Annotated in this window: 56 protein-coding genes and 4 tRNA genes (2 of these 60 running past the window's edge); 17 read left to right on the top strand and 43 right to left on the bottom strand. The window is 63.1% G+C overall.

Going from position 1 to position 55,636, the window contains the following annotated elements; all coding sequences use genetic code 11:
- Window positions 1–479: the 3' portion of a hypothetical protein gene (locus AC1RJW_RS02600; RefSeq protein WP_493043197.1), read on the top strand. The gene continues 205 nt to the left of window position 1, outside the view; only the last 479 of its 684 coding nucleotides appear in the window; the start codon falls outside the window, past its left edge; its stop codon occupies window positions 477–479.
- Between the two features lie 15 nt (window positions 480–494).
- On the opposite strand, the gene AC1RJW_RS02595 is transcribed toward AC1RJW_RS02600, so the two are convergent.
- Window positions 495–872: a VOC family protein gene (locus tag AC1RJW_RS02595; protein ID WP_230505052.1), complete on the bottom strand. Its 378-nt coding sequence runs from the start codon at window positions 870–872 to the stop codon at window positions 495–497.
- Complete coding sequence (locus tag AC1RJW_RS02590) at window positions 866–1,660, bottom strand: alpha/beta fold hydrolase (protein ID WP_493043196.1); 795 nt, start codon at window positions 1,658–1,660, stop codon at window positions 866–868. The genes AC1RJW_RS02595 and AC1RJW_RS02590 overlap by 7 nt, the downstream gene beginning before the upstream one ends.
- 338 nt (window positions 1,661–1,998) lie before the next feature.
- Here AC1RJW_RS02590 and AC1RJW_RS02585 point away from each other — a divergent pair, with 338 nt between their 5' ends.
- Entirely contained in the window at window positions 1,999–2,382 is a 384-nt protein-coding gene (locus AC1RJW_RS02585; protein WP_493043195.1) for a hypothetical protein, read from the top strand.
- A 151-nt stretch (window positions 2,383–2,533) separates the two neighbouring features.
- Here the strand turns inward: AC1RJW_RS02585 and AC1RJW_RS02580 are convergent.
- Window positions 2,534–2,609, bottom strand: a tRNA-Asn gene (locus AC1RJW_RS02580).
- A 262-nt stretch (window positions 2,610–2,871) separates the two neighbouring features.
- On the opposite strand from AC1RJW_RS02580, the gene AC1RJW_RS02575 reads away from it, so the two are divergent.
- Entirely contained in the window at window positions 2,872–3,579 is a 708-nt protein-coding gene (locus tag AC1RJW_RS02575) for a GntR family transcriptional regulator (RefSeq protein WP_493043194.1), read from the top strand.
- Between the two features lie 96 nt (window positions 3,580–3,675).
- Here the strand turns inward: AC1RJW_RS02575 and AC1RJW_RS02570 are convergent, their stop codons facing one another.
- The 6 genes from AC1RJW_RS02570 to AC1RJW_RS02545 form a co-directional block, all read right to left on the bottom strand.
- Entirely contained in the window at window positions 3,676–4,974 is a 1,299-nt protein-coding gene (locus AC1RJW_RS02570; RefSeq protein WP_493043192.1) for an NCS2 family permease, read from the bottom strand.
- A 99-nt stretch (window positions 4,975–5,073) separates the two neighbouring features.
- Window positions 5,074–5,475 (bottom strand): GtrA family protein, encoded by a 402-nt coding sequence (locus AC1RJW_RS02565; RefSeq protein ID WP_493043190.1) that lies wholly within the window; start codon window positions 5,473–5,475, stop codon window positions 5,074–5,076.
- Between the two features lie 140 nt (window positions 5,476–5,615).
- On the bottom strand, window positions 5,616–7,094 hold the full coding sequence (locus tag AC1RJW_RS02560; protein ID WP_493043188.1) for a c-type cytochrome: 1,479 nt from the start codon (window positions 7,092–7,094) through the stop codon (window positions 5,616–5,618).
- Window positions 7,091–8,749, bottom strand: coding sequence for a GMC family oxidoreductase (locus AC1RJW_RS02555; protein ID WP_493043185.1), 1,659 nt, complete (start codon window positions 8,747–8,749; stop codon window positions 7,091–7,093). The genes AC1RJW_RS02560 and AC1RJW_RS02555 overlap by 4 nt, the downstream gene beginning before the upstream one ends.
- Window positions 8,746–9,405, bottom strand: coding sequence for a sugar dehydrogenase complex small subunit (locus tag AC1RJW_RS02550; protein WP_493043183.1), 660 nt, complete (start codon window positions 9,403–9,405; stop codon window positions 8,746–8,748). Before AC1RJW_RS02550 ends, AC1RJW_RS02555 begins: the two co-directional genes overlap by 4 nt.
- A 120-nt stretch (window positions 9,406–9,525) precedes the next feature.
- Complete coding sequence (locus AC1RJW_RS02545) at window positions 9,526–10,539, bottom strand: SAM-dependent methyltransferase (RefSeq protein WP_493043181.1); 1,014 nt, start codon at window positions 10,537–10,539, stop codon at window positions 9,526–9,528.
- Between the two features lie 158 nt (window positions 10,540–10,697).
- Between AC1RJW_RS02545 and AC1RJW_RS02540 the strand changes: the two genes are divergently transcribed.
- Genes AC1RJW_RS02540 through AC1RJW_RS02530 form a run of 3 tightly spaced genes read left to right on the top strand, consistent with a single transcriptional unit; the run spans window position 10,698 to window position 12,939 of the window.
- Window positions 10,698–11,210 carry a GNAT family N-acetyltransferase gene (locus tag AC1RJW_RS02540; RefSeq protein WP_493043179.1) on the top strand — a complete coding sequence of 171 codons (513 nt, stop codon included), beginning with the start codon at window positions 10,698–10,700 and terminating at the stop codon, window positions 11,208–11,210.
- Window positions 11,195–11,932, top strand: a complete 738-nt coding sequence (locus tag AC1RJW_RS02535; RefSeq protein WP_493043178.1) for an aspartyl/asparaginyl beta-hydroxylase domain-containing protein — start codon at window positions 11,195–11,197, stop codon at window positions 11,930–11,932. Before AC1RJW_RS02540 ends, AC1RJW_RS02535 begins: the two co-directional genes overlap by 16 nt.
- On the top strand, window positions 11,929–12,939 hold the full coding sequence (locus tag AC1RJW_RS02530) for a sulfotransferase (RefSeq protein ID WP_493043175.1): 1,011 nt from the start codon (window positions 11,929–11,931) through the stop codon (window positions 12,937–12,939). The genes AC1RJW_RS02535 and AC1RJW_RS02530 overlap by 4 nt, the downstream gene beginning before the upstream one ends.
- On the opposite strand, the gene AC1RJW_RS02525 is transcribed toward AC1RJW_RS02530, so the two are convergent.
- The 3 genes from AC1RJW_RS02525 to AC1RJW_RS02515 form a co-directional block, all read right to left on the bottom strand.
- Window positions 12,940–13,242, bottom strand: coding sequence for a hypothetical protein (locus AC1RJW_RS02525; RefSeq protein WP_493043174.1), 303 nt, complete (start codon window positions 13,240–13,242; stop codon window positions 12,940–12,942).
- A 137-nt stretch (window positions 13,243–13,379) separates the two neighbouring features.
- Window positions 13,380–13,455: transfer RNA gene (locus tag AC1RJW_RS02520), tRNA-Asn, on the bottom strand.
- A gap of 73 nt (window positions 13,456–13,528) precedes the next feature.
- Window positions 13,529–13,855 carry a Dabb family protein gene (locus tag AC1RJW_RS02515; protein ID WP_475415444.1) on the bottom strand — a complete coding sequence of 109 codons (327 nt, stop codon included), beginning with the start codon at window positions 13,853–13,855 and terminating at the stop codon, window positions 13,529–13,531.
- A gap of 179 nt (window positions 13,856–14,034) precedes the next feature.
- On the opposite strand from AC1RJW_RS02515, the gene AC1RJW_RS02510 reads away from it, so the two are divergent.
- The gene (locus tag AC1RJW_RS02510) at window positions 14,035–14,997 is read left to right on the top strand and encodes an alpha/beta fold hydrolase (RefSeq protein ID WP_493043172.1); all 963 of its coding nucleotides are present in this window, start codon (window positions 14,035–14,037) and stop codon (window positions 14,995–14,997) included.
- Between the two features lie 12 nt (window positions 14,998–15,009).
- Here the strand turns inward: AC1RJW_RS02510 and AC1RJW_RS02505 are convergent, their stop codons facing one another.
- The 4 genes from AC1RJW_RS02505 to AC1RJW_RS02490 form a co-directional block, all read right to left on the bottom strand.
- Window positions 15,010–15,756 (bottom strand): alpha/beta hydrolase, encoded by a 747-nt coding sequence (locus AC1RJW_RS02505; protein WP_493043169.1) that lies wholly within the window; start codon window positions 15,754–15,756, stop codon window positions 15,010–15,012.
- A gap of 185 nt (window positions 15,757–15,941) precedes the next feature.
- Window positions 15,942–16,017 (bottom strand) — tRNA-Asn (locus AC1RJW_RS02500).
- A gap of 135 nt (window positions 16,018–16,152) precedes the next feature.
- Window positions 16,153–16,228, bottom strand: a tRNA-Asn gene (locus tag AC1RJW_RS02495).
- Window positions 16,229–16,359: 131 nt separating this feature from the next.
- Window positions 16,360–17,574 carry an amino acid aminotransferase gene (locus AC1RJW_RS02490; RefSeq protein WP_493043168.1) on the bottom strand — a complete coding sequence of 405 codons (1,215 nt, stop codon included), beginning with the start codon at window positions 17,572–17,574 and terminating at the stop codon, window positions 16,360–16,362.
- A gap of 112 nt (window positions 17,575–17,686) precedes the next feature.
- Here AC1RJW_RS02490 and uvrB point away from each other — a divergent pair, with 112 nt between their 5' ends.
- Entirely contained in the window at window positions 17,687–19,774 is a 2,088-nt protein-coding gene (gene uvrB / locus AC1RJW_RS02485; protein ID WP_493043166.1) for an excinuclease ABC subunit UvrB, read from the top strand.
- A gap of 107 nt (window positions 19,775–19,881) precedes the next feature.
- On the opposite strand, the gene denD is transcribed toward uvrB, so the two are convergent.
- From denD to AC1RJW_RS02455, 6 genes are read right to left on the bottom strand one after another with little or no spacing between them, the layout of a single operon-like run.
- On the bottom strand, window positions 19,882–20,853 hold the full coding sequence (gene denD / locus AC1RJW_RS02480) for a D-erythronate dehydrogenase (RefSeq protein WP_493043164.1): 972 nt from the start codon (window positions 20,851–20,853) through the stop codon (window positions 19,882–19,884).
- Between the two features lie 2 nt (window positions 20,854–20,855).
- Window positions 20,856–21,647, bottom strand: a complete 792-nt coding sequence (gene otnI, locus AC1RJW_RS02475; RefSeq protein ID WP_493043163.1) for a 2-oxo-tetronate isomerase — start codon at window positions 21,645–21,647, stop codon at window positions 20,856–20,858.
- 17 nt (window positions 21,648–21,664) lie between these two features.
- On the bottom strand, window positions 21,665–22,309 hold the full coding sequence (gene otnC, locus AC1RJW_RS02470) for a 3-oxo-tetronate 4-phosphate decarboxylase (RefSeq protein ID WP_493043162.1): 645 nt from the start codon (window positions 22,307–22,309) through the stop codon (window positions 21,665–21,667).
- Entirely contained in the window at window positions 22,306–23,607 is a 1,302-nt protein-coding gene (gene otnK, locus AC1RJW_RS02465; RefSeq protein ID WP_493043159.1) for a 3-oxo-tetronate kinase, read from the bottom strand. Before otnK ends, otnC begins: the two co-directional genes overlap by 4 nt.
- Before the next feature lie 20 nt (window positions 23,608–23,627).
- On the bottom strand, window positions 23,628–24,527 hold the full coding sequence (gene ltnD / locus AC1RJW_RS02460; protein ID WP_493043156.1) for an L-threonate dehydrogenase: 900 nt from the start codon (window positions 24,525–24,527) through the stop codon (window positions 23,628–23,630).
- Between the two features lie 14 nt (window positions 24,528–24,541).
- Window positions 24,542–25,870, bottom strand: coding sequence for an MFS transporter (locus tag AC1RJW_RS02455; RefSeq protein ID WP_493043154.1), 1,329 nt, complete (start codon window positions 25,868–25,870; stop codon window positions 24,542–24,544).
- A gap of 189 nt (window positions 25,871–26,059) precedes the next feature.
- Here AC1RJW_RS02455 and AC1RJW_RS02450 point away from each other — a divergent pair, with 189 nt between their 5' ends.
- A complete protein-coding gene (locus tag AC1RJW_RS02450; RefSeq protein WP_070221971.1) occupies window positions 26,060–26,872 on the top strand; it encodes a FadR/GntR family transcriptional regulator in 813 nt (270 codons plus the stop codon).
- A 39-nt stretch (window positions 26,873–26,911) separates the two neighbouring features.
- Here the strand turns inward: AC1RJW_RS02450 and AC1RJW_RS02445 are convergent, their stop codons facing one another.
- A complete protein-coding gene (locus AC1RJW_RS02445) occupies window positions 26,912–27,826 on the bottom strand; it encodes a LysR family transcriptional regulator (RefSeq protein WP_493043152.1) in 915 nt (304 codons plus the stop codon).
- A gap of 252 nt (window positions 27,827–28,078) precedes the next feature.
- Between AC1RJW_RS02445 and AC1RJW_RS02440 the strand changes: the two genes are divergently transcribed.
- Together AC1RJW_RS02440 and AC1RJW_RS02435 are read left to right on the top strand one after the other, a co-directional pair.
- Window positions 28,079–28,882 (top strand): substrate-binding domain-containing protein, encoded by an 804-nt coding sequence (locus AC1RJW_RS02440; protein ID WP_493043148.1) that lies wholly within the window; start codon window positions 28,079–28,081, stop codon window positions 28,880–28,882.
- 34 nt (window positions 28,883–28,916) lie between these two features.
- Complete coding sequence (locus AC1RJW_RS02435; protein WP_493043146.1) at window positions 28,917–30,251, top strand: MFS transporter; 1,335 nt, start codon at window positions 28,917–28,919, stop codon at window positions 30,249–30,251.
- Between the two features lie 27 nt (window positions 30,252–30,278).
- On the opposite strand, the gene AC1RJW_RS02430 is transcribed toward AC1RJW_RS02435, so the two are convergent.
- Window positions 30,279–30,905, bottom strand: a complete 627-nt coding sequence (locus tag AC1RJW_RS02430) for a flavin reductase family protein (protein WP_493043143.1) — start codon at window positions 30,903–30,905, stop codon at window positions 30,279–30,281.
- Window positions 30,906–31,090: 185 nt separating this feature from the next.
- Here AC1RJW_RS02430 and AC1RJW_RS02425 point away from each other — a divergent pair, with 185 nt between their 5' ends.
- From AC1RJW_RS02425 to AC1RJW_RS02405, 5 genes are all read left to right on the top strand, one after another.
- A complete protein-coding gene (locus AC1RJW_RS02425; RefSeq protein ID WP_493043140.1) occupies window positions 31,091–31,813 on the top strand; it encodes a hypothetical protein in 723 nt (240 codons plus the stop codon).
- Between the two features lie 226 nt (window positions 31,814–32,039).
- Window positions 32,040–33,101, top strand: a complete 1,062-nt coding sequence (locus AC1RJW_RS02420) for an AI-2E family transporter (RefSeq protein WP_493043138.1) — start codon at window positions 32,040–32,042, stop codon at window positions 33,099–33,101.
- 302 nt (window positions 33,102–33,403) lie between these two features.
- Window positions 33,404–33,862: a hypothetical protein gene (locus AC1RJW_RS02415; RefSeq protein ID WP_099411643.1), complete on the top strand. Its 459-nt coding sequence runs from the start codon at window positions 33,404–33,406 to the stop codon at window positions 33,860–33,862.
- A gap of 76 nt (window positions 33,863–33,938) precedes the next feature.
- A complete protein-coding gene (locus tag AC1RJW_RS02410; protein WP_493043135.1) occupies window positions 33,939–35,369 on the top strand; it encodes a Dyp-type peroxidase in 1,431 nt (476 codons plus the stop codon).
- A 131-nt stretch (window positions 35,370–35,500) separates the two neighbouring features.
- Window positions 35,501–36,160, top strand: a complete 660-nt coding sequence (locus tag AC1RJW_RS02405) for a glutathione S-transferase family protein (RefSeq protein ID WP_493043133.1) — start codon at window positions 35,501–35,503, stop codon at window positions 36,158–36,160.
- Window positions 36,161–36,166: 6 nt separating this feature from the next.
- Here the strand turns inward: AC1RJW_RS02405 and AC1RJW_RS02400 are convergent, their stop codons facing one another.
- From AC1RJW_RS02400 to ndk, 19 genes are all read right to left on the bottom strand, one after another.
- Window positions 36,167–36,472 (bottom strand): NIPSNAP family protein, encoded by a 306-nt coding sequence (locus AC1RJW_RS02400; RefSeq protein ID WP_493043132.1) that lies wholly within the window; start codon window positions 36,470–36,472, stop codon window positions 36,167–36,169.
- Window positions 36,469–37,395: a WD40 repeat domain-containing protein gene (locus AC1RJW_RS02395; protein WP_493043130.1), complete on the bottom strand. Its 927-nt coding sequence runs from the start codon at window positions 37,393–37,395 to the stop codon at window positions 36,469–36,471. Before AC1RJW_RS02395 ends, AC1RJW_RS02400 begins: the two co-directional genes overlap by 4 nt.
- Window positions 37,392–37,901, bottom strand: a complete 510-nt coding sequence (locus AC1RJW_RS02390) for a GNAT family N-acetyltransferase (RefSeq protein WP_493043128.1) — start codon at window positions 37,899–37,901, stop codon at window positions 37,392–37,394. The genes AC1RJW_RS02395 and AC1RJW_RS02390 overlap by 4 nt, the downstream gene beginning before the upstream one ends.
- A 65-nt stretch (window positions 37,902–37,966) precedes the next feature.
- On the bottom strand, window positions 37,967–38,512 hold the full coding sequence (locus AC1RJW_RS02385; protein WP_034752020.1) for a phosphoribosyltransferase: 546 nt from the start codon (window positions 38,510–38,512) through the stop codon (window positions 37,967–37,969).
- A 66-nt stretch (window positions 38,513–38,578) separates the two neighbouring features.
- The gene (locus tag AC1RJW_RS02380) at window positions 38,579–39,892 is read right to left on the bottom strand and encodes an adenylosuccinate synthase (protein ID WP_034752021.1); all 1,314 of its coding nucleotides are present in this window, start codon (window positions 39,890–39,892) and stop codon (window positions 38,579–38,581) included.
- A gap of 3 nt (window positions 39,893–39,895) precedes the next feature.
- Window positions 39,896–41,056 (bottom strand): ATP phosphoribosyltransferase regulatory subunit, encoded by a 1,161-nt coding sequence (locus AC1RJW_RS02375; RefSeq protein ID WP_326459257.1) that lies wholly within the window; start codon window positions 41,054–41,056, stop codon window positions 39,896–39,898.
- A 271-nt stretch (window positions 41,057–41,327) separates the two neighbouring features.
- On the bottom strand, window positions 41,328–42,215 hold the full coding sequence (gene hflC, locus AC1RJW_RS02370; protein WP_099378211.1) for a protease modulator HflC: 888 nt from the start codon (window positions 42,213–42,215) through the stop codon (window positions 41,328–41,330).
- Window positions 42,215–43,507, bottom strand: a complete 1,293-nt coding sequence (gene hflK / locus AC1RJW_RS02365; protein ID WP_493043125.1) for an FtsH protease activity modulator HflK — start codon at window positions 43,505–43,507, stop codon at window positions 42,215–42,217. Before hflK ends, hflC begins: the two co-directional genes overlap by 1 nt.
- A 2-nt stretch (window positions 43,508–43,509) precedes the next feature.
- Window positions 43,510–44,733, bottom strand: coding sequence for a GTPase HflX (gene hflX / locus AC1RJW_RS02360; RefSeq protein ID WP_493043124.1), 1,224 nt, complete (start codon window positions 44,731–44,733; stop codon window positions 43,510–43,512).
- Between the two features lie 114 nt (window positions 44,734–44,847).
- Window positions 44,848–45,084, bottom strand: a complete 237-nt coding sequence (gene hfq / locus AC1RJW_RS02355; protein WP_008450615.1) for an RNA chaperone Hfq — start codon at window positions 45,082–45,084, stop codon at window positions 44,848–44,850.
- A gap of 227 nt (window positions 45,085–45,311) precedes the next feature.
- Entirely contained in the window at window positions 45,312–46,658 is a 1,347-nt protein-coding gene (gene der, locus AC1RJW_RS02350) for a ribosome biogenesis GTPase Der (protein ID WP_070221915.1), read from the bottom strand.
- Window positions 46,659–46,662: 4 nt separating this feature from the next.
- A complete protein-coding gene (bamB, locus tag AC1RJW_RS02345; protein ID WP_493043122.1) occupies window positions 46,663–47,808 on the bottom strand; it encodes an outer membrane protein assembly factor BamB in 1,146 nt (381 codons plus the stop codon).
- 84 nt (window positions 47,809–47,892) lie between these two features.
- Window positions 47,893–48,561, bottom strand: a complete 669-nt coding sequence (locus AC1RJW_RS02340; protein WP_493043121.1) for a YfgM family protein — start codon at window positions 48,559–48,561, stop codon at window positions 47,893–47,895.
- A gap of 53 nt (window positions 48,562–48,614) precedes the next feature.
- On the bottom strand, window positions 48,615–49,976 hold the full coding sequence (hisS, locus tag AC1RJW_RS02335) for a histidine--tRNA ligase (RefSeq protein ID WP_493043119.1): 1,362 nt from the start codon (window positions 49,974–49,976) through the stop codon (window positions 48,615–48,617).
- Window positions 49,977–50,008: 32 nt separating this feature from the next.
- Window positions 50,009–51,277 (bottom strand): flavodoxin-dependent (E)-4-hydroxy-3-methylbut-2-enyl-diphosphate synthase, encoded by a 1,269-nt coding sequence (gene ispG, locus AC1RJW_RS02330; protein ID WP_493043118.1) that lies wholly within the window; start codon window positions 51,275–51,277, stop codon window positions 50,009–50,011.
- 38 nt (window positions 51,278–51,315) lie between these two features.
- Window positions 51,316–52,236, bottom strand: a complete 921-nt coding sequence (locus tag AC1RJW_RS02325) for a helix-turn-helix domain-containing protein (RefSeq protein ID WP_493043116.1) — start codon at window positions 52,234–52,236, stop codon at window positions 51,316–51,318.
- Between the two features lie 67 nt (window positions 52,237–52,303).
- Window positions 52,304–53,080, bottom strand: coding sequence for a type IV pilus biogenesis/stability protein PilW (gene pilW, locus AC1RJW_RS02320; RefSeq protein WP_493043115.1), 777 nt, complete (start codon window positions 53,078–53,080; stop codon window positions 52,304–52,306).
- Window positions 53,081–53,091: 11 nt separating this feature from the next.
- The gene (rlmN, locus tag AC1RJW_RS02315) at window positions 53,092–54,267 is read right to left on the bottom strand and encodes a dual-specificity RNA methyltransferase RlmN (RefSeq protein ID WP_034752035.1); all 1,176 of its coding nucleotides are present in this window, start codon (window positions 54,265–54,267) and stop codon (window positions 53,092–53,094) included.
- A 124-nt stretch (window positions 54,268–54,391) separates the two neighbouring features.
- Window positions 54,392–54,808 carry a nucleoside-diphosphate kinase gene (gene ndk, locus AC1RJW_RS02310; RefSeq protein WP_070223377.1) on the bottom strand — a complete coding sequence of 139 codons (417 nt, stop codon included), beginning with the start codon at window positions 54,806–54,808 and terminating at the stop codon, window positions 54,392–54,394.
- A 222-nt stretch (window positions 54,809–55,030) separates the two neighbouring features.
- Between ndk and AC1RJW_RS02305 the strand changes: the two genes are divergently transcribed.
- Window positions 55,031–55,636 carry the 5' portion of a Bax inhibitor-1/YccA family protein gene (locus tag AC1RJW_RS02305; protein ID WP_034752039.1) on the top strand. The gene runs 81 nt beyond the window's last position, so the window shows 606 of its 687 coding nt (coding positions 1–606); its start codon is at window positions 55,031–55,033; its stop codon lies beyond the right edge, outside the window.

The raw sequence follows: 55,636 nt of genomic DNA, 5'->3' as shown, positions 1-55,636 counted from the left end.
TCACGGCCGTGCTTGCCTACGACACGGAGGTCCTGCCCCTGCCCCTGCCGACAACCCCCGCCACGGCCATGACGGTGCCCGTGGTGCCAGCGCCAACGGTGTTGCCGCACGCGGCGCAGGCGGCCACCATCGTGAATATGGCGGGACCGCCCGTGCCTGCGGCGTCCGCCACTGCAGCAAGCGCAAACGCGCCGCGCCTGGCGCCGCCGCCCGCGCGCCTGGCGGCCGCCCGTCCACCGGGAGCGAAGCCGGCTGCCGCGCCCGGCGACAGCGACGTCGCCCTGCTGACGGCGATGGTCGCCCATGCGCACCGGCAGGAAGGCACGGTGCCGCCCGTGCGCGACGTCGTGCTGCGCCAGCAGGAGCAGGAAACGGAGGAGCTGTTGCGGCGCTGTCAGCAGCTGGGCCTGATCGAAGGCATGCTGTGCCGTTCGCGCATCTGCTCGGGCCGCTGGGACAGCGATCCCGCCTGCCATTGAGTGCCCGGGGGAAGCTCAGGCGCGTTCGGAGACTTCGATCAGGTTGCGGTCCGGGTCGCGCAGATAGATAGAACGGATGGGCCAGTTGGCGCCCGTGCGGGCCACCGGTCCTTCCTCGATGGCAATCCCCAGCGCCGCCAGGTGGGCGATGAAGACGTCGAGCGGCACGGCGGCGATGAAGCACAGGTCCAGCGCGCCGGGCGTGGGCAAGTCCGCCTTGGGCAGGAATTCCTTGCCGGCCTCATGCAGATTGATTTTTTGCGCGCCAAACTTGAAGGCGTGGCGGCCGGCGCCAAACGTTTCCAGCTGCATGCCCAGCACGCGCGTATAGAAATCGATACAGGCGCGCTTGTCGCGGGTGGTCAATACCAGGTGATCGAGGTGGTCTAGCATGGGTTTCTCGGGTGAGCGGCCGCGTCCATGCGGCCTTGCAAAAAGCCTTCCATCAGCGCCAGCAATGCCTGCGGCTGCTCCTGGTGCGGCGTATAGCCGCACTGCTCGACCATGGCGGGCATGGCGTTGAGGGCCTGCGCCACGATCGTATCGACCTGGGCCGCGCTGCCGTACTGGTCCTCGCTGCCCTGCACCACCAGCGCCGGACATTCGACGGAGGGCAGCAGGTACTCGATATTCCAGAACTGGAAACCATAGCTGAGCCAAGTCTCCGACCAGGCCTTGAAGATGGTTTCCGTCTTGTCGCCATGGTATTTCGCCAGCGCGCGCAGCTTGCCCGCGCCAAACGCCGCGTCGGCCACGCGGATGCCATCGAGCGTGATGCCTTCGACAAACACGTGCGCCGCTTCGGTGATGATGCCGCGCAAGCGCGGCGGCTGCTGCGCCGCATAGATCAGGGCGATGCTGCCGCCATCGGAGTGGCCGACGAGAAAATGGTCCTGCCCCGGCAGCAGTGCCGCGAGCACCTGCGGCAGCTCGCACAACGCGTAGTCGTGCAGGTAATGGAGCTGGCGGCGCGCCGCCAGCGGCGACGACTGTCCATAGCCGTGGCGGTCATACAGCAAGCCGCGGCAGCCCGTCGCCTGGCAGAGCTGCGCGGGGAAGTCTTTCCACATCGCACAACAGCCGAGGCCCTCGTGCAGGAATACCAGGCAGGGCTTGGCGGGATCGCCGTCGATCAGCTCGTAATAGATATCGGTTTCGGCACTCAGGTTCAGTATCGGCATGGGCTAGGCTCGCAACAGGTTGCGCATCGGCAGGTCGGCTGGGCCTATTGTGCCATTGTCCTGCGCGGCATGCGTGGCGTCCCCGTAAAAATAGCCAGCTGGAAAAGATCTCACCCCTTGCCTGCAAGGTGTTTGCGCCAGCACAAGTTCGCGCTGTTTTTCCAGCGGCGCCGCGCGCTTTTTGCCCGCGCGTTTGCCTAGAATGGCTTACTCCAACAGCATGGAGCAGGCGGCTACCTTATCAGCCAGGACGTGACACTGGCCGTCACGGCAACAGATAGGGCGTCTTGCCGCACGACGACAGGCGCGGCGTCCAAACTATCGATCAGGAGTACATCATGGAAATGAAAGTAGAACATCGCACCGGCAGCAACCTGGCACTGGAAGAAACCGATGCGCCGATGGAACAGGAAGGCCAAAGCGCCAAAGGCGCGGCCGCACAGGACTTGAACCTGAGCCCCGCCGCCTTCACCACCTACTACACGTGGACGGCCAATGGCGTGCATCCTTCTGTCAACTTCACCAATGCCAATGTGCACGCCAATTCGCGCGTATTTCTCAACATCAGCGAATATGGCGCGAATGCCCAGGACCGTTTCATTGGCGCCGCCCGCATGGCCGTATACAACATCGCGCCATATAACGGCGGCTTCCGGGCCTGGGTGGAAATCTCCTGGGGCAGCCCGCTCAAGGTGCGTTTCGACGTATTTGTCGATCCCTGATCCGGGACAAGCTGCGCATGCCCCTGCCACCAGCGGGCCGGCATCGTGCAGGCCGTTGATGCACTGACGGGATGGCAAGCATGGCTGAAAACCGTGCGCGCATGACAAAAGGGCCACGTGTTGCCACGTGGCCCTTTGTTACTGCTTGTTCTGGCTCCCCGACCTGGACTCGAACCAGGGACCTGCGGATTAACAGTCCGTCGCTCTACCAACTGAGCTATCAGGGAAAGGAGGCCGAATTATATACGTCAAAATTTCTCATGTCCAGTTGTTGCTGCATGCCGGCAAAAACAGGCCCTTGCGCCAGCAAGCTTGCGGGCTGCTGCTGCGCCCGTCTGCGCGCCGCCAGGCAAGCTAGTAGAATAGCCATGCCTTGCCGATATGGAAGGCACACAACGGCATGCCGGCAGCGGGGCGTCAACCACGCCGCCGCGCGGACATGCGCTTGCAAGGCTCAGCCTTGCCCCTGGCTGACTGCTCTCATCCGACATGACAGAATCAAGCGCATCCCTGGTGGACAAGCCCGGCAGCGGCGACAGTTCGGCGGAAATTGCCGAGCATATGGCGGCCGCCATCGTGGCGCGCCAATTACCGCCCGGCACGCGGCTGCGCGAAGAAGCGCTGTGCCGGCTGTATGGCGTCAGCCGCACCAAGATCCGCGCCGCCCTGCTCATACTCTCGAAAGACAAACTGATCCGTATGGTGCCCGACAAGGGCGCCTTCGTCAGCCAGCCCACCGAAGCGGAAGCGCGCGACATCTTCGCCGCGCGGCGCATCATCGAAGCGGCCCTGGCGCGCGCATTCGTCGCGCGGGCCAGACCCGCCGACTACCGGATGCTGGAGCGGCACCTGAAAGCGGAACGCCTTGCGCTGGCGCAAGCGACGCCGCTGCGCTCGCAACTGCTGGGCGACTTCCACGTCTTGCTGGCCGACATCGCCGGCAACGCCGTGCTGCGCGACATCGTGCGCGAACTGGTGGGACGCAGCTCGCTCATCACCATGCTGTACCAGTCGGGCCACGCCGCGGCCTGCTCGTGCGATGAACACGGCCGTTTTCTCGACGCGGCGCGCAGCGGTGACGCCGACCTGGCGGCGCGCCTGATGGTCGAGCACCTGGCGCACGTGGAAGCGGCCTTGCGCTTCGACGGCAGCGCCGGCGACGCCAAAAAAGACCTGGTGGCCGCGCTGCTGATGTAAGTCGCGCCCCAAAAAAAAGCCGCCCTGCTGGTGCCCGGGCGGCCTTTTTTTGGCAATTGCAGCGCCGGATGACCGGCGGCTGCCCTGCTCTGCCGGCTATTCGCCCAGGTAGATAAACTTGAACAGGAAGATGGCGGCGATGATGTAGGCCACCACGGACACTTGCTTGCCCTTGCCCGTCAACAGTTTCAATACCGCATAGGTGATGAAGCCGAAGGCCACGCCGCTGGCCACCGAATAGGTAAACGGCATCATCAGCGCCGTGATGGCGGCAGGAATGCTTTCCGTGCTGTCATCCCAGTCGATATACGTCAGTTCGCGCAGCATCAGGCACGCCACATACAGCAGCGCGGGCGCCGTCGCGTACGGCGGCACCGTGTGCGCCAGCGGGGCGAAGAACAGGCTGCCCAGGAACAGCAGCGCCACGGCCACGGCCGTCAAGCCCGTGCGGCCACCCGCTTGCACGCCGGCAGCGCTTTCCACGAAGGCCGTGGTGCTGGATGTGCCCAGGCAGGCGCCGGCGGCAATCGCCGTACTGTCGGCCAGCAAGGCCTTGTTCATGCGCTCCATCTTGCCGTCTTTCAACAAACCGGCACGGTTGGCCACGCCCATCAGGGTGCCCGTCGCATCGAACAATTCCACCAGGAAAAATACCAGCACCACGTTGACGATGCCGATCGACAGCGCGCCCATGATGTCGAGCTTGAACAGGGTCGGTTCGATGGCGGGCGGCGCCGAGACGATGCCGTTGAACTGGTTGCCGCCGAAGAAGAAGCTGGCGACGGTGATGGTGAGGATGCCGATCAGGATGGCGCCCGGCACTTTCAGGCGGTCCAGCGCGACGATGATGAAGAAACCGAGAATGGCCAGGATGGGCGCCGCCTGGTGCAAGTCGCCCAAAGCGATGATGGTGGCGGGGTTCGACACCACCACGCCGGCGCTTTTCAGCGAAATGATGGCCAGGAACAGGCCGATACCCACCGTGATGGCCGTGCGCAGCGCGGGCGGGATGCTGTTGATGATCATTTCGCGCACCTTGAACAGACTGACCAGGATGAACAGGCAGCCGGAAATGAAGACGGCGCCCAGCGCCACTTCCCAGCTCATGCCCATGCCCTTGACGACCGTGTACGAGAAATACGCATTCAGGCCCATGCCCGGCGCCAGCGCGATCGGATAGTTCGCGTACAGGCCCATGATCAGGGTGCCGATGGCGGCCGCCAGGCAGGTGGCGACAAACACGGAGTCTTTCGGCATGCCCGCGTCGCCGAGGATGGACGGGTTGACGAAGATGATGTAGGCCATCGTCAGGAACGTGGTCAGGCCGGCCAGCAGCTCCGTGCGCACATTGGTCCCGTTGTCCTTCAGTTTGAAATAGCGTTCCAGGAACTGCATGATTAACCCCTTGTTTTGGTAAAACCGCGCGCCTGGTCTTGGACTATGCGCATCTTTTTTTCTTGCAACAACTACTTGCTTGCTTACTTGATTACTTGATTACTTGCCTGGCGCGCCGGCCGGCTTGAAGGCCCACCAGCGGCTGCCCGCGAAATTCCAGACCAGCCCGATGCCCGTCGCCAGCACCTGCGCCAGCCAGTAATACCAGCCCAGCTGGTGCACCAGCAGCCACATCAGCCCCGTATTGATGCACCAGCCGATGCCCAGCAGGGTGAAATACTTGCTGGCCGCCTCGCCGTGCCCCTTGTCGCTTTTAAACGTGAAAAAGTAATTGAGAAGGTAGTTGACGACGGAACCCATGATGTAGCCGATGCCGGAAGCGGCGGCGGCGCTGATGCCGGCCCATTCCACGCCACCCCACAGCACGCTGTATTGCACGGCCGTGCCGGAAGCGCCGACGGCGGCGAAACGCAAGAATTGGTGATGCAGGGAATGGGACATTGTCAATTTTCAAATGAGGCGGAAACAATCGCCAGGATCGGGGCAGAATAAAAAATGGCTACGATTGCTCGTAACCATTTTTCAGCCTGCATTTTACTGCAAGTTGCGCCCAACGTTCATATTCGCCGCCGTTTCGACACTTATTCCTTGCCTTGACGGCGCCGGCGCAGCCACACAAACAGCGCGATCACCAGCAAGATACCCACGATGCCGCCCGGAAGCATGAACGGCTGCACGCGCGCCAGCAGCGGTTTTTCGCCGCCGCTGCGTGCCTGCGCCACGTAGGCGGGCGTCACCGACACGTCCGGGTTGCCATACTGTTTCAGCACGTAATTGGCGATCGAGGCGATCTGCTCGTCCGTCAAGGGCTGCACGTAGGAGCGCTGGTCGAAACGGGGCATGAACGCTTCGTGCTCTTCCCCTTCGATCTTGCGCTCGACGCCAAACAGGATGGCCGAGACCAGGTTGGCCGGCGTGTTGCCGCCCGTCGCCGTGTTGTTGAACAGGGCCGGGTAGCTTTGCCCCGTGCTGCCGGCGCCGCTGGCCGAATGGCAGCTGGCGCAATAGCCGGAAAACAGCACGGCGCCGCTATTCAAGGAATGGCGCTCGGTGGCACCGGTCATGCCGCGCAATACCGCTTCCTCGCTGGCGGCACTGCCATGGCTGAAGGCCGCCCTGGTCTGCCCCGGCGCGCGCACGGGCGGCACCGTGCGCAGCCACGCGACGATGGCGGCCACGTCATCGTCGCGCAAAAATTGCAGGCTGTTCTGGATGGCCTCGGCCATGCCGCCCGCCGCCTGTCCCTTGCCCTCCACGTGACCCGTCTTCAGGTAGGCCGTGAGTTCCGCATCCGTCCACGCGCCGATGCCGCTGACCTTGTCGGACGTGATGTTCGGCGCATGCCAGGAGCCGAGCGAGGCGCCCGCCAGGGTCTGGCTGCCGATTTCCGCCATCAGCGCGTTGCGCGGCGTATGGCAGGCGCTGCAGTGCGCCAGGCCTTCGGCCAGGTAGGCACCGCGGTTGATCTGCGCGCTCTTGCCTGGATCTGGCACAAAGCGTTTATTGTCGAGGAACAAAGTATTCCAGCCCAGCATCGACAGGCGCACATTGAACGGGAATGGCAGGGCCGTCTGGCGCGCCGGTTCATCGACGGGCTGGACGGCCTGCATGAAGTAGTAATACAGGTCGCCCACGTCCCCGTCCGTCAGCTGCGCGTAGCTGGTGTAGGGCATGGCCGGGTACAGATGGCTGCCATCGGCGCGCACGCCTTCGCGCAGGGCGCGCGCAAAGTCGCTTTCCGTGTAATGGCCGATGCCGCCTTTTTTCGATGGCGTGATATTCGTGGCATAAATCGTGCCCAGCGGGGAATCGATGGCGTAGCCGCCCGCATACGGCTTGCCGCCCGCTGCCGTATGGCAGGCCATGCAATCGGCCGCGATGGCCAGGTAGCGGCCCCGCTCCAGGCGTGCATCGGGCTTGGCGGCTGTGCTTGCGGCAGGCGCGGCCGGACGGTCCGGCGTCAGGGTGACGGGCGGCGCCGGCGGCACAGGTGGTAAAGCACGCGCGGCCAGCGGCAAGCCGGCCGCCAGGGTCAGGCCCAGCAAGAAACGGCGCATCATGCTGCCTCCCTTGCCAGGGTGCGGGCGATGTCGTCGGCCGCGCGCAAGCCGAGCGCGGCCATGCTGAGGGTGGTGTTGACGACGCTGGCCGACGGCATGGCGCCGCCGCCCGGCAGCCACAAATTGGCGTGGTCGTGGGCGCGGCAATTGCCGTCGACCACGGAGTCAAGACGGTTACTGCCCATGATGACGCCGCCCATGATGTGGTTGTTCGCGTTCAGGCTCTCGGTGATATGGAATTCCACGGCGCCGAACAGCTTGCCGATGTGTTCGAGCTGCGCATGCGCTGCCTTCGCGCCATCGCGCACGTAGTCGCCCACGTCGTAATAAATGTCGGGACAGGCCAGGCCCAGCGGGTCCTTGCGCGTCTTGCTCAAGGTCAAACGGTTGTGCGCTTCAGGCAGCGGTTCCAGGCTGATCGACAGGTCCACGCCGAACGCGGCGCGGCGGCGGATCTCGTCGTCGAGATCCTTGCCCACCAGGCCCAGCTTCAGGGATTGCTGCGTAGCAGGTCCGACCCTGGTGATATTGTTCAGGATCATCTTGTTGGCCGAATACTGCGCGCGGAAGGCGCCGTCGCGCGGGCCCACGAGGCAACTGCTTTGCGCGGGGCCACGGCCCGTCCAGATCGGCTCATTGGCGAGGAAGGTACAGTGGAAGCCCGAATGGTCCATCATGTTGCGGCCCACTTGATCCGAACTGTTGGCGATGCCGTTCGGATTGTTCCGGTTGGCCGCCAGGAGCAGCAAACGGGGCGTTTCGATGCCGTTACAGGCAATCACGAAGGCCTTGCCCGTCGCCATGTGCGACTGTTTATTGGCGTCATACCAGTGCACGGCCGTCACGCGGTTGTTCTGGTCCGTGTCGATACGGTAGACGACGGCCTCGGCCAGCACGCCCGCGCCTTTCAGCTCGGCCCGCTCCACGTGGTGGATGCCGTTGTACATGGCGCCAATCGGGCAGATCGGCTGGCAATTGTTGTTGCCGCAGCAGGTGGGACGGCCCTGCCACGGGCGCGTCGAACGGCCTTGCGGGATCGGCACGGAACGGTAGCCGTGCGGGTTGACCACTTCGGCGAAGCGCTTGTCGCCATAGCCCCAGGGCACCATGTCCATCGGATACGGCGCGCTGCGCTCGCTGGGCGACTGCAAGGCGGGATCGTTGGGGCCGGCCACGCCCATTTCCTGCTCGGCGCGGCAATAGTACGGTTCCAGTTCATCGTAAGAAATAGCCCAGTCGCGCCCGACGCCGTAATCGCTTTTCATGCGCATGTCGGACGGCAAGTGGCGCCAGCACGACGCCGCCCAGTGCCAGGTCGTGCCGCCCACCGTGCGCAGATAGCCCTGCTGGAAACTGCTGCCGCTGGGGCCGGACAATTCCACGTAGTTATTCTTCGGGAAATACAGGGGCGCGGGCGCGTTATCCGCCTGCGGATACAGACCCTGGAAGTCGGAGCCGACGCGGTTCTCGAACGGCATGTTGCGCCAGTTTTCCACGGCTTGCCCCCGCTCGATGCGCAGGCCCGCTTCCAGCATGATCACGGAATGGCCTTGCGCGGCCAGCTGGTCGGCCATCATGGCGCCGACGACACCCGTGCCGACGATGACGACATCGGCGACGACGTCGCCATTACTCTTGAATTGGGGGGATTTCATTTTGCTTGCTTGTCTTTCGGTTCGGGAGTGCCGGTAGTGGCCGGGGCCGGTACGGGTTTGGGCGCCACGGGCGCGGAGACGCCCACGGCCGGCGGCGCCTTCAGCCACCACAAGGGGCCGTAATTGCAATAGGTGGGCACGACCTGGCCATCGGCCACCGTGCGGTACATCAAGGCTTCCGCATACGCGACGACGATGGACTTCGTGCCCTGCGCCGCATTGCCGGCGACGGTGCCCGTGTACCAGGCGGCGACGATGGCCAGCGCCAACTCGCGCAAGCCGGCGTCCGCAGCGGTGGCGGCCGCCAGCAGCGCCTTGGCTTCCTGGCCCGTGACGAGCAGCGCGCCCAGCTGCGGCAAGCGCTCGGCAAAGCCGGGCACGTTGACGCGCATGGCTTGCTCGATGCGCGCCGCCGTCGCGGCGGACAGGTCGCGGTGGCCCGTGATCGTTTGCGACAAGCTGTAGAACAGCATGGTGGCGGGCGCCAAGCCGGGCGCCGCAGCGCTGGCCGGCGCCTGCATGGCGGCCGACAGGGGATTGCTCCAGAAACCGGCCTGCGCCAGCAAGGCGGCCAGGCCGATCAGGGCGTGGCGGCGGCTGATGCGGGGAAGGGATGAAACGGATGTTGCAAATGGTTGGCTGCCTGGATAGTTCATGAGACTCCCGCAAGACTTGTTGTTTTGTTGACTTCGATGATTGCGTTACATTGCGTTTGCGCATATGGAACCGGTTCCATATTATCCTACAGAAGTAAATTGTCTGCCAATGTAGTATTACTACTGAGGATTTTCCTTGTGCACTTCCGGCGTTTCGCTCAGGCAAAATGCCAATCCCGGCTGGCTCCCCAGCCGGTAATGGAAATCGAGCACGCTGCCGCCCGCCAGGGTCGGCTTGCCCGGCAAAGGCAATGGGAGGTTCAGGCTGCAATCGTGGTCGCCCAGGACGATGTCGCCATGCACGCGGATGCGCGTCAGCAATCGCGGCGCCTGCTGCAGCACCTCGGGCAGGCGGATGCTGGCGGCCGGCAAGCGGTCGCCCCGCCCGTCCTGTGTCTCCTGCCAGGCGCGCAAGGCGTCCGCATCGAGCGCAAATATGCGGCCCCAGTCCGTGCACGGCGCATCCGGCGCACGCCGGACCAGGCCCAGGTGCACGGTGACGGCTGCCGGCAGCAGCGCCGCCACAGGCGCCTGCGCGTGCAGATTGCGCAGGATGGCCACCTGCGGCTCCTTGCCCAGCGCCGTATTCATGGTTTCGCTGACGATCACGTCCGGCATGGCGCCGGCAGGAATGCGCCAGGCGGCCGCGTCGGCGCAAATGTATGCCGTCACATGGCTATCCAGGCCCAGGGCCGCAATCATGTCGCGCGCATACGCCAGGGTCTCGGCATGCACGTCGAGGATGGCAAACCGCACCTGGCTGGCGTCCAGCACGGCCATCACGGGCAAGGCCAGCAAGGCAAACGGGCCGCAGCCCGCATACAGCACGCGCACGGGCCGTCCGCCGCTCGCGTCCAGGCGCTCGCGCACGGCCAGCGCCAGCCCCTGGATGAAGGCGGCGCTGCGGTACGGCTCGCGCGCGCACAGTCCCGCCTGCACTGGCGAGATAGCCCAGCCGCTGGGCAGGAAGCTTTCGCCATCGCGCAAGCCGTCCGGCCCGTCCATGGACAAGCGCGAGTGGCGTTCCACCAGCTGGCGCAGCTGCACCGTGTCGCCGACCAGGCTGGCCAGCGAGCGCTGCGGATCGCACAGCGCGGCCGCGATGGCGGCCAGTTCCGCGCGTGCCGGATTCACGCGCGGCTCCACGGGCATGGCAAGATAAAGACAGAATACATGGCGGCTTCCTTGAAATGATTGCAAGTACGCGGAAAAATTGGCAGCATAGCAAATAAATAAACGTCTGCTGATTTGCCACCATCCGCCACCATCCGCAACGCCCTACCGGAGCACCGATGCACGCCATGCCGCATTCCGACCTCACCCTCGCCAGCCTGCCCGCCCCCTACCAGTTGCGCGCCCAGCGCGACGACGACGATGATTTTGCTGCCGCGCTGTACAGCTCCACGCGCGACGACCTGCGCCAGATGCCGGCCGATCCCGCCGTTATCGAACAGCTGATCGCCATGCAGCGCCGCATGCAAAGCCACGGCTATCGGCAAGCGTATCCGCACGCCGCGTATCTGGTGCTGCAGCAAGGCGACACCCCCATCGGCCGCCTGATCCTGGACCGCCAGGACCAGGTGCTGCACCTGGTCGACATCGCCATCCTGCCCGCCGCGCAAGGCCAGGGCGCCGGCAGCGCCGTGCTGCGCGGCCTGCAGGCGCAAGCGGGCGCGGAGCAGCGGGATATCCACCTTGCCGTCAATAAAAGCAACACCGCCGCGCGCGCGCTGTACCAGCGGCTGGGTTTTCGCCTGCGCGGGGAAAACGAGGTGCAGGAACAACTGGAATGGAGCGCGCCATAGTGCCGGCGCCGAATCCACCCAGCACCTGGCTGCAGCTGCCGCTGCACTTTGACGTGGCGCGCATGCAGCGCGACAGCGACCAGTTCGCCGCCGGCGAGTGGCTCAGCCATTTCAATACGGGCGCCTACGACCAGGGCTGGAGCTGCGTGCCGCTGCGCTCGCCCGGCGGGGCAGCCGGCCACATCATGCCCGTCGATGGCGCCGCCTATGCCGGCACGCCGCAACTGGCGCGCTGCCCCTGCCTGCGCGAGGTGCTCGCCAGCTTTGCCTGCGAGATCAACTCCGCGCGCCTGCTGGCGCTGGCGCCGGGCGCCCTCATCCGCGCGCACCGCGACGCCGGCACATCGCTGGCCGATGGCCTGATCCGCGTCCACATCCCCATCTACACCTCACCGCAAGTGCTGTTTACCATCGATGGCGAGACCGTGCATTTTACTGCCGGACACGCCTGGTACATGGACGCCAGCTGCCTGCACGCGGTGCACAACCAGGGAAGCGCGCCGCGCATCCACCTCGTGCTCGACTGCGTCAGCAACGGCTGGCTGGAAGCGCTGTTTGCCGCCGCCGGCTTCGTGCCGAAGGCGCGGCCCAAGTATGGTGACGCCAACATCCATGATGGCAATGTGCAAGCCATCATTGCCCAGCTGCGCGCCGTCCCGACGCCAGCCTCGCTGGCGCTGGCCAGCGAACTGGCGGCACGGGCCCGGGGAGCGGCGGCATGACAGCCATGTACGGCCTTGCCCAGCAGGAACAATATCTGGCCAGGGGAGAAGCGCTGGCCTGGCAGGCCGGCATGGCGATGCGGCACTGGTTTCCCGTGTACGCCGAACGCGATGCGCAAACGGGCGACGTATCCGTCTGCTGGCGCCATCTGGGGCAGCGGCGCTTCACCGACGCGTTCTTTGTCAACACGCTCAAGTCCCAGCAGCCGGACGAACGCCGCTTCTGCCGCACGCCCGCCTCGGCGCTGGCCAGCTTCGACGATTGCCTGGCGCCCGACGCCTTCATCTTCCACGTCTCGCGCTGCGGCTCAACCTTGCTGAGCCAGCTGCTGGCGTCGTTGCCGCAATGCATAGTCATGTCCGAGCCGCCCGTCGTCGACTCACTGCTGCGCCTGTATCACGACGGTGCGGACCCGGCCGCCGGCATCGCCCTGCTGCGCCAGGCCATCCTGGCCCTGGGCCAGCGCCGCACGGGCGAGGAGACGCATTTCCTCATCAAGTTCGATTGCTGGCACATCCACAGCCTGGACCTGCTGCGCCAGGCGTTTCCCGGCACGCCCTGCCTGTTCGTCTACCGCGAACCGCACGCCGTGCTGGCCTCGCACCAGCGCCAGCGCGGCCCGCAAATGGCGCCTGGCACGCTGCCCCCGGCCCAGCTGCCGCTGCCCGCGCACCAGCTGGCGCCGGGCGATCTCGATGGGTATACGGGCCTGGTGCTGGCCAGCCTGTTCGACGCCGCCCTGCCCCATGCAGCCGCCTGCCAATTGCAGTTAATCAACTACAGTCAATTGCCGGACATCCTGTTCAGCGACTTGCTGCCCCGCTTCGGCATCGCCCCCACAGCGACGCAGCGGCAAGCGATGCGTGCACGCGGCGGCGTGCACGCGAAATACGGCACGGCCTACCACGGCGACTCGCCAGTGTCCGCGGCACACGGCCTGGCCCCCATCGCCGCGCAGTTGCAACCGGCCTATCTGGCGCTGGAAGCGTTGCGCATGGGGCAATAGTCACAGCGCGGCGGCATTTTCCTCGCGCCACTTGCGCACCATCTCGCTGCTGATTTCGCGTTCGTAGCAAAGGGGGGCGTAACCGCCCTTCCTGCTCCATGCGCTGCGTCCCCCGCAAGCGCTGCCATTCCTGGCGGCATTGTAGGGACAGGGGCAGCGCCCAGGATAGGCGGCAATCGACTCGGCGATGATCTGCTGCTTGACCTTTGCTTCGGATGGCGGCTGGCGTCCTTGGCCGCCAGCAAGGGGCGCGTAGACGATGCCGGCGGCCAGCATCAGCACCAGGGCGCAAATATTCTTCATAGGGAGGCTTGTGTTCATCCGGAGGCAGCAAATGTGCCATGCAGTATGACAGATGCTTTTTGGCAAATCTGCGTGAAATGTCACAATGCAAAAAGCCCAACCGCTAAGGGCTGGGCTTTTCGATACTGCTGATGTTCTGGCTCCCCGACCTGGACTCGAACCAGGGACCTGCGGATTAACAGTCCGTCGCTCTACCAACTGAGCTATCAGGGAAAAGAGGCCGCATTCTATAGCGCAAATTTTCAGTTGTCCAGATTTACGCGAAAAAATTTATGCGCGGCGCCTCTCAGCCGGGATTTTCCTGCGGATGATAGTCGAACACGAGTACGCGGCCCAGCCATGGCTTAAGCAGCTCGACAAAAGCCTGGTGCGCCGCATGGGTCAGATACGCATCGCGCGCGCCCGTATCGGCAAAGCTCAAGCTGAAGCAATCGGTAAAGCCGTCATCGAGGCCTTCCGGGCTGACGTTCGGCCCCCATTCGAATTGCAGCACGCCGGGAATGCGGTTCTTAAGCTGGGAAAACTCATAGACCAGCTCGGCATGCTTGGCCGGTGTGATGTCCTCAAGAAAATCACACAGGACGATATGGCGCAGGGGAATGGAACAGGTCATGGTGGCAACTCTCCTATGGGGTTGCATTCAGGATAGCGCAAAACGGGAAAAGACACAGGCCGCGGCCCGCCATGGCGCCACTGCGGACGCGCTGCAGATATTTTTTATATGCAACATGTTATTCGGATAATATCCTACATGGACACTCCATACCTGCAAGCAACCATCCATACCAGCCCATGACAAAAAACAGCATACTGGCCGTGTTATTCATCGCCTTGATCCCATTTTATGCATGTAAAGCACAACCCGTTCCGCGTGCCATCGACGCGCTGCTGACTCCCGACATTGGCGGGATAAAGCAGTTTGTGGAAATCAAAACAGATGACTCCAACAAGCCTGCTCTTCTCTTTTTATCGGGCGGGCCGGGAAGTTCGATGATGAAGAATGCGGATGCGTTTACCGCCATCCTGAAAAAGAGATTTACGCTTGTGCAATGGGACCAGCGCGATGCGGGAAAAACCCTGAAACTGAATCCATCGCCAAGCCAGCCTTCCGTCGCGCAGATGGAACAGGACACGTACCAGGTCATCACGTTTCTACAAAAAGAGCTCAAGCAGGAAAAAATATACTTGCTGGGCAGTTCCTGGGGCAACGTCCTGGGCTTTTATATCGTCAAGCATCATCCGGAACTGCTGCATGCCTATTTCGCTTCCAATCCTGTCGTGAGCCAGCTGGAAAGCGAGAAAGAATTGCTGAAAACCTTGAAAGTCCATTTCAAGGACAATGCCGTCGCCAGCCAGGAACTGGACAGCGTCAGTTTCCCGTTTGCAAGTGACGAAAGCATGTTTTATTTAAGGAAATGGCTTTTTTACAAGGATGGCAAGGAATTTGCCACGAGCGAGGGCTTCAAGACGGGCTTTCTTCAATGGTCGAAAACCTGGTCGCCAGTCTGGAACGAAGTCATGAACATCGATCTGCCCAGGACCTTGAAGAGCGTTGACTGCCCCGTGTATTTCTTCGTCGGCAAAAACGATATCCAGACCTCGACCAGGATCACGCAAGCGTATTTTGAGACATTGAAGGCGCCAAAGAAGGGGCTGTTTTTCTTTGACCATTCCGGGCATCAAATTCACCAGGATGAACCGGTGCAGTTCCAGGAAGCCATCATCAAGACATTGGATGCGGCGCCGAAGTCCTGATACCACGCCCCGTCACGTGACGTCACTCCCGCAAGCCGACAGGCTGGCCTGGCCGCCGGCAATGCTGGCGGCGGCCTTGCGGATCAGCGTCGCCACCGCATGGGCTTGCGAAATGTAAATGGCATGGCTGCCGGCGACTTCGACCGCCTTCGAGCCCGCGCGTTCGGACATCTCGCGTTGCATCGCCGGTGCAATCATCTTGTCCTCGGTCGCGACCAGGTACCAGCTGGGCTTGCTCCTCCACGCTGGCGCGCTGACCACGCCGGTCAGCGCGGCCACTCCCCAGGGCACTTGCGATGCCGCCATGAAACGGGCCTTGTCCCTGGGCACATCGGCCGCGAAGGCGGCCGCAAACTTTTTCTGGTCGAGCAACAGGAAGCCATCGTGCGGCGGCAAGATCGGCGGCACCGGCGCGCCAGGCGGGGCATTCTTCAGCAAGGAATCGACAGACTCGCCTTGATCCGGCACAAACGCCGCGATGTAGACCAATGCCTTGACCTTGGGATCGTTCCCCGCTTGCGTGACCACGGCGCCGCCATACGAATGGCCGACGAGGACCACGGGACCCGGCGACGCGGCGATGACCCGCACGGTCGCGGCCACATCGTCCGCCAGCGATAGCGTTGGGTTTTGCACAATGGCAACGTGGCAACCCTCGTCACGCAGCGCCCGGTAAACGCCTTCCCAACCCGACCCATCGACAAAACCGCCATGCACGAGCACGATCGTTGCCGACCCAACACTTGTGACCTCATCCATTTCAGCCCCACCAGGAAGTTGAAGGCGATGACAGGCCTGCCGGCGCCTTGTCGCCTCCAGCATAGCGCCGGGCGCCGGGCGGCCTCTGCGCTGGATCAAGAGTGATGACACGGATGCCTCATGCAGGCTCTGAAACGCAAAAAGCCCAACCATAATGGCTGGGCTTTTCGATACTGCTGATGTTCTGGCTCCCCGACCTGGACTCGAACCAGGGACCTGCGGATTAACAGTCCGTCGCTCTACCAACTGAGCTATCAGGGAAAAGAGGCCGTATTATATAGGGCAAGCAAGCACATGTCCAGATTCCCATGGGAAATTCTTATGCCCGCCATGACGCCTGCGCCGGCGGCGCAAAAACAAAAAAGGCCACGTTTTTCAACGTGGCCTTCCGAATTCTGGCTCCCCGACCTGGACTCGAACCAGGGACCTGCGGATTAACAGTCCGTCGCTCTACCAACTGAGCTATCAGGGAAAAGAGGCAATATTATATGTCGCTTGCTCCATATTTGCAAGACTGATACTGCATCCTGGCAAACACGGCCATCGCCGACCTTCTACTGCCATCAGCGCCGCACTTGCATGCAGCGCCGAAGAAGCAAGATCTTAAAGCACTTTGGCGATCGCGTCAATAACGATGTCGATGTTGCGCGAATTCAATGCTGCCACGCAGATACGGCCCGTGTCGACGGCGTAGATCGATTGCTCGCGCAGCGATGCCACCTGCTCCTTGGTGAGACCGGAGTACGAGAACATGCCGATTTGCTGGCGCACGAATTCGAAGTCGTGGCCTGGCGCCTTGGCTTTCAGCTTTTCCACGAAGGCGTTGCGCATTTCGCGGATGCGCACGCGCATGCCGGCCAGTTCCTCTTCCCACAGCTGGCGCAGTTCCGGCGTGGCCAGAACGGTGGCAACCACCTTGCCGCCATGCGTAGGCGGGTTCGAGTAGTTGGTACGCACGACGCGCTTCAGCTGCGACAGCAGGCGGGCCGCCTCATCGGCGCTCGAGGCGACGACGCTCAGGGCGCCCACGCGCTCGCCGTACAGCGAGAACGATTTCGAGAACGAGTTCGACACCAGCAGCGGGCCGCCCGCGTCGGCAAAGCGGCGTACCACGGCGCCGTCTTCGGCGATGCCGTTGGCGAAGCCCTGGTAGGCCATGTCCAGGAACGGCACCAGGCCGCGCGACGTGACGACAGCGATGATCTGGTCCCACTGGGCGACGCTCAGGTCGGCGCCGGTCGGGTTGTGGCAGCAGGCGTGCAGCACGACGATGGAGCCGGCTGGCATGGCGTTCAGGCTGACCAGCATGCCGTCGAAGTTCACGCCATGGGTGGCGGCGTCGTAGTACGTGTAGTTATTCACAACGAAACCGGCGTTCTCGAACAGCGCGCGGTGGTTTTCCCAGCTCGGGTCGCTGATGTAGACCTGGGCACCCGGCGCAAAGCGCTGCAGGAAGTCGGCACCGATCTTCAGTGCGCCCGTGCCGCCGATGGCTTGCACGGTCACGGCACGGCGCTCTTGAATTACGGCGCTGTCGGCGCCAAATACGAGTTCTTGCACGGCCTTGTCGTAGGCAGCCAGGCCTTCGATCGGCAGATAGGTGCGTGGGGCGGCCTGTTCGATCAGGATGGCTTCCGCCTTGCGTACGCAAGCTAACAGAGGCACCTTGCCGTTGTCGTCATAATAGACGCCAACGCCCAGATTGATTTTGGCGGGATTCTGGTCCGCGTTAAATGCTTCGGTGATGCCCAGGATCGGGTCGCGTGGGGCCATCTCGATGGCGCTAAACAGACTGGCAGAAACAGTTGGGTTCGTCATGATAAGATTGGATTCGATTGGAAGCAGGTTCACAGCGGAGTTGTAGACAGCGCCCCAAAATACAACGCCAGGGCCGCCAGCAGAGCACTATTCTAACAAAGGTCTGATTCACATGCCCGAATTATCTACCGCCAGCGAGGCGGAAAGCGCAATTATCTCTTTCCCGGACTCCCCCTTCAAGCTGCACCAGCCCTTCCCTCCGGCCGGCGATCAGCCCACGGCAATCGCCCAGCTTTCCGAGGGGATTGCCGACGGACTGGCCTTCCAGACCCTGCTGGGCGTGACCGGTTCGGGCAAGACCTACACCATGGCCAACGTCATCGCGCGCATGGGCCGGCCCGCCATCGTCTTCGCGCCGAACAAGACGCTGGCAGCGCAGCTGTACAGCGAGTTCCGCGACTTTTTCCCGCAAAACGCGGTCGAATACTTCGTCAGCTACTACGATTACTACCAGCCGGAAGCCTACGTGCCGCAGCGCGACCTGTTCATCGAAAAGGATTCGTCGATCAACGAACATATCGAACAGATGCGTTTATCGTGCACCAAATCGCTGATGGAGCGGCGCGACGTCATCATCGTCGCCACCGTCTCGGCCATCTACGGTATCGGTAATCCGAACGAATACCACCAGATGATATTGACCCTGCGCGTCAAGGACAGGGTCGCCCAGCGCGACGTCATCGCGCGCCTGATCCAGATGCAATACACGCGCAACGAGGTCGATTTCGGCCGCGGCACCTTCCGCGTGCGCGGCGACACCATCGACATCTTCCCCGCCGAGCATGCGGAACTGGCCGTGCGCCTGGAAATGTTCGACGACGAGATCGAATCGATCCAGCTGTTCGACCCGCTGACGGGCCGCGTACGGCAAAAGATCCCCCGCTTCACCGTGTATCCGGGCTCGCACTACGTCACGCCCCGCTCCACCGTGCTGCGCGCCGTGGAAACCATCAAGGACGAGCTGCGCGAGCGCCTCGAGTTCTTCCGCAAGGAGAATAAGCTGATCGAAGAGCAGCGGCTGGAACAGCGCACGCGCTTCGACCTGGAAATGATGGCGGAGATCGGTTTTACCAAGGGTATCGAGAACTATTCGCGCCATCTGAGCGGAGCGCTGCCGGGCGAACCGCCGCCGACCCTGGTCGATTATCTGCCGCCCGACGCCCTGATGTTCCTCGACGAGTCGCACGTGCTGACGGGCCAGCTGAGCGCCATGTACAACGGCGACCGCTCGCGCAAGACCAACCTGGTCGACTACGGCTTCCGCCTGCCGTCGGCGCTCGACAACCGGCCCTTGAAATTCGAGGAATTCGAGCAGAAGATGCGCCAGACCGTGTTCGTCTCGGCCACCCCGGCCGAATACGAAAAGAACCATTCGGACCAGGTGGTCGAACAGGTGGTGCGCCCGACCGGCCTGGTCGACCCGCAAATCATCGTGCGCCCCGCCAGCACGCAGGTGGACGACCTGATGTCGGAAATCGTCGAGCGCATCAAGAAGGACGAACGCGTGCTGGTGACAACTTTGACCAAGCGCATGTCGGAGCAATTGACGGAATACCTGGGCGACCATGGCATCAAGGTGCGCTACCTGCACAGCGATATCGAGACGGTGGAGCGCGTGGAAATCCTGCGCGACCTGCGCCTGGGCACCTTCGACGTGCTGGTGGGGATCAACCTGCTGCGCGAGGGCCTGGACTTGCCGGAAGTGTCGCTGGTGGCCATCCTCGACGCGGACAAGGAAGGCTTTTTGCGTTCCGAGCGCAGCCTGATCCAGACCATCGGCCGCGCCGCGCGTAACCTGAACGGCACGGCGATCCTGTACGGCGACCGCATCACGGACTCCATGCGCCGCGCCATCGACGAGACGGAACGCCGCCGCGCCAAGCAGATCGCCTTCAATACGGCCAACAACATCATCCCGATCGGCGTGAAGAAATCGATCCGCGAAATGATCGACGGCGTCTACAGCCCGCAGGAAGCGCGCGAAACCCTGCAGGTGGCGCAGGAAGCGGCGAAGTTCGAAGCGATGAGCGAGAAGCAGGTGAGCAAGGAAATCAAGCGCCTGGAAAAACTGATGGTCGACCACGCCAAGAACCTCGAGTTCGAAAAAGCGGCGCAGGTGCGCGACCAGCTGCACATCCTCAAGCAGCAGCTGTTCGGCGCGCCCGGCACCGACAATGTGGCGTCGATACTGGGCAAATAAACCCCACGCGCTGGCATGGCGCAGGTCGGATTAGCTGGCTGACAGGCCAGCGCAATCCGACATCAGCACTTAAACCAACGCCAGCAATATTGTCGGATTACGCGGCTTCATGCTTTCACATCGTCGATATACGCACGGATGATGCTGGCGAAATCCGCATCGGCCGTCAAGCCCAGCGCCTCGGCGCGAGCCGTGTCCCAGGCGCCGGGCCAGCTCTTGACGATGCGCTCGACGGCCGGATCGGGCGCGTAGCTGATGCGCGCTGTTACCTCGCTGCCGGCCACTTCTTCCAACGCGGCGATCATCTCGCCCACGCTCACGCTCAAGCCCGGCAAGTTCACCGTGCGGCTGGCGCCAAAGGCCTCGCCCGCCAGTTCGTGGCCGGCGATCAGCGAGGCAATGGCGCCGCGCGGCGACAGCAGCCACAATCGCAAATCGGTGGACACGGGGCAGACGGCCGCCTCGCCATTCAACGGTTCGCGGATGATGCCGCTGGCGAACGAGGATGCCGCCTTGTTCGGCTTACCGGGACGCACGCTGATGGTCGGCAGCCGTAGCACGCGGCCATCGACAAAGCCGCGGCGGCTGTAGTCATTGAGCAGCAATTCGCCGATGGCCTTTTGCGCGCCGTACGACGACTGGGGATTCAGGGCCGTCGTATCCTGCACCACGTCCGGCAGCTTGCCGCCGTAGACGGCCACCGAGCTGGTGAAGACCACTTTCGGCTTGTGTCCCAGTTCGCGGCAGATATCGAGCAGCAAACGCGAGGCATCGAGGTTGATGCGCATGCCCAGCTCGAAATCGGCTTCCGCCTGGCCGCTGACGATGGCGGCCAGATGGAAGATCGACGCCGTCTGCGCATCGATGGTGGCCCGCATCAGCGTACCGTCGGCGATATCGCCCGTGACGACCTTGACACGCGCATCGTTGAAATCGTGCGCGGCCACCACGTCGACCAATACCAGCTCGCTGATCGTCTGCAACTGGCCGTGGCTGTCCGTCAGCCGGCCTTGCGCCAGCAACTGGCGCGCCAGGCGCTGTCCCAGGAAACCGGCGCCGCCGGTAATCAGTACTTTCATCTTCATGCTCCTTGTGTGTTGTTGTGTGCGGCGAGCCAGCCCAGGCCATCCTCGGTGCGCCCGCGCGGACGGTATTCGCAGCCGATCCAGCCCTCGTAGCCCAGCTCGTCGAGCAGCCTGAACAGATACGGGTAGTTGACTTCGCCATCGTCCGGTTCGTTACGGGCGGGGACGCTGGCGATCTGCACGTGGCCGATGCCGTCGAAGTTATTCTTGAACGTCATGGCGATATCGCCCTCGACGATCTGCGTGTGATAAAAATCCATCTGCACCTTGACGTTGGGCGCGCCCGATTCCAGGCGCAGCGCATGGCCCTGCGCCTGCGTGACGAGGAAGTAGCCGGGCATGTCGCGCCCGTTGATCGGTTCGATCAAGAGCTCGATGCCATGCTCGCCCACGGCTTTCGCCGCGTACCGCAGGTTGGCCAGGTAGGTGGCGCGGTGCAGATTGACGTCGGCACCCACGGGCAGCAGGCCCGCCATCATGTGCACGCGCGGGGTGCCCAGCGCCAGAGCATACGCGATGGCGCGCGCCACGCCGGCACGGAATTCCGCTTCGCGGCCCGGCAGCGAGGCGAGGCCCCGCTCACCGGCCGCCCAGTCGCCCGGCGGCAGGTTGAACAGCACGTTCCGCAGCTTGTTTTCGCGCAGCCAGCCGGCCACTTCCTGCGGCGCGTAATCGTAGGGGAACAGAAATTCGACGCCCTGGAAACCCGCTTGCGCGGCGGCGGCAAAGCGCTGCGGGAAAGGCACTTCATTGAACATCATGGTCAGGTTGGCGGCAAAACGGGGCATGCGTGTCTCCTTGAATTCTATAGTTCGAGTTTGAATGTCTGCTTCAGGTCCGCGATCTGCGCCGCGTCGAGCGGGCGCGTGGGCACGTCGCGCAGCAGCAGGAACAGCTTGGCCGTCTCTTCCAGTTCCTCGGCCGCATACACGGCCGCTTCCAGGCTGGTGCCCGACACGACGGGACCGTGATTGGCCAGCAGCACTGCCGAGTGCTTGCGCGCCATGGCGCCGATCGCGCCGGCCAGCGCCGGGTCGCCCGGACGGTGATACGGCACCAGCGGCAAGCGCCCTACCTTCATCACAAAATATGGCGTGAGCGGCGGGATGCAGTCGTCATGGTTCAAGCCGCACATGCACGACACTGCGGCCGAATGGGTCGAGTGCAGGTGCACGATGGCGCCCGCACTGCTCCGCTCTTCGTACATGGCGCGGTGCAGGAACGCTTCCTTGGACGGCGGCGCCCCGCTGATCAGCTTGCCGTCCCAATCGAGCTTGGACAGCTGCGCCGGATCGAGCCGGCCCAGGCTGGCGTTGGTCGGCGTCAGCAGCCAGCCGTCGGACAGGCGCACGCTCAGGTTGCCGCTGCTGCCCGCCGTCAAGCCCCGTTCGAACAGCGACTTGCCGAAGTCGACGATCAGCTCGCGCTGGCGCGATTCGGTGGCGCTCATGCCAGCACCTGCCAGGCCTTGCTGAAGAAATCGGCCGTACCGAAATTGCCGGACTTGAGAGCCAGCGCCAACGGCGCCCTGCCATCGTCCCCCGGCGCGGGCAAGGCTAGCGTCCACGGCACGCCGGGGTCGATCTCGGGGCCGATGCGCAAGCCCGCCACGCCCAGCGCCTTCACCACAGCGCCCGAGGTTTCGCCACCGGCGACGATCAACTGGCCCACGCCGAGGCGCACCAGGCCCTGCGCGATGGCGGCCAGGGTTTCCTCGACCAGGGCGCCGGCACGCTCCACGCCCAGCTGCGCCTGCACGGCGCGCACGGCGTCCGGCGTGGCCGTGGCATAGATCAAAATGGGACCTTGCGCCAGGTGCTGATTCGCCCAGGCCAGCGCCTGCGCCACGACGGCATCGACCACCTCGCCGCCCGCGGCCAGCTGCAAAGGGTCGACGTGGAAGGACGGCGCCAGTTCGCGCAGGTGCGCCACCTGCTGCTGCGTGGCCACGGAGCAGCTGCCCGAAATCACGGCGCGCAATCCGGACGCCGGCGGCAAGCGCCCCGCCTGTCCGGCATGCGAGGGCGACAACTGGCCCCGCTGGCGGAAATTCTGCGGCAGTCCCAGCGCGATGCCGGAGCCGCCCGTGATCAGTTTCAGATCCGCGCAGGCGGCGCCGATGGCTTCCAGATCGCGGTTCGACACGGCATCGACGACGGCAAAATGGCAGCCCTGGCCGCGCAAGTCCGTGAAGCGCTGGGCGATGGCGGCCGCGCCCTTCTCCACCACACTGTAATCGGCCAGGCCCACCTTGGCCTGCACCTGCTGCTGCAGCACGCGCACCAGATTCGAATCCGTCATCGGCGTCAGGGGGTGATCACGCATACCGGATTCGGCCAGCGGCACGTCGCCGACGAACAGGTTGCCCTTGTAGATGGTGCGGCCATTCGCGGGAAACGCGGGGCAGGCAATCGTGAAGTCCGTGCCCAGCGCCCGCATCAGCGCTTCCGCCACGGGGCCGATATTGCCGCGCGGCGTGGAGTCGAACGTGGAGCAGTACTTGAAGTAGAACTGGCGGCATCCGGCTTGCTGCAGCCAGGCCAGCGCGGCCAGCGATTCGGCCACCGCCTCGTCCGGCGCATTCGTGCGCGACTTGAGCGCGATGACGACGGCATCGACATCGGCTGGCGGCGGACCTTGCGGCACGCCGATCAGCTGCACCGTGCGCATGCCGGCCTTGACCAGCATGCCGGCCAAGTCGGTGCCACCCGTGAAATCGTCGGCGATACATCCCAGTAATACAGTCATGATGGTTCCTTTTGATTCAGTTACGCTTTCGCCGGCAGATCGATACCGGGGAAAGTTTTAATCACGGCCGAGTCGTCCTCGCCGCCAAAGCCTGCCGCCGACGCCTGCATGAACATCTGGTGCGCCGTGGCCGACAGGGGCAGTGGAAAGACGCTCTTTTTCGCGTAATCGAGCACGATGCCGAGGTCTTTCACGAAAATGTTCACGCTTGATAACGGCGTATAGTCGCCCTTCAAGATGTGCGGCACCCTGTTCTGGAACATCCACGAACTGCCGGCGCTGTTCGAAATCACTTCGTACAGCGCGTCCGGGTCGCAGCCGGCGCGCAAGCCCAGCGCCATCGCTTCGGCGGCGGCGGCGATGTGCACGCCGGCCAGCAGCTGGTTGATCATCTTGACTTTGGACCCCTGCCCCGGCCGTTCGCCCAGGCGGTACAACTTTACACAGATGGCGTCAAAAATGCCCGCGCAGGCGTCGAACGCGTCGGGCGCCCCGGCCGCCATCACGGACATCTCGCCGGCTTGCGCCTTGGCCGCGCCGCCGGAAATGGGCGCGTCGATGAAGCGCAGTCCCATGGCCGCCAGGCGCGCACCCAGCGCTTCGGCAAATTCGGGCGCCACGGTGGCGCAGGCGATGACCACGCCGCCCGGCGCCAGGGCGCTGGCAGCACCGTGCTCGCCAAACAGCACGGCTTCCGTCTGCTGCGCATTGACGACGACGATCAGCAAGGCCTGCACCTGCGCCGCCAGCGCGGCCGGCGATTGCGCCGCATGGGCGCCCTTGTCGACCAGCGTTTGCACGGTTTCCGGGCGCACGTCGCAGGCATGCACGTCAAAGCCCGCGCGCAGCAACGATTGCGCGATGCCCATGCCCATGGCGCCCAGGCCGATCACGCCCACTTTTTTCATTTCCACGTTCATCTGCTACTCCAGTCTTATTTGTTCACCAGCTTGGCCGGCACGCGCATGATGATGAACGCGCCGATCACCAGGATGCCGGCCAGCAGGTAGATGGCGATGTCGGTCGATTGCGTCAGGTCCTTGATCGAACCAATCATGTACGGCGCCGCGAAGCCGGCCAGGTTGCCCACCGAATTGATGGCGGCGATGCCCGCGGCGGCCGAGACGCCACCGAGGAAAGCCGTCGGCAGGCTCCAGAACATGGGCGAGGCGGCCAGGATGCCGCCGGCGGCGATCGTCAGGAAGAAGATGGCCCAGCCCGTGTTGTGGGCACCGGCCAGCGCGCTGCAAACGATGGCGGCGGCGCCGACCACCAGCGGGATGGCCATGTGCCAGCGGCGTTCGCGATATTTGTCCGAGCTGCGGCCCAGCAGGATCATCGACGCCACGGCCACCGAATACGGGATCGCCGTGAACAGGCCGATATTGAGCACGCCCGTCACGCCCGCCGCCTTGATCAGGCTGGGCAGCCAGAAGGTCAGCGAATACTGGCCCATCACGCAGCAGAAATAAATCAGGGCCATGACCCAGATGCGCGGGTCGGCGAACATGGCGCGGATCGACGGATGCGATACCTTGCCCTGGGCTTCCGTGGCGATGCGCTGCTCGAGGATGACTTTTTCGTCTTCCGTCAGCCACTTCGCGGCGCGGATGCTGTTGTCCAGGTACAGCAGCACGGCCACGCCCATCAGCGCGGCGGGTATCGCTTCGAGCACGAACATCCACTGCCAGCCCGCATAGCCGTGCCAGCCGGCGAAGGTTTCCATGATCCAGCCCGACAGGGGGCCGCCGATCAGGCCCGCCACGGGAATGGCGGCCATGAAGGTGCACACCATGCGCGCGCGGCGCTCGGACGGATACCAGTAGGTCAAATAGAGAATGATGCCGGGGAAGAAGCCCGCCTCGGCGATGCCGAGCAGGAAGCGCATCACGTAGAACTGGGTCGGCGTGGTGACGAACATGAAGGCGCCCGAAATGATGGCCCAGGTGATCATGATGCGGGCGATCCACACGCGTGCGCCGATCTTGTGCAGCATCACGTTGCTGGGCACTTCGAACAGGAAGTAGCCGAGGAAGAACACGCCGGCGCCCAGGCCGTACACGGTTTCGGAAAACTGCAGATCGGCCAGCATCTGCAGCTTGGCGAAGCCCACGTTAACGCGGTCGAGGTAGGCGACGATGTAACACAGCATGAGGAAGGGAATGATGCGCCAGGTCACCTTGCGGTAGACGGCGTCGTCGATGGTTTTCTGGCCTGCGGCCACGCCGGCCGCCTGCCCGGGCAATGCTTGTGATACATCCATGCTTGTCTCCTGATCGCTGGGGGATCGACCGTGCCGGGTTTTTATGGTCCACCGGAGGTGGCTGGCAACTTGTCTAAAATTTGTATGGATGTATATTATGTGTGTGTTTTACGTGTGTCAAGCTGTATATTCCATATAATGGCAAGCAGGCAAGCCCGCATAAAAACCGCTAGCACAAGGATGCACCCGATGGACCGCACGTTCCGCTTTACCCTTCCCCCGCCGGAGCCCGCCGCGGGCAGTTTCACCACCGGCACCCTGGGTGCGCGGGTGGCGGCACGGCTGCGCCAGCAAATCCACAACGACGGCCTGGCCGGCGGCACGCGTCTGCCGTCCGAGCAAGCCATGGCCAGCCACTTCGGCGTCAGCCGCACGGTGCTTCGCGAAGCCATCGCCCTGCTGCAGGCGGACGGCATCGTCGCCACGCGCAAGGGCAGCGGCACGTTCGTCTGTGCGCAGGATGGCGCGAAGACGGGCGAACGGGGCGACGAGCTGACGGAGCAGTCCGTGCAGTCGCTGCTGAACCTGATCGAGGTGCGCCAGGGACTGGAAGCGGAAATCGCCGCGCTGGCGGCCGTGCGGCGCACGCCGGGCCAGCTGGCCGACATCGAACACGCGCTGCGCCGCATCGAGGAAGCCGTGGCGGCCGGCGTCGACGGCGTGGAAGAAGACGTGCGCCTGCACCTGTGCATCGCCGAAGCGACGGGCAACCCCTATTGGCCGAAATTCGTCGCCATGTTCGCCGACCCGATCCGCTCGGCCGTGAAGGTGACGCGCGCGAATGAAGCGCGGCGCACGGACTTTTCCATCGAGGTGCGGCGCGAACATGAAAAGATCGTACAGGCGATCGCCGATGGCGACCCGCAGCGGGCGCGCCAGGCGGCCATGGAACACATGCAGCATGCGGCCGAGCGCGTGCGCCTGGCCGACCGCGAATTCTGGCGCGGCGACGGCGGCGCGCTGGCGCGCACGCTGGGCCGCGATCCCATCATGCAAAAATAAAGTCCGGGCCCTCGATTCTCCTGCGCTGCGCTGCAGCGCTCATGCCCGCCGCCCCTGCTTTCCTATGCTCGCGCTCATCATGTCGAACAGGGTGCGCGACGCGGGCGGCATCGCGTGCTGATGCCGGCTGATCAAGCCCAGCGTGCGCTTGACGGCGGGATTGACGAGCGGCACGCCGACCACCGCGCCTTGCCGCTCCGGCAAAATGGACAGCCCCGGCACTGCTGCCACGCCCAACCCCGACTCCACCAGCGCCAAGATGCCTGACACGTGGTTGATCTCGCACGAGATCCACGGATGCTTTTCCACGCCGGCCAGCGCCGCGTCGAGCAGGCTGCGGTTGCCGCTCGACTTGGCCACCGAGATATAGCGTTCGTCGACGGTATCCTTCCAGCTCAGCTTCTTGCGCTTGGCCAGCCTGTGATCGGCCCGCATCGCCAGCACGTAGGTCTCGACATAGATGGGCTGGAAATGAATCTCCGGATTTTCCGCGCCGGTAAAGCTGATGCCGAAATCCGCCTCGCCTGCCAGCACGAGGTTAAGCACATCCTGCGCGCTTTCGTCATGCACGCGCACGCGGATTTTCGGAAACTGCGCGCTGAAGCGCTTGAGCACGTCCGGCAGGAAGTGCCACACGGCCGAAGGCACGCAGGCGAACGTCACCGTCCCCGTGCGGTGCGCGGCCAGGTCGGCCACTCCCAGCACGGCATCTTCCAGGCCGTTGAGCGCATCGCGCACGTTCACCAGGAACACCTGCCCCACATTGGTCAGCTGTACGCGCCGTGTGGTGCGCTCGAACAGCTTGACTCCCAGCGCATCCTCGAGTTTTTCAATGCGGCGGCTGAGCGCCGGCTGCGACAGGAACAGGTCGGCCGCGGCCTGGCGAAAGCTGTTGCGCTCCGCCACGGCCACGAAGGCCTGCAAATCATGAAGCTCGTAATTGATGCGTGACATGCATTAATCCTCGGAAAAATTGCAATTATCAAATTATGCCATTTCAACGATGATGGAATCCTACTGATGAGCCTCGCCAAGAAGGCCTGAACTGAAAAAGGAGACATGACGCGACACCATTCTACGTTCGCGCTTTTACTGGCGGCCGGCGGCGCGACGCTGCCGGCGTCACGGAAACACACCTCAACAACCGCCACGGCACGGGCTTGACACCCCGCCTCATGAAAAAATTTTAACATCAGGAGAACCATCATGCCTCAGCATACTCTGCTGCAAACCTCGCGCCCGCTGCTCGCGGCGCTGGTGCTGCTCGCCGCAGGCGCGGCGCATGCCGCCGACATCCGCGTGGTCAGCTCGGGCGGCTTCGCCCAGGCCTACAAAAACCTGGCGCCCGCCTACGAACGCGCCAGCGGCGACCATCTGCTGTCCGAATGGGGTCCGTCGATGGGCAGCACCAAGAATGCGATCCCGGCACGCCTGGCACGCGGCGAGCCAATCGACGTGGTCATCATGGTGGGCGACGCGCTCGACAAGCTGATGCAGGAAGGCCGTCTGGTCCCAGGCAGCAAGGTGGTCCTGGCCAATTCGCCGATTGCCTGCGCCGTGCGCCACGGCGCGGCAAAGCCCGACATCAGCACCACCGAGGGCTTGCGCAGCGCTTTCCTGCAGGCGCACAAGGTGGCCTATTCGGACAGCGCCAGCGGCGAATACATCGAGAAGCAACTGATGAAGACACTGCACATCGCGGAGCAGATGCAGGGCAAGGCCGCGAAAATTCCCGCCACCCCCGTCGGCGAAATCATCGCACATGGCGAGGCCGATTTCGGCTGCCAGCAGCGCAGCGAGCTGCTGCCGGTCCAAGGCATCGACATCGTCGGCCTGCTGCCGCCGGAAGTGCAGCTGATGACGCAGTTTTCGGCGGCGCTGGTCCCGGGCGGCAAGGAACCGGAAGCCGGACGCGCCTTGCTGCGCTTTCTCGCCGCCCCTGCCAACGCCGGCGCGATCGAAGCGACCGGGCTGCAGCCGGCATCGGCGCCAGCGACAGCAACGCACTAGGCTACGTCACTCATCTTTCATCAATAGGTAAATCATGGCCATTCCATCGACCGCCGCACCCCTCGCCGAGCCGACAGCGCCACGCGCACAGGCACGCCCTCCCTCGCGCATCGCCACCGTCATCCGGGTGACGAGCGGGAACTTCATCGAAATGTACGATTTTTTCCTGTTCGGCTTTTACGCGACGTATATTGCCAAGGCCTTCTTCCCCGCCACCAGCGAATACGCGGCCCTGATGATGACCTTCGCCACCTTCGGCGCGGGATTTTTCATGCGGCCGCTGGGCGCCATCATCCTCGGCAGCTATATCGACCGCATCGGCCGCCGCAAGGGACTGGTGCTGACCCTGACCATCATGGCTTCCGGCACGGCGCTGATCGCCTTCGTGCCCGGCTATGCAACCATCGGGCTGCTGGCGCCGTTCCTCGTGCTGATCGGGCGCTTGCTGCAAGGCTTCTCCGCCGGCGTGGAGCTGGGCGGCGTATCTGTCTACCTGTCCGAGATGGCAACGCCGGGCAACAAGGGCTATTACGTCAGCTGGCAATCGGCCAGCCAGCAGGTCGCCATCATCTTTTCCGCCGCGCTCGGCTACTTTCTCAACGAGACCCTGAGCAAGGAATTCATCGCGGACTGGGGCTGGCGCATCCCGTTCTTCATCGGCTGCTCCATCATCCCGGTGGTGTTCTACATCCGCCGTTCGCTGCAGGAGACCGAGGCCTATCTGACGCGCAAGTCGCATCCGACGTTCCGCCAGATGCTCAGGACCATCAGCCTCAACTGGCCGCTGGTCGTCGCGGGAACGATGCTGATCGTGCTCACGACGGTGGCGTTCTACCTGATCACCGTCTACACGCCGACCTTCGGCAAGAACGTGCTCAAACTGAACACCGAGGAAAGCCTGCTCGTCACGCTGTGCATCGGCCTGTCGAACTTCCTCTGGCTGCCCGTCATGGGCGCGCTGTCCGACCGCATCGGGCGCTGGCCCATCATGGCCATGTGCTCGGCGCTGCCGGTGCTGACCGCGTATCCGGCCTTGTCCTGGCTCGTCGCCCATCCCAGTTTCGACCACATGCTCATGGTGGAATTGTGGCTGTCCTTCCTCTACGGCAGCTACAACGGGGCCACCATCGTCGCGCTGACGGAAATCATCCCGGCCAGCATCAGAACCACGGGCTTTTCGCTGGCCTACAGCCTGGCCACCGCGCTGTTCGGCGGCCTGACGCCGCTGGTGTCGACCCTGCTGATCGAGAGCACCGGCGACAAGGCAGCGCCAGGCTACTGGATGGCGGGCGCTGGCGCCATCAGCCTGCTGGCGACGTGGCTGATCTATCGCGGCATCGTCAAGGAGCGCCATCCAGTCCCGGCTTGAACCAGTCCGGCCTGGCCACACGGCGCATTACGGCCAGGCTGGCCGGCGCATGTGGAACAGGCTGTCCGGTCCGATCTCAAAATAATCGGCCGGACCGCCGCCGCGCAATATCGGCGCAGCGGCGGCCGTGTCGTACACGCCATCGGTCAGCAAGTGGCGCGCAATGTGCACGCCCACCACTTCCCCCAGCACCAGCCAGCTGCCCACGCCTTCCCCGTTCACGCCCTGCAGTTCGATGATCTGCGTGCGCCGGCATTCGAAGGACACGGGGCTTTCCGCCACGCGCGGCACATGCACGATGCGCGAGGCGGCCGGCGTCAGGCCGGCCAGCGCGAATTCGTCGACCTCGGGCGGTGCCGGCGCGCAGCTGGCGTTCATGGCCGCTGCCAGCGGACGCGTCGCCAGATTCCAGACGAACTCTCCGGTCTCTTCGATATTGCGCAAGGTATCCTTGCGGCCGATGCTGGAAAAACCGATCAGCGGCGGGTGGTAATTGAAGGCATTGAAAAAGCTGTACGGCGCCAGATTCAGCACGCCGTCTGCACTGCGCGAGGCGATCCAGCCGATGGGCCGCGGTCCGACGATGGAGTTGAACGGGTCATGCGGCAGGCCGTGGCCCTTCGCAGGTTCATAAAAATGGATGGGATCGGCCACGCGGATTCCTGAAGTGAGAAGCGCCGCGAAGCGGGCGCCTAGAATGACAGCTTAACAAAATCATCGCACGGGCGCGCTTTCCAGTACCGTGGGGGGCGTAATCTGCGTTCTGCCCGAAACCTGTTTACAGCGCTGTTGCAAATTTGCATACTGGTGTCACCTTCATCACGGGAAGCGTTGAACCGATGAGCACCGACCTTGCCCCACATGCGCATGATTTTTTACTCAGCCGGCGCCCCCAGGGCCGCTACATCGCTGCGCTTGTGCTGCTGCACCTGGCGCTGTTCTGGGCGGCCACACGGCCGTTGCACAGGGGAATCGAACGTGACGGCCGGGTCTGGCTGCAACTGATGCCGCCCTTGCCGCCGGCAAGAGGAGTCGCGCCCCCCATCGAGCGCGATCCACCGCCCCCACGCCTGCCAGCCCGCCACGCCAGCGCGCCGATCATGTCGCCTCCCAAGGACGCAGTTCCCCCAGCGCCGCCGGTATTTACGCAAAACAAACCACAAGACAATGCCCTGCTCGCGGAACCGGCGCCTGCCGCGCCAAGAATGGAGTCCAGCTCGCTGGCACAACAGGCCTTGCTGGCAGCCGGCGCCATCGACCGCCAGCTGCGCGCCGAGCATCCGCAGGAGTTCGTGGCGCCAGCCGATACGGCGCAGACGCGCCTGGCGAAAGGCTTCGCGGCAGCGCATGCGGCGGTCAAGCCGAAGTGGTTCGAAGCGGCCCGCATCGAATTGTGGAGCGCGCCGAACGACCCCAAGCGCATCTACCGCGTCGTCACGGCGACCGGAGAATATTGCATCTACATGCCGGACAAGGGCAACATGACGCTGAACCTCAGCGCGCGATCCGGCTATGCCGGTTTCGGCGAAGGAACGGCGGCGCCTTGTCCCATCCGGTTTTAAAGGTCACGCTCCTGCGCGGCAGCCGCAAATTGCTGCGCCCAGGCGTGCGCTCCGGCCACGTCCATCTGCAAGCTGGCATAGGATTTTTTCGGCAGCTCATCTCAGCATCGCGCGGCATGTGCCTGATACGTGTGGCGTGGCGCACGCAACGCCACAATTGTGTAGCCCGCATCCCCGGGCCTCGCTTATGATGGGCCAACTCAACCATTATCATTCCGCTACCGCCATGCCTATCCTCACGCTGCACCAGAAAGTGTTCTTGCTCCTGCTGAGCATCGTCACCATCGGCTTCGGCTGGATACTGGCGCCGTATGCGGGCGCCATCTTCTGGGGCGTGGTGCTGGCGATCCTGTTCGCGCCCGTCTACCGCTGGCTCCTGGTCAAAACCCGTGGCCGCGCCGGCCTCGCGTCGCTGCTGACTTTGCTGTTGATCATCGTCATCGTCATCCTGCCGCTGTCGCTCATTTCCGTGTCGCTCGTGAACCAGGCGGCCAGCGTCGTGGAGATGGTGCGTTCGGGCGAAATCACGGTCGGCATGTTCTTCAATAAAATCATGGCGGTGCTGCCGCAATGGCTGATCAACCTGCTCGACCGCTTCAACCTGACCAGCCTGGCCAGCCTGCAGGACAAGCTGGCCGATGGCGCCAAGCAGGTGAGCCAGGTGGTGGCCGTCAAAGCCATCAATGTGGGCCTGTACACGTTCGAATTCCTCACCAGCCTGTGCATCATGCTGTACCTGCTGTTTTTCCTCATGCGCGATGGCTCGAGCCTGTCTGCCCGCATCAAGGCCGCCGTGCCGCTGAGCCGCAAGTACAAGCAGCGCCTGTTCACCAATTTCACCACGGTGATCCGCGCCACGGTGAAGGGCAACATTCTCGTGGCGATCGCCCAGGGCGCCCTCGGCGGCCTGGCGTTCTGGTTCCTGGACGTGCCGGCGCCCCTGCTGTGGGCAGTGCTGATGGCCTTCCTGTCGCTGCTGCCGGCCGTCGGCGCCGCCCTCGTCTGGGCACCCGTGGCAGTCTACTTCCTGGCCACCGGCGCCATCTGGCAAGGCGCAGGCCTGGCCGCCTTCGGCGTCTTCGTCATCGGCCTGGTCGACAACGTGCTGCGTCCCATCCTGGTGGGCAAGGACACGAAGATGCCCGACTACGTGGTGCTGCTGTCGACCGTCGGCGGCATGGCCCTGTTTGGCCTGAACGGCTTTGTCATCGGCCCCGTGGTGGCGGCCCTGTTCATCGCCTCGTGGGACCTGTTCGTCTCGGCCAGCGAATTCCAGGCCGAGGATTAAGGCCTGGCACCAGGCGGCCGGCATCGCATCGCCATCCCATTCTGCAGAAATAATCGTCCAGAATCCGGCGCTGCCGGCAGCGCCGCTTGCGCTTCCCGCAACAGGCCGGAACAGCCTGGCGGCAGAGTGTCCGTCGGTGCCGGCCAGCCCCGGCGACTATCCACATGAGACCGCATTTCATATCGACTATCATGTTGCAGTAGTGTGCATTTAGCAACAAATCAGAAAATATAGTTTTTGACGCAGTGGGCGCCGCGGCGTAGTGTCGGCCCTCCCGACAACCACGTAATGAGGAGCTTCCCATGGCAAATCCACTGTGCTTAATGATGCCGGTACTGCCCGGCACCAATCCGATTTCCATCGCCGCAGCGTTGCAGGAATACCAGGCGAAGATCAATGCCGCCCTCACCGATATTGGTACCGTGCACTTTGCCCGCTTCACCCTGCTTGACCGCTCCCAGGCCAATCTGCTGCCCAACATTAACTCGGCGGGCGCTTCCAACACCCTGGTCATCGGCGTCATCACCGAGTACGACGGCAGTTTCAACGGCTACATCGAGGATTTCGTGGCCCAGCTGGGCGAGGTATTCGACGCGCTGCTGCAGTTTGTCGTGGGCGGCAAGGCGCTGATGCCTGTAGCCAACCATGTGGCCGCATTTGAAGCCTTCATCACCGCCAACGACGCCGCGCAGCACGTGCCCAATAACGGCCTGTATAGCGCCTATCCGCAGACCGTCCAGCAAATCCTCGCTTCAGTCTGAACTTGACACCACGCCGGGGCTGCGCAAGCGGCCCCACCACCCTGCCGGTCACAACCCCAGCCCCCGGAGAGACAGCATGGCCGATCCCACCATCGATTACGACGACGTGCAAGGCACGATCCTGCGCGGCTACCGCGTCAACCTGGCGCGCCATTTCATCCTCAGCATCACGGATGCGGCGCAGGCGCGGCGCACCATCGCGGCCCTGCTCGACGGCAGCGACGGACTGCCGTCGATAACCACGGCGCGCCATATCCATCCCAAGCCGCCCTGCTTCCTGAACCTCAGCTTTACCGCTCCCGGCCTGTCCGCGCTGGGCGTTGCTGCGGCCGACCTGGCCACCTTTGACCAGGCATTCCGACGGGGCGCGGCCGACCCGGCCAGCATCGCCGCCGTGGGCGACGTGGGCGACAGCGCCCCCGAACACTGGCTTGGTAACCTGGGGCCGGCCACCCAGCATGGCCAGGTGCATGCGCTGCTGAGCCTATGGGTCAGCGAATCGGCGGACGTGCTGCAGGAGACCTCGGCCACACTACGCCGCGCCTTTGCCGCTGGCTGGCGTGAACTGTATGCACACGACGGCATGGCCCTGCCAGGCAACCGCGTGCATTTCGGCTACCGCGACAGCATCGCCCAGCCGGACGTCGATGGCGCCCCGCAGCGCAAGCACGAGCATGAACCCGATCCGCTCAACAGCGTCAAGACGGGGGAATTCCTGCTTGGCTATCCGAATGAAAACGGCGGCACCTACCAGGTGCAGCCGCCGCAACTGTCCACCAATGGCAGCTATGCCGCCTTCCGCATCCTGGAGCAGGACGTGCCCCTGTTCGACAGCATCCTGAGCCAGGGCTCGGCCAGTTCCGGGCTCAGCACCGAGATGCTGGCCGCCAAGATGTGCGGGCGCTGGCGCAACGGCAATCCACTGGTGCTCAGGCCGGACGAGGCCGGCCCCGTGCTGCCGGACGACAGCCTGAACCGCTTTCACTATGTCGATGGCGCACAGCCGGAACTGGATGACACGCTGGGACTGAAATGCCCGGTCGGCGCGCATATCCGGCGCAACAATCCGCGCGACGAAGGCGTCGTGGGCACCTCCGCCCGCCACCACCGCATCGTGCGGCGCGCCATGCCCTACGGTAGCGAATATGATCCGGCCGCACCCATCGCGCAGCAGCGCGGCCTGGTCGGCTATTTCATCAATGCCAGCCTGCGCAATCAATTCGAATTCCTGATGGAGCAATGGAACGACGACGATGCCTTCGTCAAATCGGCCGTCGGTCCGGCCGGTCCCGAGGCGGGCAATGCCACGTTCAATATCAGCGGCCAGGACGTGTTTTTGGGAGTCAACGACCCGGCCGTCAGCTCCTTTACCCTGCCCGGCGTGGGCCCCAAGGGCAGCGGCAATACAAAACTGCAGCATTTCTCGCGCAGTGTCATCACACGGGGCGGCGTGTATTGCTTCTTCCCCAGCATCACGGGATTGCGCTACCTGGCGAGCCTCGGTTAGACGGCGGGCGAGCCAGGAATGCAAGCGGGAACGGCCCGTGCACGAACGGCCCGGACCGCTTGCATTGATCCTGTGATTGCACTATCGTTGCTGCACGCGCGTGTTGCCAACCTTGCACAGGAGATCCCACCGTGTCGCTGATCCTCTACGGCCATCCCTTTTCCTCGTACACGCAAAAGGTGCTCATCGCCCTGTACGAGAACGCCATACCGTTCGATTTCCGCTGCCTGGCGCAGGACATGCCGCAGCACCTGCAGCAGTGGCTGGAGCGCTGGCCGCTGCGCAAGTTTCCCCTGCTGGTGGATGGGGAGCGCAACGTCGCCGAGACCAGCATCATCATCGAATACTTGCAACTGGCCCATCCCGGCCCGCTGCGCCTGCTGCCGGACGACGCCATGCAGGCGCTGGACGTGCGCTTTCTCGACCGCTATTTCGACCTGCACGTCATGACGCCCGTGCAGCATGCGGTCGGTGCCGCCCTGACTGGCGACCCGGCGAAGACCCGCGAAGGCCGCGCGTTTGCCGGCGACAAGCTGGACCTCGCCTACGCCTGGCTGGAAACCCACCTGGCCGGCAAGACTTGGGCCGCCGGCGACCACTTCAGCCTGGCCGACTGCGCCGCCGCTCCCTCGCTGTTTTACGCGGATTGGACGCAGCCGATTCCCGCCACGCTGCCCCTGCTGCGCGCCTACCGCGCGCGCCTGCTGGCCCGTCCATCGTTCGCCCGCGCGGTGGAAGAGGCACGCCCGTACCGCCACCTCTTCCCCCTGGGGGCGCCGCAACGCGACTGATCCTGTTCAGGCAAACACGGGGCGGAAAAAACTGCGCTCGTAGCTGACGATGCAGCGCGTCTCTTCGGCGTAGCGGAAGGCGGCCTGGCATTCGGCGTCCTGCATCGAATCAGTGCGGTACTGCTCGTACAAGGCCAGGTTGGGGAACGAGAACATGGCCAGCGCCACGTTGCTGGCGCCTTCGGACGGCAAAAAGTAGCCGTGGTGCTGGCCACCGAAGCGTTCGACCAGCGGTATCCACAGCTTGCCGTAGGCTTCGAATTCCCGCAATTTGTACGGGTCGATGATGTAGCGCAAATAACAGGTAATCATGCGGTTTCCTTGTGAACGTTCAGATCCATGAGCATGCCAGACTCCCAGGAGCCGATGGCGGCAAGTGGCAAGCCGGGCAAAAAATCCAGCGCGCAGGGATACATCAAAGCGTGTTGTGTCAGCACGTCGAGGCCCGGCCAGCCATAAAACAGCAGCTTGCCCTTGCCGATGCGTCCCAGCGCGCTGCCGTCGGGCAGCCAGCGCAGGGCGTTGCCCGTGCCGCCACCCGCCTCCACCGGCACCGTGGCCAGCCGGCGTCCATCGGCCAGCGCATATACCGACAGGAACTCCTCGCCGCCCGCGTGATGCAGCGCGGCCAGAGACTCCCCGTCCGGCGACGGCGCGCACGACGTCAGTCCTGGCAGCGACAGCACCACGCGGCGGCCGCCCGCCTGCAGGGGCCAATCCCACACGCTGCAGTAGTCGGGCGGCTGCACCTGCCCCTCGTCCACCGATTTGACGCCGTGCTGGACCAGCAAGCGCCGCCCGCCATCGATGGCGTAGACAGCCCGCAGCATCTCGCCCGGGTGCTCCTGCATGAAGCGCACTTCGCCCGTTTGCGCGTCGCGCACGCGCAGCCGGCCATCCCAGCCGCCGTCGGCAAGATACCGGCCGCACGGCGACCACGCGGGGCCGCAGCCTTCGCCATCCTTTTTATTCTGGAAGTTCAGCAGCAGTTGCCCCGATGCCGCCTCCACCACGGCCAGCTGGCCCGTGGTGCTCTTGATGGCCTGCCGGCCGCCATCGGGAGAAAATGCCATGCCCGACATGTGCGCGATGAATTTGCCGCGCCACAGTTTCTGGCGCGCCGCCACGTCCCACAGGACCAGGTCGCGCCCCAGCACGGCCAGGCGCACGCCATCGGGCGAAAACTGCACGCCGTAGCTGCAGCCCAGCTTCAGGGGCTTGCGCGTTGCCGTCATGGGCGGGCCAGGCGGTAGACCACGCTGTCGATATCGTAATGGCGTTCCATGCCCACGTACTGCATGCCCAGGCGCGTCATGACCTTGATCGATGCAGCGTTGTCCGGGTGAGCCACGGCCACCACTTCCGGTGCGCCGACGACGTCGAACGCATGCGCGACGATGGCGGCAGCCGCTTCGCTGGCATAGCCCTGGCCCCAGCCCGTGCGCGCCAGGCGCCAGCCGATTTCATGCGGGTTGTTTTTGTCGCCATCGAGATGCTGCAGGCAGGCCATGCCCACCATCTCGCCATCATCGAGCCGTATCAGCGCCCACCACGAATAGCCCCACTCGATCCAGCGGCCCGTGATGCGCTTGACAGCCGCGCGTGTATTTTCTTCCGTCTCGGGCTGGCCCGCGTTCAGGTAGGTCATCACCTCGGGATCGGTGTTGAGCGTGCGCATGCGCTCGTAGTGGCTCTCGTTGATCGGTTCCAGGCGCAGGCGCGCCGTCGTCAGTATGGTCATCGCATTTCCTTGGACGAAAAAAAAGACGATACACGATCGTCTTTTTTTTGCAAGCGCGCACGCAATTACTTGCCTGCTTCGCCCTTCTTGATCCACGCCGCCAGCTGGTGCGGACGCAGGCCGTCGTAGTCTTCGAACGGCTGATGGATCCACGGATTGTGCGGCAGTTCGTCGAGGAAGTAGTCGGGGCGCACGACGGAGCAGCCCTTGAGCCAGATCACGGCCGATTTGACTTCGGTCACGTCAGGGAAGTTTTCCTTCAGGTGACGCGTGACCTTGTCCAGGGTGACGCCCGAATCGGCCAGGTCGTCGACCAGCAGGATGCGGCCGGCCAGCGGGCCCTTGGTCATGGTCATGTACTTGGCGATATCGAGGTCGCCGCGCACCGTGCCCGCGTCTTCGCGGTAGGAGCTGGTCGACAGGATGGCCAGCGGCAAATCAAAGATGCGCGAGAACACGTCGCCGGGACGCACGCCGCCGCGCGCCAGGCACAATACCTGGTCGAATTTCCAGCCCGATTCGTAGACCTTGAGCGCCAGGCGCTCGATCAGGCGGTGGTATTCTTCCCAGTTGACCCAGAGATGTTGATCGTTCGATTGTGGGGTAGTCATGATAGTGGAATCTTATTATTAGCGTGATTAAAAAAATCCGCCTTGCGGCGGATTGTGTCCAGCAGCTTATTCGAATGGGTGGCGCAGCACGATCGTTTCTTCACGATCCGGACCGGTCGAAACCATGTCCACCGGCACGCCAACCAGTTCTTCGATGCGCTTGATGTAAGCGCGCGCCGTTGCCGGCAGGGCCGCCAGCGATTTCGCGCCGACCGTGCTTTCCGTCCAGCCTGGCATCTCTTCGTACACAGGTACGCAACGGGCGGCTTCTTCAGCGCCCGATGGGAAGATGTCCGTGGCCACGCCGTCGATGGTGTAGCCGGTGCACAGTTTCAGCGTTTCGATACCGTCCAGCACATCCAGCTTGGTCAGGCACATGCCCGTCACGCCGTTGATCTGCACCGAGCGGCGCAGCAATGCGGCGTCGAACCAGCCGCAGCGGCGGGCACGGCCCGTCACGGTGCCGAATTCATGGCCGACCTGCGCCAGGTGGTGGCCGACGCCCGCATCCGTTGGCAGTTCCGAAGGGAACGGACCGGAACCGACGCGCGTCGTGTAGGCCTTGGTGATGCCCATGATGTAGTGCAGCATGCCAGGACCCACGCCCGAACCGGCGGCGGCATTGCCGGCCACGCAGTTCGACGAGGTGACGAACGGATAGGTGCCGTGGTCGACGTCGAGCAGGGAACCCTGCGCGCCTTCGAACAGCAGGTTCGCGCCGGCCTTGTGCGCCTTGTACAGCGCGCTCGACACGTCGGTGACCATCGGACGCAGACGCGGCACATAGGCCAGCGCGTCGTCGAGGGTCTTCTGATAGTCGACTTTCGGCGCCTTCAGGTAGTTTTCCAGCACGAAGTTGTGGTAATCGAGGTTTTCGGCCAGCTTTTCGGCAAAGCGCTTCTCGTTCAGCAGGTCGGCGATACGGATCGCGCGGCGCGCCACTTTGTCTTCGTAGGCCGGGCCAATGCCCTTGCCGGTGGTACCGATCTTCGCATCGCCACGCTTGGCTTCGCGGGCCAGGTCGATCGCGGTGTGGTAAGGCAGGATCACGGGTGCAGCGTCCGATACTTTCAGGCGCGAGGCGACTTCGACGCCGACGGCTTCCAGCTTGTCGATTTCGCGCAGCACGTCCGGCACGGAAACGACCACGCCGTTGCCGATGTAGCAGGCGACGCCTGGACGCATGATGCCCGACGGGATCAGCTGCAGCGCGGTTTTGACGCCCCCGATGACCAGCGTATGACCTGCATTGTGGCCGCCCTGGAAGCGCACCACGCCCTGGGCGTGATCGGTCAACCAATCGACGATCTTGCCTTTACCTTCATCGCCCCATTGGGTGCCGATGACAACAACGTTCTTTGCCATAATTTTCTTTGACATCACTCAACCTAAGTTTTTAAGAATCCAGCTACTACCATTATCGGCAAGTACCAGCACGCGATCGCACTCGAACTCGTCTTGTTCATTACTGTGACCCGGCATACTCTGGATCACGACCTCGCCCGCCTTGCGCAACTCGGCGATTTTTTCCTTCAATTCTGGCGCGCTGCCCCACGGCGCGCGGATCGAATGCTTCCGTTCCGCGGTCGGCAACAGGCGCGCCAGTTCGCGCAAATCGAGCGAGAAGCCGGTCGCGGGACGTGCCCGGCCGAACGCTTCGCCGACGTGGTCATAACGGCCGCCGCGCGCAACCGCGTTCGGCAAGCCAGGTACATACAGCGCAAACATCGCGCCACTTTCATATTGGTAGCCGCGCAGGTCGGCCAGGTCGATCGCCACTTCGGCGCGGCCCAGCGCAGATCCTGCCAGTGCGGCCAGTTCGGCCAGCGCTTTCAGCACGCCCGGCAGCGGCGGCAGCACTTCGCGCGCACGCGCCAGCACGTCGATGTCGCCGTACAGGTTCGGCAAGGCCAGCAGCGCATCACGCGTGACGGCATCGTAGGATGCGGTCAGGGCGCGCAGGCCCGGCGCATCTTTCGCGCGCAGCAAGGCGTACAGCGCAGCTTCGTCGCGCCCGGCGGCGGCGTCTTGCGCAATGATAGCGCGCAACAGGCCGACGTGCGACAAATCCAGGCGGACCGCATCGAAACCGGCGAGTGCCAGCGAAGCGAGCGCCAGTTCCTGGATCTCGGCATCCGCTTCCAGGCCGGCGTGGCCATAGATTTCGGCGCCGATCTGCAACGGTTCGCGGGTGGCGTGCAGGCCCGACGGACGGGTATGCAGCACGCTGCCGGCGTAGCACAGGCGGGTGACGGTGGCACGGTTGAGCAGGTGCGCGTCGATGCGCGCCACTTGCGTCGTCATGTCGGCGCGCAGGCCGAGCATGCGGCCCGACAGCTGGTCGACCAGTTTGAACGTGCGCAGGTCGGTATCCTTGCCAGCGCCAGTCATCAGCGATTCCAGATACTCGAGCAGCGGCGGCATGACCAGTTCATATCCGTACAGACGGAAATTATCCAGCATGAGGCGGCGCAGCTCTTCGATCTTGCGCGCTTCCGACGGCAGAACATCGGCAATATTTTCGGGCAAAAGCCAATTCGGCATGAGGGAGCGAGATACGGAAGAAAGTTGAAAAAATGCATCATGCGAGGCAGCGGCGGGCGCGCCAGGCAAGAGGCCGAACCTGATATTTTACGCGAAAACACGGGCCTTTAGGGATAAGTTGTCCGAAACGCTGCCGCACAACCCTAAAAACACCGCATTTTACGCCTTCCCGCAACAGCTTGTCGGGCACAAAAAAACGGGGCCGGCATCGATGCCGGCCCCGCTGTTGCTGCCGCCCGTCCTTGCGGCCGAGTGCAGTCTGGATGCTGTCTTACTTCTTGGACGGAGCGGCCGTGCCGTTACCCTTGAAGTACTTGAAAAATTCCGAGCTCGGATCGACCACCATCACGTCGCCCTTGTCCTTGAACGTGGCGCGGTAGGCTTCCAGGCTGCGGTAGAACTTGTAGAACTCCGGATTCTTGCCAAACGCTTCCGCATACACCTGCGACGCCTTGGCATCGCCCTCGCCGCGGATCTTCTCGGCTTCGCGATACGCTTCGGCCAGGATCACCGTGCGCTGCTTGTCGGCGTCGGCGCGGATCTTCTCGGAATCGGCCGAACCGGTCGAACGCAGTTCATTGGCCACGCGCACGCGCTCGGACTTCATGCGCTCGTACACGGAGTTGTTGATCTGCTCGACGTAATCGACGCGCTTCAGGCGCACGTCGACGATTTCCACGCCGATGGCCTTGGCTTCCGCCGAGACCTTCGCCAGGATCGCTTCCATCACCTTGCCGCGCTGGCCCGAGATCACTTCGCGCACCGTGCGCTTGGTAATTTCATCGTTCAGCGCCGCCTTGACGATTTGCGACATGCGGTTGCGGGCCGGCTTTTCATCGCCGCCAAAGCTGCGGAAATACAGCCGTGGATCGGCGATGCGCCACTTCACATACGCGTCGACGAGGATGTTCTTCTTCTCGGCCGTGATGAAGCGCTCCGGTTCCGGCGTGTCCAGGGTCAAGATGCGCTTGTCCAGGTACAGCACGTTCTGGAACGGCGGCGGCAGCTTGAAATACAGGCCCGGCGTACTGATGACTTCCTTGACTTCCCCGAGGGCGAAGACGACCGCATACTTACGCTGGTCGACCACGAACACGGTCGAGGACAAGAGCATGATCGCGATAAAGCCCGCGATCAGGGCGGCTACGATACGGTTCATTAGCGGCTCTCCCGTTCACGCGAAGAGCGACTGTCACGGCGCGAATTGACTTCTACTGTCTGCATGGCTTCCTGTGGCAAAACGGTGTTGGCTGTGGGTGTCGCGGCAGCACGGGCGGCGGCAGCGGCGGCATCGGTGGCGGCCGTCTGGGCGATCAGCTTGTCGAGCGGCAGGTACAGCAGATTGCTGCCCGTCTTCGCGTCGACCATGACCTTGCTGGCACTGCTGAACACTTGCTGCATCGTTTCGAGGTACATGCGGTCGCGCGTGACGACCGGCGCCTTCTGGTACTCGACCAGCACCTGCTTGAAGCGCGAAGCGTTACCGGCGGCGTTCTCGGTCACCATCGCGCTGTACGCGGCAGCTTCTTCCATCAGGCGGAATGCGGCGCCGCGGGCTTTCGGAATGACGTCGTTGGCGTAAGCCTGACCTTCATTCTTCTGGCGTTCACGGTCCTGGCCTGCCTTGACGGCATCGTCGAAGGCGGCTTGCACCTGCTCCGGCGGCTGCACGGCCTGCATCGTCACGTTGGTGATGACGGCGCCGACCTTGTAGCGGTCGAGGATCTGCTGCATCAGCTGCTGCGTATCGTAGGCGACCTTTTCGCGGCCTTCGTACAAGACGAAGTCCATCTTGCTGCGGCCGACCACTTCGCGGATCGCCGTTTCGGCGACCTGGCGCAAGGTGTCTTCCTGGTCGCGCGTGTTGAACAGCCACGCGACGGGATCTTTCAGGGTGTATTGCACCGCGAACTGGATGTCGATGATGTTTTCATCGTCCGTCAGCATCAGCGACTCGCTGGCCTGCTTGTTGCGCAGCGACTGGCGATAACCCACTTCCACCGTGCGCACCTGCGACACGTTGACGGTTTCGTCGGTCTGGAACGGATACGGCCAGCGCCAGTTGAAACCGGCCGGCGTGGTGTGGCTGTATTTGCCGAACGTGAGCACGACGCCGTTCTGGCCCTCTTGCACGATGAAGGCGCCGCTGGCGAGCCAGATGAAGACGGCGATCACGCCAACCACGCCGGCGGTGATGCCGGCGCCCTTCATGTCGGGACGCGGGCCACCATTATTGTTGCCGCCGTTGCCGCCGTTGTCGGGACGGTTCTTTTGTCCGAAAAAGGCGTTCAGGCGCTGATTGAAATCGCGCCACAGCTGATCGAGGTCCGGCGGACCTTCGCCGGGCTTTTTGCCTTCTTGGGCTTTCTTGCCGTCGTCCTTGCGATTGCCCCAGCGGGGATCGTTCAGGGACAACTTCAAGCCTGTTTTTTTGAGTAGGGAGACAAGCATAACTATCGTGTTCCGACTTGGGAGTGGGTGGAAATCCTATCGTCCTCGCCAGGCTCTTCGTCCTGGTCCGGGGCGGCGCCATCGTGCTGGTCGTACTGACCGTCAAACTGATCTTCCTGCGGTGCTTCGTCGTTCTGATACAGGTGCGCCGAACGGGGCGCCTTCCTGGCCATTTCGACGATCGCATCGCGCAACAGGTCGAGCCCGCTGCCCTTCTGCGCACTGACGAACACGCGACTGATCGTAGCATATTCGTCGCGCTCCACCGAAGGCTCCAGGCCGGCCGCATCGATCTTGTTCCACACGAGGATTTGCGGAATATGATCGGCGCCGATCTCTTTCAAGACCAGGTTGACCTGCTCGATCTGCTCCATGCGCACCGGTGACGCGGCGTCGACGACGTGCAGCAGCAGATCGGCATGGATGGTTTCTTCGAGCGTGGCGCGGAAGGCAGCCACCAGCTGGTGCGGCAGTTCGCGCACGAAGCCGACCGTGTCGGAGATCACCACATTGCCCACTTCCTGGCCCAGGTAAACCCGGCGCGAGGTGGTGTCGAGGGTGGCGAACAACTGGTCGGCCACATACACGCCGGCCTTGGTCACGGCATTGAACAGCGTCGACTTGCCGGCATTGGTATAGCCGACCAAGGACACGGAGAATGTGTGATTGCGGCCGCGCGCGCGGCGCTGCGTTTCGCGCTGCTTGTGCAGCTTTTCCAGGCGCGCACGCAAGGCCTTGACGCGCTCGCCGATCAGCCGGCGGTCAGTCTCGAGCTGCGTCTCGCCGGGACCGCGCAAGCCGATACCGCCCTTTTGCCGTTCCAGGTGGGTCCAGCCGCGGATCAGGCGCGTGGCCAGATGCTGCAGCTGGGCCAGCTCGACTTGCAGCTTGCCCTCGTGACTCTTGGCGCGCTGCGCGAAGATGTCGAGGATCAGGCTGGTACGGTCGAGCACGCGCACATTCAGGCGCTTTTCCAGATTGCGCTGCTGGGCAGGCGAGAGGGCGTGATTGAAGATGACGATTTCCAGGCCATCGTTGACGACGACGTCGCCAATTTCATCGGCCTTTCCGCTACCGACGAAATACGCGGAATCGGGGCTGGAACGCTTGGCCGTGATGGTGGAAATCGGGTCCGCACCAGCCGAACGCGACAACAGCATGAGCTCCTCCATGCTGGCGGCGAAGTCGCTGTGACCGAAGTCAACCCCGACTAGTGCCGCGCGCATGATGGCATCAGATGAGTTGCGGCGGACGCCGACGCCGATGCAAACGCATCAGCGCCGCTGGCGCGGGCGGGGGCGATGGAGGGTGAAAGGCGCTGGGCCGTCAAGCTCAACGCTTTACTCCGCTTCAGATTCAATATTGAGATTGACGGCACGGGCCGGCACCACTGTCGAGATGGCATGCTTGTACACCATCTGTGTCACCGTATTGCGCAGCAATACGACATATTGATCGAACGATTCGATATGGCCCTGCAATTTAATGCCATTGACCAGGTAGATCGAGACAGGAACATGCTCTTTGCGTAATGCATTGAGGAATGGGTCTTGTAACAGTTGCCCTTTGTTGCTCATAACAGCTCCGTTGTTTATGTTGTTGTGTAAGAATTGGAGGCGACTCGCTTGATTTCAAGTGCTCTCACACCTTTCAAAGAAAGAAAGATGCGTCATAGCTACTGTAACCTGTTTTCGCGATCGCTGTCGCGCATGGCGCATTAACACTTTATTATTTCCGTGCAAAAGCCATTGAATTGGCTATCGGCGCCGCATTATCTCTGCGGCGCCTTAATATGCACTTAATTTTACTTGCTTGGCGTGCGTGCAAACGGATTTTTACCCGTGCGCAGTTCAATGCGCAGCGGCGTGCCGACCAGGGCAAACGTATCGCGGAAATGTTTTTCCAGATAACGCTTGTACGGATCGCCAACGGCGTCGAGCGCATTGCCGTGAATAACGATCACAGGCGGGTTCATGCCGCCCTGGTGGGCATAGCGCAGCTTCGGACGAATCGAGCCCTTGCGGCGCGGCTCCTGCTTCTCCACGGCCTCGATCAGGGCGCGCGTCAGCTTCGGCGTCGACAGGTCGCACATGGCGGCCGCATACGCGGCGTTGAGCGACTTCATCAATGGACCGATGTTGGTACCCTTCAGCGCCGAAATGAAATGCATCTGCGCGAACGACAGGAAATCGAGCTTGCGGTCGATATCGATCTTGATTTCATCGCGCTGGTGCGATTGCAAGCCATCCCATTTATTCACGGCCACGACCAGCGCGCGGCCAGATTCCAGGATAAAGCCGGCGATATGCGCGTCCTGCTCCGAGATATCCTGCTGCGCGTCGAGCATCAGCACGACCACGTTGGCTTCGGAAATCGACTGCAGCGTTTTCACCACCGAGAATTTCTCGATCGCTTCAAACACCTTGCCGCGGCGGCGGATACCTGCCGTGTCGATCAGGGTGTATTGCTGGCCATCGCGCTCGAACGGGATTTCGATCGAGTCGCGCGTCGTGCCCGGCATGTCGAAGGCGATCACGCGCTCTTCGCCCAGCAGGGTGTTGATCAAGGTCGACTTGCCCACGTTCGGACGGCCGACGAGGGCGATCTTGATGCCGCGGTCGGTCTTTTCCAGCTCTTCAGGCTCATCCGGACGCTGCGCGAACGCCAGGTCCAGCATCACTTCGACGAGGTCGTTGACGCCGTCGCCGTGCGCCGACGAGATCGCATACGGATCGCCCATGCCCAATTCATAGAATTCGGACACGACGGCCGTGTAGCGCATGCCTTCGCTTTTGTTGACCACCAACAAGACCGGGCGACCGCTCTTGCGCAGGAAGTCGACGATGGTCTTGTCATGCGGAGTCAGGCCTTGACGGCCGTCCACGATGAACACCACCACGTCGGCCTCGGCCACGGCCTGCTTGGTCTGCAGAGCCATCTGGTGCATGATGCCTTCCTTGGCGACGGGTTCGAAACCACCCGTATCGATGACCAGGAAGGGACGTTCGCCGACACGGCCTTCGCCATAGTGACGATCGCGCGTCAACCCAGGCAAATCCGCCACCAGCGCATCGCGCGAGCGGGTCAGACGATTGAATAAAGTCGATTTCCCAACATTGGGTCGACCTACTAGTGCAATTACCGGCTTCATTGTATTACTCGACCGCGAGAGCGGTCACTGTCCCTGATTGGGTTTGAAAAATCAAATTCGAACCGGCAACAACGGGAGCCGAAACAATCGGGCTACCGTCGGTGCTGACACGACCTATTAATGCGCCATCTTCCCGTGACAGGAAGTGGATATAACCTTGATAGTCGCCGACGGCGACGCTGCGGCCGTAAGAGGCCGGCGTCGACAGGCGGCGGCGCGCCAGCGCCTCATTCTTCCAGGCGCTCTGGCCGCCTTCGCGGCTGAACGCCACCACGCCGCCCTGGTCATCGGCAACAAACACGAAACGCTGGTCGACGGCCACGCCCACATCGGACGAGACCGGCTTGGTCCAGCGCGGCACGCCCGTGACGGCATCGAAGCAGCCCGCCTTGCCCTGGTAGGTGACGGCGCACACTTCGCCTTCGAACACCACCGGCGTGCCGGCGATATCGGAGACACGCTCCAGTTCGGTGGCGCCGCGCGGTTCGCTGACGACGATCTCCCAGCGTACCACACCGGTCGCCGCCGTCAGTGCCAGCAGCTTGCCGCCCGGCTGGGCCACGTAGATGTTCGCGCCGCCCAGCACCATGCCCGGCGCATTGCGCAAGGTCAATGCCGGCGTGGCACGCTGCACCGTCCACTTGCGTTCGCCCGTCTTGGCGTCGAAGCCGACGATGCGGTTGTCCACGCTGCGCACCACGACCACGCCTTGCCCGACGACGGGCGCCGTCAATACTTCGCTGGACGCCTGCGCCTTCCACAACTGCTTGCCATCGGCGTCAAACGCCAGCACGGCGCCCTTGGCGGCACCCACGGCCACGACCGTGCCATCGCTGCCGGCGCCGGAGGTGATGTCGCTGCCGGCCTTGACGCGCCACGTTTCACGGCCGCTGGCCGCATCCAGGCGCGCCAGCGCGCCATCGGCGCTGACCACGTAGACGCTGTTGCCAGCGAGCGCAGGCGTAAACGCGTACACGCCGGCCTTGCCGATCGAATACTTCCAGGCGTCGCGCACGGCGATGCTCGATTTTAACTCGACCAGCTTGGCCGGTTCGACTTTCGGATCTTTCGAGGCGAACGGGTTCCACGACGAGCAACCGGCCATCAGGGCCAACAGACTTGCAGCTACCAGCTTTTCAGTGACACGCATAAGTGTTATCCAACCTTTTTCTTGTACTTGTAAGGGCAAGGCAGGCGGCGCAAACGCCGCGCGGCTGCGCCATCAGTGTTCCTGTCAGGCAGCGGCCTTGTCAGCCTTGGCCTTGTCTTCCGGTACCGTACCGCCGATCGCTTCCAGTTTGACCTGGATCAATTGACGGCCTGGATTGTTCTTGTCCGTCGCGGCCAGCGCAGCCAGGTAAGCCGTGCGCGCATCGGCCAGCTTGTTTTGCGCCACCAGGATGTCGCCCTTACGGTCTGCCACGGCGCCGGCAAATTGCGTCACGGGCGCCGTTGCCAGCACTTTCAACGCTTCATCGTAGGCTTTTTCGTCCAGCAGGACGCCGGCCAGGCGCAGCTTGGCGATGGCCTTGTACTCTTCCGTGCCATGCTCGGCCACCCATTGCAGCTGGGTCTTCGCCGTTTTCAGGTCGTTCGCGTCGAACGCCACCTTGGCCGCGGCCAGGGCGCTCATCTGTGCATACGCCGTGCCGCTGAAACGCGATTGCATGTCGCCGGCCGCGCGCATCACCTTGGCCGTGTCCTTGGCGGCGATGGCGTTTTGCAGTTCGTCGTACAGCTGGCCCGCTTGCGCAGCCTGCGTGCGCTGGTAGTACTGCCAGCCAGCCCAGCCGCTGTAGCCGGCCAGCGCCACGATCAGGACCCAGGAGGTCAGATTGCCATTGCGCTGCCACCAGGCCTTGAGGGTTGCCAGTTGTTCTTGTTCTTCGTGATCGTATGCCATGGGTCGTCAGTTTAATGAGTAGTTGATCGAGGGTAGTACGGTCTTGCTTCAAATCAATGGTGGTGATGCACATGGCCGCCAGGACCGTGGTCGTGGCCGCAATCGTGGTCGCCGATGATCTGATCCACCACGTAATCGACGACATCGTCGAACGGCACCGTGTTCTGCTGCGCGCCGGCATCGGCATCGCGCATGGCTTTCACCGTCGCAACATTGTTGGCGATTTCATCGTCGCCCAGGATCACGGCAAACGCCGCGCCGCTGGCATCGGCCTTTTTCATTTGCGTCTTGAAGCTGCCGCCGCCGTTGCTCGCTGCGCAATGTAGCACAACGTCCAGGCCCGCATCGCGAATCCGTTCTGCCAGCACGAAGGCTTGCAAGCCTGCCTGCTCGCCCTGGTGCACCAGATAGACGTCGCACTGCGCCGGCGCTTCAGGCTCGGCCGCATCCTTCATCAGCAGCACCAGGCGCTCGACGCCCATGCCGAAACCGACGGCGGGCGTCGATTTGCCGCCAAACATTTCCACCATGCCATCATAGCGGCCGCCGGCGCAAACCGTGCCTTGCGCGCCCAGCTTGTCGCTGACCCACTCGAACACCGTGCGGTTGTAGTAATCGAGGCCGCGCACCAGGCGTGGATTGATGGTGAACGGAATATTGTTGTGGTTCAAGATCTTCTGCACGCCATGGAAGTGGGCCAGCGATTCCTCGCCCAGGTAGTCCAGCAGCTTCGGCGCGCCATTGACCAGGTCCTGCATGGCAGGATTCTTGGTGTCCAGGATACGCAGCGGATTGCTGTGCAGGCGGCGCTTGGCTTCTTCGTCGAGCAGCTCGCTGTGGCTTTCCAGGTAGGCGATCAGGTCGGCGCGGTGGCGCAGGCGCTCGGCCGCGTCGCCGATCGAGTTCAGCTCCAGGCGGATGCCTTCCAGGCCCAGATCGTCCCACAGGCGGCGCGACAGCATGATGATCTCGGCGTCGATATCCGGGCCCGTGAAACCGATGGCTTCCACGCCGAACTGGTGGAACTGGCGGTAGCGGCCCTTCTGCGGGCGCTCGTGGCGGAACATCTGGCCCTTGTACCACAGGCGCTTCGGACCTTCGTACACAAGGTTGTGCTCGACCACGGCGCGCACCACGCCAGCCGTGCCTTCAGGGCGCAGGGTCAGGTTGTCGCCGTTCATCGAATCGGTGAACGAATACATTTCCTTTTCCACGATATCGGTCACGGCGCCGATGGCGCGCGCGAACAATTTCGTCTCTTCCACGATCGGCGTGCGGATTTGCTGGAAACCGTAGCTTTGCAGCACGGATTGGGCCGTATTTTCAAACAATTCCCACAGCGGGGCGTCGGCGGGCAGCACGTCGTTCATGCCTTTCACGCCGGTGATTTTCTCTGCTTTTTTATTTTCGGACATAGTGTTCTTCTTTGCTTTTTATCGGATCGGGCTCAGACGGCAACCGTGTTTCCGTAGTGACTCTTTACATAATTCAAGACGATGTCCTGGAATTCCTCGACGATGCGTTCGCCGCGCAGGGTGACGACTTTTTCGCCGTCGACAAACACGGGGGCGGCTGGCGACTCGCCCGTGCCGGGCAGGCTGATGCCGATGTTCGCATGCTTCGATTCGCCGGGACCGTTGACGATGCAGCCCATGACGGCCACGTTCATCGCTTCCACGCCCGGATACGATTTCTTCCATTCCGGCATCTGCTCGCGCAGATACGTCTGGATGTTGTCGGCCAGCTCCTGGAAGGTGGTTGACGTCGTGCGCCCGCAGCCGGGACAGGCGATCACCATGGGCGCGAACTTGCGCAAGCCCATGGTCTGGAGGATTTCCTGGCCGACGATGACTTCGCGCGTACGGTCGCCGCCCGGTTCGGGCGTGAGCGAAATGCGGATGGTGTCGCCGATGCCCTCTTGCAGCAACACGGCCAGCGCCGCCGTCGAAGCGACGATGCCCTTGCTGCCCATGCCCGCTTCCGTCAGGCCCAGGTGCAGCGGATAGTCGCAGCGCTGCGCCAGTTCGCGGTACACGGCGATCAAATCTTGCACACCAGAAACTTTGCACGACAGAATGATCTTGTCGCGACCCAGGCCCAGTTCTTCGGCGCGCACGGCGTTTTCAATCGCCGACGTTACCAGCGCCTCGTACATGACGGCTTGCGCCGGCCATGGCTCGGCACGGCCCGCATTTTCATCCATGATGCGCGCCAGCAAGGCCTGGTCCAGGCTGCCCCAGTTCACACCGATGCGCACCGGCTTGTCATACTTGCAAGCCGCCTCGATCATTTGCGCAAATTGCGTATCGCGCTTGGCGCCCTTGCCCACGTTGCCCGGATTGATGCGGTACTTCGACAGCGCGCGCGCGCAATCGGGGTAGTCGTTGAGCAGGGTATGGCCGTTGTAGTGAAAATCGCCCACCAGCGGCACGTCGATGTCCATCTTGTCGAGCTGCTCGCGGATGTACGGCACGGCCGCAGCCGCTTCCGGACGGTCCACCGTCAGGCGCACCAGTTCCGAACCGGCACGCGCCAGCTCCTTGATCTGGATCGCCGTGCCGATGGCATCGGCCGTATCCGTGTTCGTCATCGACTGCACCACCACGGGGGCGTCGCCGCCCACCCAGATCTGGCGCTGGCCGTGCGCGATCAGCACCTTGCGGCTGTCGCGGCGGCCGGAAGGGCCGGAGCCGATCGCTGTTTTCGAGGTAGCCATAATATTATCTTCTGAGTTTGCTTGAACGATTACTGCAATTATTTGATGCTGACACGGGAAATCGTGCCACCGGCCACGGTCGGCAGATCCAGCTTGGCGCCGCGCAAAGTTGCCTGCACAACACCCGGCTTGCCCACCACCAGGGTGGCCGGTCCCGTGATATCGAACGTTTCCGTGCTGCCCGCCTTGACCATGCGCGAAATCAGCGGCGAACTGCCAGGGCGGCGAATTTCCACCCAAGAATCCTGCTCCACCTTCAGCACCAGCGCATTCGCGCCCACGGCAGGGACCGCGGCAGCAGCGGGCGGCGTGACGGCGGGCGTCGCCGCTGTCACCGGAGCTGGAACGGCGGCTGGCGGCACTGCGGCGGCGGCCGGCGCCGAAGCGGCAGGGGCACCCGTCTGCGTATCGTTGCCTGGCGGCGGCGGCACGGAAATCAGGGGCACGGACGGCGACTGCACGGGCGTCAAGTCCTGGCCCGGCTTGATCAGGGTCGTTTCCACGGGGCCCACTTCCGCATGCGCCGTTTCCTTCTCGGCGTGCGAGGACAGCAGGCTGGCCGGCACATAGCCGAGTTTATAGGCGCCAAAGGCGGCTGCCACGACGACGGCCACGGCGCCGGCGATCCAGAGGGGAGTCTGGTTCGACGAACGCTGCGTCATCGACGGGAAGCGCGATTCCGAGAACGTGGCGGAAATCTCGCGCCGCACGGGCGCGGCCGGATCTTGCGCCGGCGCCGGGTGGACTTCAATCATGGCCACCAGCGGCGCCGCGTCGAGACGCACCACCTTGGCGTAGGCGCGCACGAAACCGCGCACCACGGCCACGTTCGGCAAGGCCGCCATGTCGCCCTCTTCCAGCGCGATCACCTGGCGCGGCGCCAGCTTGAGCTGGTCAGCCACCTGTTCCACGGGCCAGCCCAGCGCTTCGCGCTGCGCCTTTAATTGTGCACCTGCCAACGCAAGATTGCCCTGGGGCTGCTGCTGAGGCGTTTCTGCCCACTCTGAATTCATTGGTATCCCTGTCTCACTCATCAAACGCCCCATTTTGATAAGCAGCATATTCGGGGGAGCCGGAATGGTGGTTGCGCAAATGCGCCCCCAGGCCAGCTTCCGCACCCGCATCCCCGAGCTTATGCTGCACCTTGATCCCGAGCCACAGCACATCGGCCGTCTGGCTCTCCATTGTCGCTACTTTACCGAGCCGCTCAAGGTAACGAGCCGCTTGCCGGTAGTCTTGCTGTTGGTAATACACGCGCACCAGGCCGGCATACGTGATTGCCGCGCCAGGTGCGATGCGCTCCGCCTTGAGCCAGTAGTCAGCGGCACGCGGGTAATCTTTCATGACCAGGCTGCACGCCGCCGCATTATGCAGCGCCAGTTCAGGCGTGCCATAGGCTGCATCTTGCAATGCGGCATCAAAATACGCCAGCGACTGCGCCGCGCGCCCGGTCTGGCACAGAAACTGGCCATAATTATTGCTCAACTCGGGATTGTGGGGCGCGAGGCGCAATGCGTAAAGAAAATCTTTTTCAGCAGCCCCAGGTTGGCGCATGGCAGCAAGAATCAGGGCCCGCATGCCGCGCGCCTGGACGTTGTCCGGCACCAGCTGCACCGCCTGCTCTGCTTCGGCCAACGCCACCACAAACTGGTCTTGCATATAATAGGCGCTGGCCAGCTGCAAGCGCAAGGCGGCGCGCTGCTCGACAGATGCAGCTTGCTCCTTGTCTGCGGTGGAAGCACAGCCGACCAGCAGCACAGCCAGGCAAACAGCGGCCACAGCAAGCGAGCGTTGGTAAGCCATGCTTTCCCGCATCAGGAGCGGATCTCCACAATCTTGCCGAAATTGGCGCCAAATTTCTGTTGATACTCAGTCATCTTTTCCATGCGTTCCTGCACCCGCGTGCGGTCCTTGACTTCGCCGGCCAGCTGGCCGCAGGCCGCATCGATATCGTCGCCGCGCGTCTTGCGCACGGTGGTGATGATGCCGCCATCCATCAGCACCTGGGCAAACGCCTTGATGCGCGGGTTTTTCGAGCGGAACAGGCCCGACTCGGGGAACGGGTTGAAGGGAATCAAGTTGAACTTGCAGTTCACGCCAAACTCGCGGTCTTGCACCAGCGCCAGCAGTTCGCGCGCGTGCTCGTCGCTGTCATTGACGCCGTCCAGCATGCAGTATTCGAAGGTGATGAAATCGCGCGGGGCGAATTCCAGGTAGCGTTTGCACGCCGCCATCAGTTCCTTCAGCGGGTATTTCTTGTTCAGTGGAATCAACCCGTCGCGCAAGGCATCGTTCGAGGCGTGCAGCGAGACGGCCAGGGCCACCGGTACTTCCTGCGACAGCTTGTCCATCATCGGCACCACGCCCGACGTCGACAGGGTCACGCGGCGGCGCGACAGGCCGTAGGCGTTGTCGTCGAGCATCAATTTCAGGGCCGTGACGGTCGGTTCAAAGTTCAGCAGGGGCTCGCCCATGCCCATCATCACCACGTTGGTGATCTGGCGCTCGCCTTTCGGCCCCGGTTCGATGCCCTTGGTGCGGCGCAATTCGAATTCCGCCATCCACAGCTGGCCGATGATTTCGCCGACGCTGAGGTTGCGGTTGAAGCCTTGCTTGCCCGTCGAGCAGAAACGGCAGTTCACGGCGCAGCCGGCCTGGGTCGAGATGCACAGCGTGCCGCGGTTCTCTTCCGGGATGAACACGGTTTCCACGGCATTGCCATTGCCCACGTCGACCAGCCACTTGCGCGTGCCGTCCGTCGACGTGTGGTCGCTGATGATGGCCGGGGCGCGCACTTCGGCGCGCGTAGCCAGCTTGTCGCGCAGCGACTTGGCCAGGTCCGTCATGGCGTCGAAGTCGGAGGCGCCGAACTGGTGTATCCAACGTTGCAATTGTTTCGCACGAAACGGTTTCTCTCCCAACTCGGCGCAGTAGGCGATGAGTTGCGCGGGATCAAGGTCCAGCAAGTTGGTGAGGGTCGTCGTATTCATGATCTTGTCTATTCTAAAAATCCGTCCCCGCGCGCATCAGGGGCAAAGCACCACAGCGCAGCGGGAACAGGGGGTGATAAGTTATTTCACAGATAACGCCAGGAAATAACGTTATCTAAGGCAATTAAGCCTTCAGTTCTGGGAAGAAGTAAGCGATTTCTACTTTAGCAGCTTCGACAGCGTCGGAACCGTGTACGGCGTTAGCGTCGATCGAATCGGCGAAATCGGCGCGGATCGTGCCTTTTTCTGCTTTCTTCGGATCGGTCGCGCCCATCAGGTCACGGTGGGCCAGAACGGCGTTTTCGCCTTCCAGGGCTTGGATCATGACTGGACCGGAAACCATGAAGTCGACCAGATCCTTGAAGAAGCCGCGTTCTTTGTGCGCTGCGTAGAAGCCTTCAGCTTGTTCGCGCGACAGTTGGGTCATGCGTGCTGCAACGATTTTCAGGCCAGCGTTTTCAAAACGGGTGTAGATTTGACCGATTACGTTTTTTGCAACTGCGTCTGGTTTGATGATCGACAGGGTGCGTTCGATTGCCATGTGTGAAAACTCCAATAAAAAGAAAGGTTTAAAACGGTAAATTGATAACTCAATCAACCTTTGATTTTACCATACTCCACCCCATATCACCCAGACAGGCAGGTGGGCATCTTCCGCCCTTGCCTGAGTTTAATTAAATCTTAAGCTGGTTTTTTTGTAAAAACCGGGGTCCATGCTATCCTTGGGCAAAGTAGTAATTTGAATTGACAACACGGAGGCACTATGAATCAGAACATGCAACGCACCTTTGACCTGTCGGGGGGCATGCAGCAAGTCCGCCACCAGGTCTTGCGCAACACTTACTGGCTGCTGGCACTGTCCATGATACCGACCGTGCTGGGCGCCTTCATCGGCGTGCAAATGCATTTGCCGATGCTGACCGGCGGCATGGGCTTCATCATCTTCATGGCCGTCGCTTTCGGCTTCATGTACGCGATCGAGAAAACCAAGAATTCGGGCCTGGGCGTCGCCGTCCTGCTGGGCTTTACCTTCTTCATGGGCCTGATGCTCACGCCTATCCTGACGCGTACGCTCGGCTACTCGAACGGCGGCATGCTGATCATGACGGCATTCGGCGGCACGGCCACCATCCTGGCCGTGATGGCGACGATCGCCACGGTCTCGAAGCGCGACTTCTCGGCCATGGGCAAATGGCTGTTCGCCGGCGTGATCGTGCTGATCCTGGCATCGGTGGCGAACATCTTCCTGGGCCTGTCGGCACTGTCGATCGTGATCTCCATGGTCGCCATCGCCATCTTCTCGGCCTACATCCTGTATGACGTGCAGCAAATCATCAACGGCGGCGAGACCAACTACATCTCGGCCACC

It is taken from the genome of Janthinobacterium sp. GW822-FHT07A03, assembly GCF_058798815.1.
The sequence above is the reverse complement of the archived record's forward strand: the minus strand, read 5'-3'. Positions and strand labels throughout refer to the sequence as shown.

Bases quoted from the DNA above. Each gene is read 5' to 3' on its own strand.
- AC1RJW_RS02595 (WP_230505052.1), bottom strand. From the start codon at position 872: ATGCTAGACCACCTCGATCACCTGGTATTGACCACCCGCGACAAGCGC.
- AC1RJW_RS02590 (WP_493043196.1), bottom strand. From the start codon at position 1,660: ATGCCGATACTGAACCTGAGTGCCGAAACCGATATCTATTACGAGCTG.
- AC1RJW_RS02585 (WP_493043195.1), top strand. From the start codon at position 1,999: ATGGAAATGAAAGTAGAACATCGCACCGGCAGCAACCTGGCACTGGAA.
- AC1RJW_RS02575 (WP_493043194.1), top strand. From the start codon at position 2,872: ATGACAGAATCAAGCGCATCCCTGGTGGACAAGCCCGGCAGCGGCGAC.
- AC1RJW_RS02570 (WP_493043192.1), bottom strand. From the start codon at position 4,974: ATGCAGTTCCTGGAACGCTATTTCAAACTGAAGGACAACGGGACCAAT.
- AC1RJW_RS02565 (WP_493043190.1), bottom strand. From the start codon at position 5,475: ATGTCCCATTCCCTGCATCACCAATTCTTGCGTTTCGCCGCCGTCGGC.
- AC1RJW_RS02560 (WP_493043188.1), bottom strand. From the start codon at position 7,094: ATGATGCGCCGTTTCTTGCTGGGCCTGACCCTGGCGGCCGGCTTGCCG.
- AC1RJW_RS02555 (WP_493043185.1), bottom strand. From the start codon at position 8,749: ATGAAATCCCCCCAATTCAAGAGTAATGGCGACGTCGTCGCCGATGTC.
- AC1RJW_RS02550 (WP_493043183.1), bottom strand. From the start codon at position 9,405: ATGAACTATCCAGGCAGCCAACCATTTGCAACATCCGTTTCATCCCTT.
- AC1RJW_RS02540 (WP_493043179.1), top strand. From the start codon at position 10,698: ATGCACGCCATGCCGCATTCCGACCTCACCCTCGCCAGCCTGCCCGCC.
- AC1RJW_RS02535 (WP_493043178.1), top strand. From the start codon at position 11,195: ATGGAGCGCGCCATAGTGCCGGCGCCGAATCCACCCAGCACCTGGCTG.
- AC1RJW_RS02530 (WP_493043175.1), top strand. From the start codon at position 11,929: ATGACAGCCATGTACGGCCTTGCCCAGCAGGAACAATATCTGGCCAGG.
- AC1RJW_RS02525 (WP_493043174.1), bottom strand. From the start codon at position 13,242: ATGAAGAATATTTGCGCCCTGGTGCTGATGCTGGCCGCCGGCATCGTC.
- AC1RJW_RS02515 (WP_475415444.1), bottom strand. From the start codon at position 13,855: ATGACCTGTTCCATTCCCCTGCGCCATATCGTCCTGTGTGATTTTCTT.
- AC1RJW_RS02510 (WP_493043172.1), top strand. From the start codon at position 14,035: ATGACAAAAAACAGCATACTGGCCGTGTTATTCATCGCCTTGATCCCA.
- AC1RJW_RS02505 (WP_493043169.1), bottom strand. From the start codon at position 15,756: ATGGATGAGGTCACAAGTGTTGGGTCGGCAACGATCGTGCTCGTGCAT.
- AC1RJW_RS02490 (WP_493043168.1), bottom strand. From the start codon at position 17,574: ATGACGAACCCAACTGTTTCTGCCAGTCTGTTTAGCGCCATCGAGATG.
- uvrB (WP_493043166.1), top strand. From the start codon at position 17,687: ATGCCCGAATTATCTACCGCCAGCGAGGCGGAAAGCGCAATTATCTCT.
- denD (WP_493043164.1), bottom strand. From the start codon at position 20,853: ATGAAAGTACTGATTACCGGCGGCGCCGGTTTCCTGGGACAGCGCCTG.
- otnI (WP_493043163.1), bottom strand. From the start codon at position 21,647: ATGCCCCGTTTTGCCGCCAACCTGACCATGATGTTCAATGAAGTGCCT.
- otnC (WP_493043162.1), bottom strand. From the start codon at position 22,309: ATGAGCGCCACCGAATCGCGCCAGCGCGAGCTGATCGTCGACTTCGGC.
- otnK (WP_493043159.1), bottom strand. From the start codon at position 23,607: ATGACTGTATTACTGGGATGTATCGCCGACGATTTCACGGGTGGCACC.
- ltnD (WP_493043156.1), bottom strand. From the start codon at position 24,527: ATGAACGTGGAAATGAAAAAAGTGGGCGTGATCGGCCTGGGCGCCATG.
- AC1RJW_RS02455 (WP_493043154.1), bottom strand. From the start codon at position 25,870: ATGGATGTATCACAAGCATTGCCCGGGCAGGCGGCCGGCGTGGCCGCA.
- AC1RJW_RS02450 (WP_070221971.1), top strand. From the start codon at position 26,060: ATGGACCGCACGTTCCGCTTTACCCTTCCCCCGCCGGAGCCCGCCGCG.
- AC1RJW_RS02445 (WP_493043152.1), bottom strand. From the start codon at position 27,826: ATGTCACGCATCAATTACGAGCTTCATGATTTGCAGGCCTTCGTGGCC.
- AC1RJW_RS02440 (WP_493043148.1), top strand. From the start codon at position 28,079: ATGCCTCAGCATACTCTGCTGCAAACCTCGCGCCCGCTGCTCGCGGCG.
- AC1RJW_RS02435 (WP_493043146.1), top strand. From the start codon at position 28,917: ATGGCCATTCCATCGACCGCCGCACCCCTCGCCGAGCCGACAGCGCCA.
- AC1RJW_RS02425 (WP_493043140.1), top strand. From the start codon at position 31,091: ATGAGCACCGACCTTGCCCCACATGCGCATGATTTTTTACTCAGCCGG.
- AC1RJW_RS02420 (WP_493043138.1), top strand. From the start codon at position 32,040: ATGCCTATCCTCACGCTGCACCAGAAAGTGTTCTTGCTCCTGCTGAGC.
- AC1RJW_RS02415 (WP_099411643.1), top strand. From the start codon at position 33,404: ATGGCAAATCCACTGTGCTTAATGATGCCGGTACTGCCCGGCACCAAT.
- AC1RJW_RS02410 (WP_493043135.1), top strand. From the start codon at position 33,939: ATGGCCGATCCCACCATCGATTACGACGACGTGCAAGGCACGATCCTG.
- AC1RJW_RS02400 (WP_493043132.1), bottom strand. From the start codon at position 36,472: ATGATTACCTGTTATTTGCGCTACATCATCGACCCGTACAAATTGCGG.
- AC1RJW_RS02395 (WP_493043130.1), bottom strand. From the start codon at position 37,395: ATGACGGCAACGCGCAAGCCCCTGAAGCTGGGCTGCAGCTACGGCGTG.
- AC1RJW_RS02390 (WP_493043128.1), bottom strand. From the start codon at position 37,901: ATGACCATACTGACGACGGCGCGCCTGCGCCTGGAACCGATCAACGAG.
- AC1RJW_RS02385 (WP_034752020.1), bottom strand. From the start codon at position 38,512: ATGACTACCCCACAATCGAACGATCAACATCTCTGGGTCAACTGGGAA.
- AC1RJW_RS02380 (WP_034752021.1), bottom strand. From the start codon at position 39,892: ATGTCAAAGAAAATTATGGCAAAGAACGTTGTTGTCATCGGCACCCAA.
- AC1RJW_RS02375 (WP_326459257.1), bottom strand. From the start codon at position 41,056: ATGCCGAATTGGCTTTTGCCCGAAAATATTGCCGATGTTCTGCCGTCG.
- hflC (WP_099378211.1), bottom strand. From the start codon at position 42,215: ATGAACCGTATCGTAGCCGCCCTGATCGCGGGCTTTATCGCGATCATG.
- hflK (WP_493043125.1), bottom strand. From the start codon at position 43,507: ATGCTTGTCTCCCTACTCAAAAAAACAGGCTTGAAGTTGTCCCTGAAC.
- hflX (WP_493043124.1), bottom strand. From the start codon at position 44,733: ATGCGCGCGGCACTAGTCGGGGTTGACTTCGGTCACAGCGACTTCGCC.
- hfq (WP_008450615.1), bottom strand. From the start codon at position 45,084: ATGAGCAACAAAGGGCAACTGTTACAAGACCCATTCCTCAATGCATTA.
- der (WP_070221915.1), bottom strand. From the start codon at position 46,658: ATGAAGCCGGTAATTGCACTAGTAGGTCGACCCAATGTTGGGAAATCG.
- bamB (WP_493043122.1), bottom strand. From the start codon at position 47,808: ATGCGTGTCACTGAAAAGCTGGTAGCTGCAAGTCTGTTGGCCCTGATG.
- AC1RJW_RS02340 (WP_493043121.1), bottom strand. From the start codon at position 48,561: ATGGCATACGATCACGAAGAACAAGAACAACTGGCAACCCTCAAGGCC.
- hisS (WP_493043119.1), bottom strand. From the start codon at position 49,976: ATGTCCGAAAATAAAAAAGCAGAGAAAATCACCGGCGTGAAAGGCATG.
- ispG (WP_493043118.1), bottom strand. From the start codon at position 51,277: ATGGCTACCTCGAAAACAGCGATCGGCTCCGGCCCTTCCGGCCGCCGC.
- pilW (WP_493043115.1), bottom strand. From the start codon at position 53,080: ATGGCTTACCAACGCTCGCTTGCTGTGGCCGCTGTTTGCCTGGCTGTG.
- rlmN (WP_034752035.1), bottom strand. From the start codon at position 54,267: ATGAATACGACGACCCTCACCAACTTGCTGGACCTTGATCCCGCGCAA.
- ndk (WP_070223377.1), bottom strand. From the start codon at position 54,808: ATGGCAATCGAACGCACCCTGTCGATCATCAAACCAGACGCAGTTGCA.